49 protein-coding genes (2 of these 49 running past the window's edge) are annotated in these 57,671 nt (G+C 65.8%); 25 read left to right on the top strand and 24 right to left on the bottom strand.

Features of this window, described 5'->3' with window-relative positions; all coding sequences use genetic code 11:
* The 9 genes from RA25_RS13520 to RA25_RS13480 all read right to left on the bottom strand — a co-directional run.
* On the bottom strand, positions 1–531 hold the 5' portion of the coding sequence (locus tag RA25_RS13520; protein WP_039173095.1) for a P1 family peptidase. It extends 492 nt beyond the left edge of the window; 531 of the gene's 1,023 nt are visible here — the first part of the coding sequence; its start codon is at positions 529–531; its stop codon lies beyond the left edge, outside the window.
* An 82-nt stretch (positions 532–613) separates the two neighbouring features.
* Positions 614–967 (bottom strand): cupin domain-containing protein, encoded by a 354-nt coding sequence (locus RA25_RS13515; protein ID WP_019295035.1) that lies wholly within the window; start codon positions 965–967, stop codon positions 614–616.
* Positions 964–1,710: an SDR family oxidoreductase gene (locus RA25_RS13510; protein ID WP_039173092.1), complete on the bottom strand. Its 747-nt coding sequence runs from the start codon at positions 1,708–1,710 to the stop codon at positions 964–966. Before RA25_RS13510 ends, RA25_RS13515 begins: the two co-directional genes overlap by 4 nt.
* Before the next feature lie 76 nt (positions 1,711–1,786).
* Positions 1,787–2,206, bottom strand: a complete 420-nt coding sequence (gene arfB, locus RA25_RS13505; RefSeq protein WP_039173088.1) for an alternative ribosome rescue aminoacyl-tRNA hydrolase ArfB — start codon at positions 2,204–2,206, stop codon at positions 1,787–1,789.
* A 263-nt stretch (positions 2,207–2,469) separates the two neighbouring features.
* Positions 2,470–3,105: a queuosine precursor transporter gene (locus RA25_RS13500; protein WP_039173085.1), complete on the bottom strand. Its 636-nt coding sequence runs from the start codon at positions 3,103–3,105 to the stop codon at positions 2,470–2,472.
* A 176-nt stretch (positions 3,106–3,281) separates the two neighbouring features.
* Positions 3,282–4,193 carry an esterase-like activity of phytase family protein gene (locus tag RA25_RS13495; protein WP_039173082.1) on the bottom strand — a complete coding sequence of 304 codons (912 nt, stop codon included), beginning with the start codon at positions 4,191–4,193 and terminating at the stop codon, positions 3,282–3,284.
* Positions 4,166–5,035 carry a penicillin-insensitive murein endopeptidase gene (mepA, locus tag RA25_RS13490; RefSeq protein ID WP_039173080.1) on the bottom strand — a complete coding sequence of 290 codons (870 nt, stop codon included), beginning with the start codon at positions 5,033–5,035 and terminating at the stop codon, positions 4,166–4,168. Before mepA ends, RA25_RS13495 begins: the two co-directional genes overlap by 28 nt.
* Positions 5,032–6,501 carry an MFS transporter gene (locus RA25_RS13485; RefSeq protein WP_342586131.1) on the bottom strand — a complete coding sequence of 490 codons (1,470 nt, stop codon included), beginning with the start codon at positions 6,499–6,501 and terminating at the stop codon, positions 5,032–5,034. Before RA25_RS13485 ends, mepA begins: the two co-directional genes overlap by 4 nt.
* Positions 6,447–6,995, bottom strand: a complete 549-nt coding sequence (locus tag RA25_RS13480; protein WP_039173075.1) for an acyl-CoA thioesterase — start codon at positions 6,993–6,995, stop codon at positions 6,447–6,449. The genes RA25_RS13485 and RA25_RS13480 overlap by 55 nt, the downstream gene beginning before the upstream one ends.
* A 133-nt stretch (positions 6,996–7,128) precedes the next feature.
* Here RA25_RS13480 and RA25_RS13475 point away from each other — a divergent pair, with 133 nt between their 5' ends.
* The 3 genes from RA25_RS13475 to yaaA all read left to right on the top strand — a co-directional run bounded on the left by RA25_RS13475 (position 7,129) and on the right by yaaA (position 10,393).
* Positions 7,129–7,416, top strand: coding sequence for a YggT family protein (locus RA25_RS13475; protein ID WP_019295027.1), 288 nt, complete (start codon positions 7,129–7,131; stop codon positions 7,414–7,416).
* A gap of 125 nt (positions 7,417–7,541) precedes the next feature.
* The gene (gene recQ / locus RA25_RS13470) at positions 7,542–9,599 is read left to right on the top strand and encodes a DNA helicase RecQ (protein WP_039146889.1); all 2,058 of its coding nucleotides are present in this window, start codon (positions 7,542–7,544) and stop codon (positions 9,597–9,599) included.
* Between the two features lie 29 nt (positions 9,600–9,628).
* A complete protein-coding gene (gene yaaA, locus RA25_RS13465) occupies positions 9,629–10,393 on the top strand; it encodes a peroxide stress protein YaaA (RefSeq protein WP_039173072.1) in 765 nt (254 codons plus the stop codon).
* A gap of 243 nt (positions 10,394–10,636) precedes the next feature.
* Here yaaA and RA25_RS13460 read toward each other — a convergent pair whose 3' ends face one another.
* Positions 10,637–12,988 (bottom strand): response regulator, encoded by a 2,352-nt coding sequence (locus RA25_RS13460; protein WP_039173069.1) that lies wholly within the window; start codon positions 12,986–12,988, stop codon positions 10,637–10,639.
* Between the two features lie 150 nt (positions 12,989–13,138).
* On the opposite strand from RA25_RS13460, the gene RA25_RS13455 reads away from it, so the two are divergent.
* The 3 genes from RA25_RS13455 to RA25_RS13445 all read left to right on the top strand — a co-directional run bounded on the left by RA25_RS13455 (position 13,139) and on the right by RA25_RS13445 (position 21,609).
* Positions 13,139–18,589, top strand: coding sequence for an alpha-2-macroglobulin family protein (locus RA25_RS13455; RefSeq protein ID WP_193747978.1), 5,451 nt, complete (start codon positions 13,139–13,141; stop codon positions 18,587–18,589).
* A 182-nt stretch (positions 18,590–18,771) separates the two neighbouring features.
* Positions 18,772–20,733 (top strand): penicillin-binding protein 1C, encoded by a 1,962-nt coding sequence (gene pbpC / locus RA25_RS13450; RefSeq protein ID WP_052254255.1) that lies wholly within the window; start codon positions 18,772–18,774, stop codon positions 20,731–20,733.
* 27 nt (positions 20,734–20,760) lie between these two features.
* The gene (locus RA25_RS13445; RefSeq protein ID WP_039173067.1) at positions 20,761–21,609 is read left to right on the top strand and encodes a 2-keto-4-pentenoate hydratase; all 849 of its coding nucleotides are present in this window, start codon (positions 20,761–20,763) and stop codon (positions 21,607–21,609) included.
* Between the two features lie 147 nt (positions 21,610–21,756).
* Here the strand turns inward: RA25_RS13445 and RA25_RS13440 are convergent, their stop codons facing one another.
* The 4 genes from RA25_RS13440 to RA25_RS13425 are packed head-to-tail and all read right to left on the bottom strand — an operon-like array spanning position 21,757 to position 28,510.
* Positions 21,757–23,799: a membrane protein gene (locus tag RA25_RS13440; protein WP_039173062.1), complete on the bottom strand. Its 2,043-nt coding sequence runs from the start codon at positions 23,797–23,799 to the stop codon at positions 21,757–21,759.
* A gap of 9 nt (positions 23,800–23,808) precedes the next feature.
* On the bottom strand, positions 23,809–26,616 hold the full coding sequence (locus tag RA25_RS13435) for a DUF4159 domain-containing protein (RefSeq protein WP_039173059.1): 2,808 nt from the start codon (positions 26,614–26,616) through the stop codon (positions 23,809–23,811).
* Entirely contained in the window at positions 26,613–27,506 is an 894-nt protein-coding gene (locus tag RA25_RS13430; RefSeq protein ID WP_039173057.1) for a DUF58 domain-containing protein, read from the bottom strand. The genes RA25_RS13435 and RA25_RS13430 overlap by 4 nt, the downstream gene beginning before the upstream one ends.
* A complete protein-coding gene (locus RA25_RS13425; protein ID WP_039173054.1) occupies positions 27,503–28,510 on the bottom strand; it encodes an AAA family ATPase in 1,008 nt (335 codons plus the stop codon). The genes RA25_RS13430 and RA25_RS13425 overlap by 4 nt, the downstream gene beginning before the upstream one ends.
* Positions 28,511–28,574: 64 nt before the next feature.
* Between RA25_RS13425 and RA25_RS13420 the strand changes: the two genes are divergently transcribed.
* From RA25_RS13420 to RA25_RS13405, 4 genes are all read left to right on the top strand, one after another.
* A complete protein-coding gene (locus RA25_RS13420; protein ID WP_039173051.1) occupies positions 28,575–29,159 on the top strand; it encodes a DUF1285 domain-containing protein in 585 nt (194 codons plus the stop codon).
* 268 nt (positions 29,160–29,427) lie between these two features.
* A complete protein-coding gene (locus RA25_RS13415) occupies positions 29,428–30,180 on the top strand; it encodes a hydroxypyruvate isomerase family protein (protein ID WP_039173047.1) in 753 nt (250 codons plus the stop codon).
* Positions 30,181–30,293: 113 nt separating this feature from the next.
* The gene (locus RA25_RS13410; protein ID WP_039146911.1) at positions 30,294–30,530 is read left to right on the top strand and encodes a DUF2798 domain-containing protein; all 237 of its coding nucleotides are present in this window, start codon (positions 30,294–30,296) and stop codon (positions 30,528–30,530) included.
* Between the two features lie 90 nt (positions 30,531–30,620).
* A complete protein-coding gene (locus tag RA25_RS13405) occupies positions 30,621–30,857 on the top strand; it encodes a DUF2798 domain-containing protein (protein ID WP_039146914.1) in 237 nt (78 codons plus the stop codon).
* 340 nt (positions 30,858–31,197) lie between these two features.
* On the opposite strand, the gene polA is transcribed toward RA25_RS13405, so the two are convergent.
* The gene (gene polA, locus RA25_RS13400) at positions 31,198–33,999 is read right to left on the bottom strand and encodes a DNA polymerase I (protein WP_039173044.1); all 2,802 of its coding nucleotides are present in this window, start codon (positions 33,997–33,999) and stop codon (positions 31,198–31,200) included.
* A gap of 187 nt (positions 34,000–34,186) precedes the next feature.
* On the opposite strand from polA, the gene RA25_RS13395 reads away from it, so the two are divergent.
* Positions 34,187–34,552, top strand: coding sequence for a hypothetical protein (locus RA25_RS13395; protein WP_039173041.1), 366 nt, complete (start codon positions 34,187–34,189; stop codon positions 34,550–34,552).
* A 19-nt stretch (positions 34,553–34,571) separates the two neighbouring features.
* Here RA25_RS13395 and RA25_RS13390 read toward each other — a convergent pair whose 3' ends face one another.
* Complete coding sequence (locus tag RA25_RS13390) at positions 34,572–35,057, bottom strand: flavodoxin family protein (RefSeq protein ID WP_039173038.1); 486 nt, start codon at positions 35,055–35,057, stop codon at positions 34,572–34,574.
* Between the two features lie 131 nt (positions 35,058–35,188).
* Positions 35,189–35,371 (bottom strand): zinc-finger domain-containing protein, encoded by a 183-nt coding sequence (locus RA25_RS13385; protein ID WP_019295009.1) that lies wholly within the window; start codon positions 35,369–35,371, stop codon positions 35,189–35,191.
* A gap of 71 nt (positions 35,372–35,442) precedes the next feature.
* Between RA25_RS13385 and RA25_RS13380 the strand changes: the two genes are divergently transcribed.
* The gene (locus RA25_RS13380) at positions 35,443–36,372 is read left to right on the top strand and encodes an ABC transporter ATP-binding protein (RefSeq protein WP_039173035.1); all 930 of its coding nucleotides are present in this window, start codon (positions 35,443–35,445) and stop codon (positions 36,370–36,372) included.
* Between the two features lie 61 nt (positions 36,373–36,433).
* On the opposite strand, the gene RA25_RS22160 is transcribed toward RA25_RS13380, so the two are convergent.
* Positions 36,434–37,252: a class I SAM-dependent methyltransferase gene (locus tag RA25_RS22160; protein ID WP_052254249.1), complete on the bottom strand. Its 819-nt coding sequence runs from the start codon at positions 37,250–37,252 to the stop codon at positions 36,434–36,436.
* Positions 37,253–37,385: 133 nt separating this feature from the next.
* A complete protein-coding gene (locus tag RA25_RS13370; protein ID WP_039146928.1) occupies positions 37,386–37,850 on the bottom strand; it encodes a DUF1203 domain-containing protein in 465 nt (154 codons plus the stop codon).
* Between the two features lie 221 nt (positions 37,851–38,071).
* On the opposite strand from RA25_RS13370, the gene RA25_RS13365 reads away from it, so the two are divergent.
* From RA25_RS13365 to RA25_RS13330, 8 genes are all read left to right on the top strand, one after another.
* Complete coding sequence (locus RA25_RS13365; protein ID WP_039173033.1) at positions 38,072–40,999, top strand: error-prone DNA polymerase; 2,928 nt, start codon at positions 38,072–38,074, stop codon at positions 40,997–40,999.
* A 100-nt stretch (positions 41,000–41,099) separates the two neighbouring features.
* Positions 41,100–41,348 carry a hypothetical protein gene (locus RA25_RS13360; protein WP_039173030.1) on the top strand — a complete coding sequence of 83 codons (249 nt, stop codon included), beginning with the start codon at positions 41,100–41,102 and terminating at the stop codon, positions 41,346–41,348.
* The gene (locus RA25_RS13355) at positions 41,345–41,770 is read left to right on the top strand and encodes a hypothetical protein (protein WP_039173027.1); all 426 of its coding nucleotides are present in this window, start codon (positions 41,345–41,347) and stop codon (positions 41,768–41,770) included. Before RA25_RS13360 ends, RA25_RS13355 begins: the two co-directional genes overlap by 4 nt.
* Before the next feature lie 147 nt (positions 41,771–41,917).
* Entirely contained in the window at positions 41,918–43,435 is a 1,518-nt protein-coding gene (gene gpmI, locus RA25_RS13350) for a 2,3-bisphosphoglycerate-independent phosphoglycerate mutase (RefSeq protein WP_039173023.1), read from the top strand.
* Positions 43,432–44,565: a murein hydrolase activator EnvC family protein gene (locus RA25_RS13345; RefSeq protein ID WP_039173020.1), complete on the top strand. Its 1,134-nt coding sequence runs from the start codon at positions 43,432–43,434 to the stop codon at positions 44,563–44,565. The genes gpmI and RA25_RS13345 overlap by 4 nt, the downstream gene beginning before the upstream one ends.
* A 7-nt stretch (positions 44,566–44,572) precedes the next feature.
* Positions 44,573–45,907, top strand: coding sequence for a S41 family peptidase (locus tag RA25_RS13340; protein WP_039173216.1), 1,335 nt, complete (start codon positions 44,573–44,575; stop codon positions 45,905–45,907).
* Between the two features lie 628 nt (positions 45,908–46,535).
* On the top strand, positions 46,536–47,600 hold the full coding sequence (locus RA25_RS13335; protein ID WP_039173017.1) for a bifunctional transcriptional activator/DNA repair enzyme AdaA: 1,065 nt from the start codon (positions 46,536–46,538) through the stop codon (positions 47,598–47,600).
* Positions 47,597–48,340 (top strand): isocitrate lyase/PEP mutase family protein, encoded by a 744-nt coding sequence (locus RA25_RS13330; protein ID WP_039173014.1) that lies wholly within the window; start codon positions 47,597–47,599, stop codon positions 48,338–48,340. Before RA25_RS13335 ends, RA25_RS13330 begins: the two co-directional genes overlap by 4 nt.
* A gap of 18 nt (positions 48,341–48,358) precedes the next feature.
* Here the strand turns inward: RA25_RS13330 and RA25_RS13325 are convergent, their stop codons facing one another.
* From RA25_RS13325 to RA25_RS13315, 3 genes are all read right to left on the bottom strand, one after another.
* Entirely contained in the window at positions 48,359–48,736 is a 378-nt protein-coding gene (locus tag RA25_RS13325) for a hypothetical protein (protein WP_019294982.1), read from the bottom strand.
* A 26-nt stretch (positions 48,737–48,762) separates the two neighbouring features.
* Positions 48,763–49,524, bottom strand: a complete 762-nt coding sequence (locus tag RA25_RS13320; RefSeq protein ID WP_019294981.1) for a DUF6478 family protein — start codon at positions 49,522–49,524, stop codon at positions 48,763–48,765.
* 82 nt (positions 49,525–49,606) lie between these two features.
* A complete protein-coding gene (locus tag RA25_RS13315; RefSeq protein ID WP_241477415.1) occupies positions 49,607–50,299 on the bottom strand; it encodes a hypothetical protein in 693 nt (230 codons plus the stop codon).
* A gap of 297 nt (positions 50,300–50,596) precedes the next feature.
* On the opposite strand from RA25_RS13315, the gene RA25_RS13310 reads away from it, so the two are divergent.
* The 3 genes from RA25_RS13310 (at position 50,597) to RA25_RS13300 (ending at position 53,912) form a co-directional block, all read left to right on the top strand.
* Entirely contained in the window at positions 50,597–51,487 is an 891-nt protein-coding gene (locus tag RA25_RS13310; protein WP_039173009.1) for a CPBP family intramembrane glutamic endopeptidase, read from the top strand.
* Positions 51,488–51,550: 63 nt separating this feature from the next.
* On the top strand, positions 51,551–52,501 hold the full coding sequence (gene accD, locus RA25_RS13305) for an acetyl-CoA carboxylase, carboxyltransferase subunit beta (RefSeq protein ID WP_019294978.1): 951 nt from the start codon (positions 51,551–51,553) through the stop codon (positions 52,499–52,501).
* Between the two features lie 142 nt (positions 52,502–52,643).
* Positions 52,644–53,912, top strand: coding sequence for a bifunctional folylpolyglutamate synthase/dihydrofolate synthase (locus RA25_RS13300; protein ID WP_039173006.1), 1,269 nt, complete (start codon positions 52,644–52,646; stop codon positions 53,910–53,912).
* A 167-nt stretch (positions 53,913–54,079) separates the two neighbouring features.
* On the opposite strand, the gene RA25_RS13295 is transcribed toward RA25_RS13300, so the two are convergent.
* Positions 54,080–54,985 carry a bestrophin family protein gene (locus RA25_RS13295; protein ID WP_039173004.1) on the bottom strand — a complete coding sequence of 302 codons (906 nt, stop codon included), beginning with the start codon at positions 54,983–54,985 and terminating at the stop codon, positions 54,080–54,082.
* On the bottom strand, positions 54,982–56,058 hold the full coding sequence (gene zapE, locus RA25_RS13290; protein ID WP_039173000.1) for a cell division protein ZapE: 1,077 nt from the start codon (positions 56,056–56,058) through the stop codon (positions 54,982–54,984). The genes RA25_RS13295 and zapE overlap by 4 nt, the downstream gene beginning before the upstream one ends.
* Before the next feature lie 150 nt (positions 56,059–56,208).
* Here zapE and RA25_RS22740 point away from each other — a divergent pair, with 150 nt between their 5' ends.
* Both RA25_RS22740 and RA25_RS13285 read left to right on the top strand, forming a co-directional pair.
* Entirely contained in the window at positions 56,209–56,775 is a 567-nt protein-coding gene (locus RA25_RS22740) for a hypothetical protein (protein ID WP_193747977.1), read from the top strand.
* Between the two features lie 90 nt (positions 56,776–56,865).
* A protein-coding gene (locus tag RA25_RS13285) for an MFS transporter (RefSeq protein WP_039172997.1) crosses the window boundary here: on the top strand, positions 56,866–57,671 show its 5' portion. The gene runs 442 nt beyond the window's last position; 806 of the gene's 1,248 nt are visible here — the first part of the coding sequence; its start codon is at positions 56,866–56,868; its stop codon lies beyond the right edge, outside the window.

Raw genomic sequence — 57,671 nt, 5'->3', positions numbered from 1 at the left:
GGCGCCCACGGTGACGCCGCTGTCCAGCACCAGCGATGCAGACCCCAACCCGCCCTTCAGCATCGCCGTCAGCGCGCCGGTGCCAGCGCCTGCGGTGCCAAGTTCGAATTCTCCCGCCGCCGCCTCAAAAGCCGCCCGGCCCAGGGCGCGGTAGGGGTTCTGGTCCCAGCCCTTATCCCCGCCGTTCAGCAGGTCAAAAAGAATGGCCCCCGGCACCAGCGGCACCCGCACCGGGCCGACCGGAAAGCCCCTGTCCGCCTCATGCAGCGCGTCCATCACACCGGAACAGGCATCCAGCCCGAAGGCAGAGCCGCCCGACAGCACCAGCGCATCGATCCTGGCGACCGATTTGTCGGGTGCCAGCAGATCGGTCTCCCGCGTGCCCGGCGCACCGCCCATCACATGCACCGAAGCAGTGAAGGGTTTGTCCGCCGTCAGCACCGTGGCGCCGGATTTCAATGCCGCATCCTGGGCGTTGCCGACGAGAATGCCGGGCACGTCGGTGATCAGGTTCCTGAGACCGGGGAGCATGGCGGGACGTCCTTTATCTGGGGAGCGCGCTGGCGCGCGCGGCCTCCGGCGGGAGTATTTGAAGAAAGATGAAAAGGCCGGGTCAGATCCGCGGCTTGGGGGCTGCGGTTGCCGCATCGCCGGTGTTCGGCTCACCCTTCGGCTCTATCAGCAGCACCTTGCATTCCTGTTCGGCACGGGGGCGGTGTGTGACGCCCTTTGGGACCACGAACAGTTCGCCCGCGCGTACGGTTCGGGGCGGCTCACCCTCGATATCCATGACCATCTCCCCTTCGAGCACCAGAAAGAAGTCGTCGGTGTCCGGGTGATGATGAAAGGGAAATTCGCCCTGAAACTTCACCACCATCACATCGTTGCCGTTGTATTCCGCCACCACATGCGGGTCCCAGTGGCTGGAGAACATCGCCAGCTTTTCTGCCAGATTCACAGGTCTCATATGCAGCGCCCTCCGTCTACTTCCATGGCGACGCCGGTGACCATGCTGGCCTCGTCCGAACACAGGAAGCAGGCGGCATTGCCCATGTCCTCCGGCGTCGAAAACCGGCCGATCGGGATGGTGGAAAGGAACTTGGCGCGCATCTCCGGGGTGTCCTCGCCCATGAAGGACTTCAGCAGCGGCGTCTCCCCTGCCACCGGATTGATCGCATTGACCCTCACGCCGTGAGGGGCCAGTTCTACCGCCATGGTTTTGGTGGCGGTGATCATCCAGCCCTTGGAGGCGTTGTACCAGTTGAGGTTGGGGCGCGGCGAGACGCCTGCGGTGGAGGCGACATTCAGGATCGCACCGCGCTGGTTGACCTTCATATGCGGAACTAGCGCGCGGGCGGTCAGGTAGACCGATTTCACGTTGACGCCCAGCACCCGGTCGAAATCCGCCTCGCTGATCTCCTCCAGCGGGCTGGGCAGGTGAGTGACGCCTGCGTTGTTCACCAGGATATCCAGCTGGCCGAAGGCCGCCAGCGCTGCCTCTGCCATTGCGCTGACCGATGAGCCATCCGCGACATTTACTGTCTGCGCAATAGCATTGCTGCCCAGTTCCGCCGCCATCGCCTCTGCCGCGGCGCCATTAATGTCGGCAATCATCACCCGCGCGCCTTCCGCCAGGAACTTGCGTACGATGCCTGCGCCAAAGCCCGAGGCACCGCCAGTCACGATGGCGGTTTTTCCGTTCAGCCGCATGATTTCCCTCCCGCACTGTTTGGCGTCAGCATGGGCGGAGAGGAGAGCAGGTGCAATCCCCGGAAGCGGGGCTGGGTCAATCCGGGTCGATCTTACCGCGCGTCGTTTTCAACTCGCCGCGCTGCTTCTTGGCGTCCAGCCGCCGCCGGACTGAACCGCGGGTCGGTTTGGTGGCGATCCGCCGCTTCGGCGCCACCAGCGCCTTGCGTACCAGCTCCGCCAGCCGCTCGCGCACGATCTCGCGGTTCCTTTGCTGGGACCGCGTTTCGTCGCATTGCAGGATGATGGCGCCGTCCTTGGTCCAGCGCCGCCCGGCCAGCCGTTTCAGCCGCGATTTGACCGCGGGCGCCAACGCAGGCGAGCGCTCGGCCTCGAACCGCAGCTCAACGGCGGTCGCCACCTTGTTCACATTCTGCCCGCCGGGACCCGAGGCGCGGATGAAGCTCTCGGTCATTTCCCAGTCCTGCAGGGTAATCTGGTCGTTGATGCGGATCATGGCTTGGGTGGTTTGCGGAAGGGGATCTTAAAATCGAAAGGGCTGTTCCACACGCGGGGAACAGCCCTTCGAGATGATAGGAGGTGCACCGGTTAGGTCAGCACCAATTCAGTGATCTATACGTACCAAGGGCTGCCTCGGCCGCACTCCTTCTGAACTGTTCCGGCACTGCTCTCCATAGCTTCTCTAGACAATGGGCACCTCCTTTCTGATGTTTCGTGTAAGCCCAGCCTGCCACAGATTCGGCAGATGTCAAAACAAAATCATGTGGTCTTTGCGGAGAGCTTACGCACGATGATGCGGAAGGGCACAAGCGCGAGCAGCGCCAGCGACAGTTTCACCAGCCAGTCGGCGAAGGCCAGCGAGACCCAGTAGGGCACCGCCGGCCCCTGTCCGATCAGCGGCAGCATGTCGCCCGCCCAGGACACATCATTGGCCGGTTCGATCCAGGCGAGCGAGACGGAGAAGGCAACAGTGAAGAAGATCGCGGTGTCCACCGAGGAGCCGATCAGGGTGGAGGCCAGCGGCGCCCGCCACCATTTCCCCTCGCGCAGTGCAGAGAAGATGGCAACGTCCAGCATCTGCGCGGTCAGGAAGGCGAGGCCGGAGCCAAGCGCAATGCGCAGGGTCACCGCCGGGTAAGTGAAGCCATCGCCCTGCAGCATGATCTGCGTGCCGATCAGCGAGCAGATTACCCCGGTGATAAAGCCCGCCACCACGACCTTGCGCGCGGCGGCAGCGCCGTAGACGCGGTTCATCACATCGGTGACCAGGAAAGCCACCGGATAGGTGAAGGCGCCCCAGGTCAGCCAGTTGCCGAACAGGAATTGCACCAGGACGTTGGAGGCCACCACCACGGCGGCCATGGCAAGAATGCCGGGAATATGCGAGCGGGTCATGCGCAGGATCCGTTTGTTTCGGGGCCGCAGAGAGGGCTCCGCAGCAAAAGACCGGATCCCTTAGACTGCCTGTGCCGGTTTCGCAAGGTTCCCGCATCCCGGGGGAGGCTCCCGCCCGCGCCGGGTGCCTTCTGCGAAGGCCCCCTTGCGGTTGGGCGCGGCGCGGGTGTGCTGCGTCAGCGGGGCAGGGCGTACTCCACCAGCTCGGTGCGCTGCACCGGCAGGAAGTTATCGTCGGATACCATGGTGGCGCGCATCCGGCCGCTTGCATCGGTCCAGACCGACAGGCCTTCAAGGTTGTCATGAGTACCGGGGCCGGTTTGCAGCAGCACGGTTTCATTCTCCGGGCCGCTTGCGGTAATATCCCAGCGGCGCAGCCGGGAGCGGAAGCCCAGCAGGGTCAGATCGCGCTCCAGGAGGTAGAACCGCCCGTCGGGGCCGAAATCCGCATCCACTGGCAGGAACCCGCCGCGCGGCGGCAGGCTGAAGGGTCGGCTCCAGCGCCGCCCGTTCCAGCGCCAGACCGGGATCTGTCCGTGTTTGTCATAGGCCCGTTCCGGCAGCGTGTAGAGGTGCCCGCGGGCATTGATCGCCAGGGTCTCCAGTGACTTGTTGGGCGGCAGCTTGCGGAACCCCTTGGGCCGCGGAAGCACCTTGGCGCGGCTGTCGGGGCGGCGGTAGCGGGCGACCCGCGCCGCGCCTTCAAAGGAGATGTAGCGGCTGCCGTCCGCGGCGATGGCCAGACCCTCGCTGTCGCCTGCAAAGCCGCGCAATGTCTTGCCGGTGGAGGCGCGCAGCCGGTGCGCGGTTCGGGCCGTAATGCCGGAGATCCGGCCGCCCTTGCGCTGAATGTCCGTCGTGACCAGTGTCGCCCGGTCGCTCAGCACCACCATGGCGCGGCCGCCATCGGTGATCTTCAGCGCCGAGAAGCCGCCGAACCAGGGCTTTTTCAACGTCCAGGTATAGCTGCCCAGATACTGTGCGGCGCTGTCCGCCGCCAGCGGCCGGCTGGCGGCATAGCCTGCTGCCGCCAGTCCGGCGGCAGCGGCAACAGCCAGGATCAGTTTGATTGCAAAACGGCGGCGCATTGCTGGGGCAGGTCCGAAAGGGTGTAGTCCCGCCGTGGTTTAGGCTTTGGCGCGTTCGGGTCAACCGGTTTCGGCGGTGGCGGGTTCAGAATGTTGTTCACCCACTGCTGCGCATCGGCGCAGCCGTCACCCTTGGGCGGGGCCGCCTGATCGACACAGCCGCGGGCGCCCCGCGGGCAGGCCAGCCGCACATGAAAGTGATAGTGATGCCCCCACCAGGGCCGGATCTTGCGCAGCCAGCGGCGGTCGCCCTTCTCGTCATTGCACATCTGCACCTTGGCGCCCGGAAACACGAAAATCCGCGCCACCCGCTTGTCCTGTGCCGCCGCCTTCAGGATCTCGTGATGGGCGCGGCTCCAGCTCGCATTCACATAGGCGCCCTTGGCGCGGCGCATGGAGATCGAAGAGATGTTCTCCCGCGCGCTGCGGCTGAGGTTCAGCCGGTCGGGCGGGCGCATCCAGATGTCGATGTCCAGCCCGATCTGGTGGCTGCGGTGGCCCGACAGCATCGGTCCGCCGCGCGGCTGGCTGATGTCACCGATATAAAGTCCCTTCCAGCCGCGCTGCCTGGCGGCGACGCGGCTCAGGTCTTTCACAAAATCAATAGCCGCTGGATGCCCCCAGTTGCGGTTGCGGCTGAGGCGCATCGCCTGCCAGGTGGGTCCGGTCTCGGGCAGCTGCGCGGCGCCGGCCACGCAGCCCTTGGCGTAGGAGCCGAACGGCGCCGGTTTTTGCTGTGAAGCGCTGGGCTTGGCCCCAAACAGCGCCTTGGCGGGGGTCTGCGCGCTTGCCGGAACACTCAGTCCCGCAACCGCCAGACAGATGGCAAGTAACAGTCTCAACCCTGATCTCCTTCTCCTTGAACCCAGAATAACAATACCAATCCGATCAGAAACAGGCCGATGACCGGGGTGATCCCCAGCCGGGCGCTGCCGGTGACAGTTGTTGCAACGCCGATCAGCATCGGCGCCAGAAACGCGGTGGCGCGCCCTGACAGGCCATAAAGGCCAAAGCTCTCAGTCGCGTCCTTGGGGCTGGTGTGGCGCACCATCAGGCTGCGGCTGGCCGCCTGCAGGATGCCGCCGAAACCGCCGATCAGCATACCGCAGCCAAAGAATACCGTGTCCGGCAGGGTAGAACCCTCCGCCAGCGCAACGCCGAATATCTGGTGCCGGGACATGGAGACGATGATCAGGCAAACGAAAGACAGGATCAGGATCGAGGTGATGATCACCGGCTTGGGTCCGAACCGCCGGTCGGCCTTGCCGCCGAGCCAGCTGAACACCGTGGCGGCGAAGGCGGCGACAATGCCGAAGATGCCGATCTGGGTGATTTCCCAGCCCAGCACCAGCTTGGCATAGACGCCACCAAAACCGTAGAGCCCGTTCAGCGCATCCCGGTACAGCATCGAGGAGCCGAGGTAGCTTGCCAGGCTCAGCCGGCTGCGCAGGCCGGAGACCAGCTTGACCACCATCTGCCAGGCCTTGCCCAGGCTGGCCTTGCGCCCTGTCGCGCCGCGGTCCTTCACCCAAAGGAAGTAAGGGATCATGAAGACGGCAAACCAGATTGCGGTGAAGGGGCCGACGGCGCGGGTGCCTTCCTTGGCCTCCGCATTCAGGCCCAGGGCCGGGCTGAGGCCAATGAGCGTTTTGCCGGTGCCCTGTTCCACAAACAGCAAGAGCATGATGAACAGTGCGATCACCCCGCCCAGATAGCCAAAGGCAAAACCGGAGCCGGAGATGTCGCCCACGTCCTCGCGGCTTGCCAGTGTCGGCAGCTGCGCATTGACAAAGATCAGGGCAAATTCGGCGCCGATGAAACCAAAGCCGAAACTGACCAGCATCCACCACAGGTTGCTGCCGCCCGGGTCCATGTACCACAGCCCCCAGGCGCCGATCAGATACATCAGCGAAAACATCATGATCCAGGGCAACCGCCTGCCGGTGATATCCGCCAGCGCCCCCAGGAACGGCGCCCCGAAGCCGATGATCAACCCGGTTATGGTCAGGCACATCGACCACACGGTCTGCGCCTGCGCCTTGGCATCCTCGCTGTCCAATCCCTGGCCCATGAAATACTCGGCGGCCACGGCGGCAAAGAACGGGCTGAACACAAAGGTGACGAGCAGGGTCTGATAAGGCTGGCTGGCCCAGTCAAAGAACCACCACCCCCAGATCCGCTTGCGCGTGGACACCTGCTGCATACCCGGCCTCTTATTCTTGTTGCCTTCAGGTATGGCAGGCGGGCAGGGGCCTAGGCAAGCCCGTCCTGCATTGGCGGCCAGGGCCGGCCGCCATCCGCCGCGCACCAGTCCTTGATCCAGCCCGGCAGCTCGGGCGAGGCTTCCGTGTCCTGCCCCAGTGCCTCCAGAACCTTCCCGGGCGGCACGATACCGTGCTTGTCCGTCACCGCCGTGCGCAACATCACATGGCTGGCGCAGTCGCCGTTTTTCTTCCACATGGATTGCTCGACATAGATGAACTTTTCATCCCAGCCCGCGGTGCGGCTGCGCATCTCGAACTTCTCGAAGCCGCGGATGCGGCGGCGGTAGCGGACGGAGGACCCTGCCACTGTCAGCCCCCAGCGTTTCTGCCGGAGCGCCTTGATCAGCCCCACCCGCTGCGCCAGCATAGTGCGCCCCAGGTCATACAGCGTCATGGTGCGGCCGTTGTTCAGCTCCATCCACATGTCCAGGTCCCAAGGCCAGCAGATGTGGTGCGAGACATGCATCCCAGTGATCGGCAGCGGCTCCATCCGGCTGGCCAGAACGGTATCCTTGATCAGGCGGAATATCGGGTACATCGGCGCGCGCTCCTTGATGGCATGTGCCCGTGATGCCACCCGTTTACAGCGCGTCAACCGCAACCTCGCGGAAGCCTTGCGCATTTCGCTGCGTCTGCTTACCTGTGAGGCTGTTCGAAAGAGGGAAATACCGATGGTCTCGCTGTTCCAAATCCTGATGCTGATCCTGGACGTGGTCTGGTTCTTCATCATTGCCCATGTGATCATGAGCTGGCTGATCAACTTCCAGGTCCTGAACCTTCACCAGCAGCTGGTGGGGCAGATTTGGTACGGCCTGAACCGGATCCTGGAGCCGCTTTACGCGCCGGTGCGCCGCATCCTGCCCAACATGGGCGGCATTGATCTGGCGCCGCTGGCGGTGCTGATCGGCGTCTATGCGCTGCGCATCATCCTGGTGAACAACGTCTCGGCGTTCTACTGATCTGAAAATCTCCGGCCCGGCGTTTCCTGCCGGGCTTTTTACCTGCGGGCCTTGCCGCCTCATGCCTCCTGTGGGATTGTGCCTGCCAAAGAAGAGCAGCACTGACCACGAGGCCCTCCGCCCCCATGACGGATATGACCGCCCTCAGCGGCGCGACTCCCATTCTGCGCGAGATTTTCGGCTTTGACGCCTTCCGCCCGGGGCAGGAGGAGATCGTCGACGCCGTGACCGCCGGGGAAAACGTGCTGGCGATCATGCCCACCGGCGGCGGCAAGTCTCTGTGCTTCCAGCTGCCCGCGCTGCTGCGCGACGGCATCACCGTGGTGATCTCTCCCCTGATTGCGCTGATGCGCGATCAGGTCCGCGCTTTGCAGGAGGCCGGCGTCAATGCAGGCGCCCTCACCTCCGGCAACACCGATGAAGAGACCGAACAGGTCTGGGAGGCAATCGAGGCCGGGCGGCTCAAGCTCCTCTACATGGCCCCCGAACGCCTCGCCTCCGGTGCGGCCATGGGGATGCTGCGCCGCATCGGCGTCAGCCTGATTGCGGTGGACGAGGCCCATTGCGTCAGCCAGTGGGGCCATGACTTCCGCCCCGACTACCTGCGCATCGGCGAGCTGCGCCGCGCCCTGGACGTGCCGCTGGCCGCCTTCACTGCGACAGCAGACCAGGAAACGCAGGAAGAAATCGTCCAGAAACTCTTCGACGGCGAGGCCCCCCGCAGTTTCCTGCGCGGCTTTGACCGGCCAAACATCCATCTGGCATTCGGCGCCAAGGACAGCCCGCGCCGCCAGATCCTGGAATTCGCCGCCGCCCGCAAAGGGCAATCCGGCATCGTCTACTGCGGCACCCGCGCCAAAACCGAAGCGCTGTCTGCTGCGCTGCGCGAAGCAGGCCATTCCGCCTGTTTCTACCACGGCGGCATGGAGGCTGAGGACCGCCGCATCGTCGAGACCCGCTTTGCCCGCGAGGACGGTCTGATCGTGGTCGCAACGGTTGCCTTCGGCATGGGCATCGACAAGCCCGACATTCGCTGGGTCGCCCATGCCGACTTGCCGAAATCCATAGAGGCCTACTACCAGGAAATCGGCCGCGCGGGCCGCGACGGCGCGCCGGCCGAAACCCTGACCCTGTTCGGCCCCGACGACATCCGCCTGCGCCGCGCCCAGATCGACGAGGGCCTCGCCCCGCCCGAACGCCGCGCCGCCGATCACGCCCGGCTCAATGCGCTGCTGGGGCTGGCCGAGGCGTTGCGCTGCCGCCGCCAGAAGCTGCTGGGCTACTTCGGCGAAGAGGCGGAGCCTTGCGGCAATTGCGATCTCTGCGACACGCCCGCTGATGTGTTCGACGGCACTACAGTGGTGCGAAAGGCGCTGTCGGCGGTGCTCAGGACAGAGGAATGGTTCGGCTCCGGCCATCTGATTGACATCCTTCTGGGTGCCGACAACGAGCGGATCCGCGCCAAGCGCCATGACGAACTGTCGGTCTACGGCTGCGGCAAGGAATTTGGCAAGCGCCAGTGGCAGGCGGTGTTCCGGCAGATGATGGGCCATGACCTGCTGCGCCCGGACCCGGAACGCCACGGCGCCCTGCGGTTCACCGAAGCGGCGCTGCCGATCCTGCGCGGCGAGCAGTCCATTGAGCTGCGCCGCGACACCATCAAATCCGCAGACCGCCGCCCGGCGGTCAAGGCGCTGGTCTCCGAGGAGGACGCCCCGCTGCTCTCGGCGCTCAAGGCCAAGCGCCGCGCGCTGGCCGAGGCGCAGAAAGTGCCGGCCTATGTGATCTTCCCCGACCGCACCCTGATCGAGATGGCCGAGCTGCGCCCGGAAACCCTCGACCAGATGGCGCGCATCAATGGCGTTGGCGCCAAGAAGCTGGAACGCTACGGCGATGATTTCCTGGGCGTGATCACCGGTGCGGTTGAGCAGCTGCATCCGGCACGGCGCAAGCTGGCGGGCCGGGACTCCGGTTCCGTTTTTGACGGGCTGCTGGAAGCGCAGGCACAGCTCGCCCGCGGTGCATGCGGCACGCTGAAGCCGCTAAGCTGTTCGGCGTCGCTGCTGGCCAAGGTGGCGCAGCTGCGTGCTGGCGACGAGGCCGGCATCACAAGGCTGTTAGGGGAGCGCCGCGCCGAACGTTTCGCCTCGGCATTTCTGGACGTCCTGCGCGGCGCGGGCTAGGGTCGCGCCAAGAGCAGAAGGGGGCAGATATGCTGGTAGTAACCTCTCCGGCCAAGAAGCTGGACTGGGCGGAACGGGATCAGGAGATGACCTGGCCCGCGCTGCATGACGACGCGGTGGAATTGGCGGATGTGGCGCGCGAACAATCCGTGGCAGACCTGATGAAGCTGATGCACATCAGCGAGGATCTGGCCAAGCTGAACCATGCCCGTTTCCAGGACTTTGCCGCCGACCCCAAGACAGACGCCACCCGCCCGGCGGCGCTGGCCTTTGCCGGTGACACGTATCAAGGGTTGGAGGCCGCCTCGCTGGACGCCGATGAAATGGCCTGGGCGCAGGAGCATTTCCGCATTCTGTCGGGCCTTTACGGCGTGCTGCGCCCGCTGGACGCGATGCAGCCCTACCGGCTGGAGATGGGCTCGCGGCTGAAGAACCCGCGCGGCAAGAACCTCTATGAATTCTGGGGCAGGCAAATATCCGAGGCGTTGAACGCGCAGGCAGAGGCCGTTGGCGCAGAGGTGCTGGTGAACTGCGCCAGCCAGGAATACTTCGGTGCGGTGGATCTGGCAGCGCTGAAGCTGCGGGTGGTCACCCCGGTGTTCATGGAAGACAAGAACGGCACCCCCAAGGTGGTCAGCTTCTACGCCAAGCGCGCCCGCGGAGCGATGGCGCGCTATATCATCCAGCGCCGGCTGACGGATAGCGAAAGCCTCAAGGACTTCGATGCCGGCGGCTATGCCTACCAGCCGCAGATGTCGGAGCCGGACAAGCCTGTCTTCCTGCGCAAATCCTGAGTGAGAGCGGGGAGGCTCCCGCCCGCTCTGGCACATTCAAAGAATGCACCGTTCCGGTTGGGCCCGGCAGCGCGCGGAACGCGCAGCCGGGCCCAAGGCCGCATAAGGGCGTCTCCGGCGCGTCAAGACAGGATTAGATTGTGACGGCCGCAGCCTCAGCTGCTTGTGGCGGACCCAAAGCCTTGCCCACCGAGCCTTGGGACGCGGGCAGAAAGCGGCTGGCAATAGGGCCCCGGGGCCTGCTTAGGGTGCGCCGCCCGCGGCAGCCTGGGCAGGCGGACCATCAGCCTCCACCGGTTTAACGCCTGCAGGCGCATGACTGCGGATCTGGTCGTGGATCAGCGCCTTGCGCAGCGGTTTAGTCAGGTAATGGTCCAGCCCGGCAGCCAGAATACCCTCGGAATCGCCTGCCATTGCATGTGCGGTCAGCGCCACCATCGGCACATGGGTGCCTGTCCCGGCTTCCAGCCTGCGGATTTCCATCGTGGCTTCCTTGCCGTCCATCACCGGCATCGAGATGTCCATGAAGATCAGGTCAGGGCGGAAGGTCTTGAACGCCTCCACCGCCTCCAGCCCGTTGCCGGCGAACTGCAGCTCGATGTTCAGCTCCTTCACGATCTTGCGGAACACCAGCTGGTTGGTCTTGTTGTCCTCCGCCGCCAGAACCCGCATCTTGCGCACGACAGGGGCTGCAGGCGGGGCAGCGGCAGCAGGGACAGCAGGTTGTGCCGGCACCGCCGCAGCAGGTGCAGGAGGCACGGGTGAGGGAGCCGGCACCACAGCCGGTGCCGCAGGAGCAGCTGCGGGGGCTATTGAAGCAGGCGCCGCTGGAGCAGGCGCGGCGGGAACCGGGGCCGGAGCCGCGGCGTCACTGCCGATCCGGGCCAGCTGGCTGAACAGATCGCTGCGCGGTGCGGGGCTTTGCAGCACGCCGCTGACCAGCTGCCGCACATCTGGCCCAATGGCAGCATGCGGGCTGGAGTTCAGAAGCAGCACCGGCACCCGGTCCCAGCCGTAAGCCCTGAGGTCGCGGGCCAGCTGCAAGCCGTCCAAACCAGGCAGGTTATGGCCGCTCAGCACCAGGCTGATGCCGCCCTGCATCGCCGCCAGCGCCTCGGCGGCAGTGCCGGCCGTTGTCACCTGCAGCCCCAGCATCTGCAGGTGCTTCTGCAGGATCTCGCAGTTCAGCGGCACATCATCCACCAGCAGCACATGGCGCAGGCTGCCGGGCAGTTTCGGCAGCGCCTGCTCAGCCGGGCCAGTCACCGGCAGCGGCACCCGGAAGCCAAAGCAGGATCCCTTGCCCTCTTCGCTGTCGACCCAGATCTCGCCGCCCATCATCTCGATCAGGCGTTTGGAGATCGCCAGCCCCAGGCCGGTGCCCTCGAACTTGCGGTTGCGCTCGTCCTCGACCTGGTTGAATTCGCCGAACACATGCTCGATTTTGTCGGCAGGGATGCCGATGCCGGTATCCTCGATAGTGACATGCACCGCGCATTGGCCGTCTTCGGGGGAGGTGATGCCGGTCACCCGCAGAGTGACATGGCCCGTCTTGGTGAATTTCACCGCATTGCCGGCCAGGTTCGTCAGCACCTGCCGGATGCGGCCCGGGTCGCCGGTGAAGCGGGTGGGCAGGAACAGGTCGTAATCCACCAGCAGCGCCAGCCCCTTGTCGCGGGCAGTGGGCTGCAGCAGCATCACCACCTCATGCAGGCTGCGCTCCAGGTCGAACTCCTGCGGGTGCAACTCCAGCTTGTCGGCCTCGATCTTGGAGTAATCCAGGACGTCATTGATAATGACCAGCAGCGCCTCGCCCGAGTTCTTGATGGTCTTGGCATAAAGCCGCTGCTCATCGTCCAGTTCAGTGTCGTTCAGAAGTTCCGCCATGCCGACCACACCGTTCATCGGGGTGCGGATCTCGTGGCTCATATTAGCGAGGAAGGCGGATTTGGCGCGGTTTGCCGCCTCGGCCCGGGCGCGGGCATCCTGCAGTTCCTGCTCATAACGCACGGTTGAGGTGATATCGAGCGCCAGCGTCACCACATCACCACCATGGCCGCGCTGGTCAATCAGCCGCAAGTAACGCTCATCCCAGAGCTGGACCACAACCGGTTCCGGGGAATCGGACTTCCAGCGCTCTGTCATCATCGCATGCCAGTCGCCGGCCTTCATGCTGCCGGTGCTGATCAGCCCCTCTTCGATCAGCAGCTCCAGGATCCGCGCGTAGGTGATGCCCGGCGTGACCTCTTCCAGCCCGTCAAAGATGTTGAGGTAAGCCGTGTTGGCGCCGATCAGATGGCCGGCCGCGTCAAAGAAGGCAAACCCGTCCTGAAACGCCTGGATCGAATGCCACAGCCGCCGTTCGGCGGTCTCGATCTTCTCGTTGGCGGTATGGAGGTCGGATTTCACCTTGGCGTTTTCGTCGCGCACGGTGGCGACCTCGGCCTGGGTCTGGCCGATCTGCTTGGTCAGCGCCAGCGCGTGGCGGCCCAGTTTGCGGTTGGCAGCGGACAGCTCGGCTTGCTTCAGCTCAAGCAGCCGTTCGGCGGCGAGCCTTGCCCGCCGTTCCTCCGCCAGTTTGTCAGCAAGGCTCATCCCTGCAAACTCCGCAATCCATCAGCACAAAATAGCGCCCAGCAATTTCTGCGCGCAGGGCAGCGGCGCTGCTCTCCCTTTTTGTTACGCGGAGGAATCTTGCTATGACGTTAAGCCCGTGCCAGCCTGCCCCCAGTATTGGAGGGTGCCATGCCGCGTCTGTTTGCTTCTGCTTTTCTCTATTTCATTGCTTTTGTTGTGTTTCTGCCGGCTGCCCAGGCGCAGCAGGCGGTTCCTGAGTTTCGTTACCAGGCTTACGCGGATACCGATTTCTTCGGATCCGACCTGCAGCCGCTGTTTGACACCGATGCCGCGTCCTGCGCCCGGGCTTGCTCAGCGCAGGCGGGCTGCGCTGGATTCGTGTTCAATCAAAGGGCAAACGCCTGTTTCCCCAAATCCGCGCTGGGACAATCCAGCCCTTATGCGGGCGCCCTGTCGGCCGTGAAACAGCCCGCCGCCGCGGGGCTGGCCGCAGCCGCAGCATCGCGCGCCGCGCGGCTGGATTTCCTGTCGGATCAGGAACTGCAGCGCGCCGCCGGATTAGCCCGCACTATGGGACTGGACTACCCCCTGGAAACCAATAACGCGGATGAGGCCCGCACCGCTGCCCGCACCCTGCTTCGGGGCGGCGAGTCGCTGGCTGCGCTGCGCTGGATGGCGCAGGCCGCGGTGCTGAGCGATGAGGCTGCGGATTGGACCCAATTTTCAGGATATTTGCTGCGTGCCGCCAAGGACAGCAACAGCCGCAGCCAGCAGCGCCGTTACCGTGTGCAGGCCTATTCCGCGGCGCTGAACGGCTACCTGCGGACAGAGGCACCCGAGGCGCAGGCCCAGGCGCTGCGCCAGGCAGCTGAGTCGGTGGAATCACTGGGCCGCGGGCGGGATATGCTGCCGCTCCTGCATCTGGCGGAGGAGATCATTCCTCTCAAGGCCAACGCCGAGCTGCTGAACCATGCCATCCGGAAATACGGCTTCCGCGTCACCTCCAGCTCGGTGGAAAGCGACAGTGCCGCACCGCGCATCTGTGCCGAGTTTTCGGAGGATCTGGAACAGGCCGGCACTGATTACGAAAACTATGTCCGCATGGGCGAGGGCGGCCTGGCCGTTACCGCTCAGGGCCGCCAGCTGTGTGTGGACGGGGTGGAGCACGGCAAGCGCTACCGCATCACCCTGCGCCGCGGCTTGCCCGCCGCCAGCGGCGAGCAGCTTCTGAAGGACGTGGAGCTGACCCACTATGTCCGCGACCGCTCCCCGCAGGTCCGCTTCCCGGACCGCGCCTATGTGCTGCCCGCAGGCGGTCAGGCCGCGCTGCCGGTGGAAACTGTGAATGTCACGGACCTCGACCTGCACCTGCGCCGGGTCAGCAGCCGCAACGTGCTGCGCACTCTGCAGGAGGGCTATTTCGCCAAGCCGCTCTCCCAGTGGGAGGATGAGCATTTTGCCTCGGATATTGCCGAGGAAATCTGGACCGGCAGTGCCAGCGTTGATACCGCCATCAATCAGGTGATGACCAGCCGCCTGCCACTGGAAGATGCGCTGACTGGGCAGAAGAAGCCGGGGCTTTACGCCCTAACCGCCCGGGTGCCGGGCGCTGATCCTTATGACGATGCAGGCGCCACCCAGTGGTTTGTGCTGACCGGCCTCGGCCTCAGCACCATGTCCGGTAGCGACGGGCTGCATGTGCAGGTGCAGGGGCTGCGCGATGCCAAACCGCAGGCGGATGCCGAGGTCAACCTGATCTCCGCCGCCAATGAGGTTCTGGCGACCGCCAGCAGCGACGCCAGCGGATATGTGCATTTTGCCCCAGGCCTCACCCGCGGAACCAGCGGCGCGGCACCGGCGCTGATCACCGCGCGGGCAGGGGAGGGGGATTTCACCTTCCTGCCCCTCAATGATGCCGCCTTTGACCTCTCCGACCGCGGCGTTTCGGGCCGTCCCGCCCCGGGGCCGGTGGATGTGTTCCTGGCGACCACCCGCGGCGCCTTCCGCGCCGGGGAAACCGTGCATGTGACCGCGCTGGTCCGGGACAGCAACGCGCAAGCCATCGACGGCTTGCCGCTCACCGCAATCCTTTTGCGCCCGGACGGCGTGGAATACACCCGCCAGACCTCCGCCGCAGGCCATCAGGGCGGCCATGTCTTTGCCCTTGCCACCGGCCCCGCCGCCCCGCGCGGCACCTGGCGGATCGAGATCAAGAGCGACCTCAAGGCCCCGGCGCTGGCCAGCCGCCAGATCCTGGTTGAGGATTTCCTGCCTGAGCGCATCGACTTTACCCAGAAGGTCGCCAATGCAGATGCCCTCCAGCCGGGCGGTGCAGCCCAGATTGATCTGCAAGCCGACTACCTGTTCGGAGCGCCGGGCGCGGGCCTGAAGGTGGAGGGCAGCCTCCGCCTCACCGCCGCAAACACACTGGATCAATGGCCCGGCTTCCGCTTTGGCCGCTATGATGAGGCGTCTTCTGCCCAAACCGAATATTTCGGCGGCCAGGAGACCGGAGCCGACGGCAGTGCGACTTTTCCGGCCAGCCTCCCCGCCGCGACCCCCGCAGAGGGCAAGCCTCTGCTGGCAACCCTCACCACCCGCGTTGCCGATGGTGCCGCGCGCCCCGTGGAGCGCACGCTGGAGTTGCCGGTCCGCCCCGCTGGTCCGGTCCTTGGCATCAAACCCATGTTTGACGAGGTCGCGGCAGAAGGCTCTGAGGCAGGCTTCGAACTCATCGCCCTGGCCCCGGACCTGACCCCGATGCCGATGCGCGTGAAATGGACCCTGAACCGGGTCGAAACCCGCTATCAATGGTATCAGCTCTACGGCAACTGGAACTGGGAGCCGATCACCCGCCGCACCCGTATCGCCACCGGCGAGGCGCAGCTGGGCAGCGATCCGCTTGCGCTCTCCCAGCCCGTTGACTGGGGCCGCTATGAGCTGGTGGTGGAGCGTCTTGACGGCGCCTATGCCTCCGCCGCCTATGACTTCTATGCCGGCTGGTACGCGCCCGAGGGCAGCACCGAGACCCCCGCCCGGCTGGAGCTGTCGCTGGATAGCGAAAGCTATGCCCCCGGCGACACCGCCCGCCTGCGCATCGTGCCGCAGGCCGCGGGCACGGCGCTGATTTCGGTGGTCTCCAACCACCTGGTCCACCGCATCGCGGTGGAGGTCCCGGCAGGCGAAACCATGATCCCGCTGGAGGTCACGCAGGATTGGGGCAGCGGCGCCTATGTGACCGCCACCGTGATCCAGCCCGTGGCTGGCGACCGTGGCCGCACCCCGCTGCGCGCGCTGGGCCTGGCCCATGCCAGCGTCACCCAGCCCGGCCAGCAGCTGCAGGTCGCGATTGACGTCCCCGACGTTGTCCGCCCGCGCGGCACCCAAGTGGCAAAACTCCGCGTGGACGGCGCGGCTGAGGGCGAGGAGGTCTGGCTGACGGTAGCCGCCGTCGACCTCGGCATCCTCAACCTCACCGGCTTCACCAGCCCCGATCCCAGCGCGCATTACTACGGCCAGCGCCGCCTGGGGATGGAGCTGCGCGACGTCTACGGCCGCCTCATTGACCCCGGCAACGGTGCGATGGGACGGATCCGCTCTGGCGGTGATGCGGACAGCGGCATGAAGATGCAATCGCCGCCGCCAACGCAGGACCTTGTGGCGCTGTTCTCCGGCCCGCTGAAAGTGGACGCCAATGGCGAGGCCGTATTCCCCCTGATGCTCCCCGCCTTCAACGGCACCGTGCGGCTGATGGCGGTCGCCTGGTCGGGCAAGGCTGTGGGACAGGCGGAGGCCGACATGCTGGTGCGCGACCCGGTGGTAGTCACTGCCTCGCTGCCGCGCTTCCTGGCGCCGGGCGATCAAAGCCGCGCCCGCATTGAAATCGTCCACGCAGACGGCCCCGCCGGAGACATGCAGCTGACGGCAGCCACCGCCGGCGGCCTGACGCTCGGCAGCCTGCCAGCCTCCGTCACTCTGGCAGATCAGGGCAAGGCAGTGCTGGAACTCCCCGTCACCGCTGAAACCGTGGGCGACCACGCGCTGACCCTCACCCTCACCACGCCGGACGGGCAGGAGCTGCGGCAAGACCTGCGGATGCCCGTCCGTGCCAATGATCCGGTGACCTCGGAAACCCGCCGTTTCACCCTCGCAGCCGGTGACACCTTCCTGTTCAGCAAGGACGTCTTCGTGGGCCTCCGCCCGGGCACCGCCCGCGCCATTATCTCTTCCGGCCCGCTCGCCAAGTTCGACGTGCCGGGCCTCTTGGCGGAACTGGACCAGTACCCCTACGGCTGCACGGAGCAAGTCACCTCCAAGGCGCTGCCGCTCCTCTACCTGAGCTCTGTCGCCCAGGCCGCAGGTCTGGGTGACGGCTCGGCGGTGGATGCCCGTATCAACGCCGCTATCCGCCAGGTGCTGACCCGCCAGGCCCCCAGCGGAGCCTTCGGCCTCTGGCGGGCAGACAGCGGCGAGTTCTGGCTGGATGCCTATGCCAGCGACTTCCTCAGCCGCGCCCGTGCGCAAGGCTATGAGGTGCCGCAACAGGCCTTTGCCCAGGCAATGGACAACCTGCGCAACCGCATCAACTATGCTGCCGATTTCGACATCGGCGGCGAGGAGATCGCCTATGCCCTTCTGGTGCTGGCGCGGGAGGGCGCGGCCCAGATGGGCGACCTGCGCTACTATGCGGATGTGAAGGGTGAGGGTTTCGCCACCCCCCTCGCCGCTGCCCAATTAGGAGCAGCACTTGCGGCCTATGGCGACCAGCGCCGCGCTGACCGGATGTTCGCCCGCGCAGCGCAGATGATCGGTGCCGAGAGCCAAGGTGAAGCCCGCCTCTGGCGCGCCGATTTCGGCACCCGCCTGCGCGACACCGCGGGCGTTCTGGCTCTGGCGGCGGAAGCCGGATCAGAGGCCGTGGACCGCGTCGGCCTGTCCGCGCGGCTTTCAAACGCCAGCGGCTATCGCTCCACCCAGGAATCCGCGTGGACCCTGATGGCCGCCCATGCGCTGGCGCAGAATCCCGAGGACTCAGGTCTGCTCGTGAACGGCCAGCCGGTCCAGGGCCCGTTTGTGCAGGCGGCTGACGGTCAGGACGTGCCGGAACTGGCACTGACCGCCGCCAGCGGCAAAACAGCTGAAATAACCCTCACCACCCTTGGCGTGCCAGAGGTTCCGCCGGCCGCGGGCGGCTTCGGCTACACCATCGAGCGCAGCTACTACACGCTGGAGGGGCAGCCGTTGGAGGTGCAGTCCGTGCAAGCAGGCGCCCGCTTTGTCGCCGTCCTGCGGGTGACGCCGCATGAGAAAACCGGCGCCCGGCTGATGATCAACGACCCGCTGCCTGCGGGATTTGAGATCGACAACCCCAACCTCCTGCGCTCCGGCGATCTGCGCGATCTCGACTGGCTGAACCCGGCTGAGGCGGAACACGCCGAGTTCCGCAGCGACCGCTTCCTGGCGGCGGTGAATGTGCGCGACGCCGGACAGGTGACGCTGGCCTATGTGGTTCGTGCAGTGACATCCGGCGTGTTCCTCCATCCGGCGGCCTCGGTCGAGGACATGTACCGCCCGGCCTACCGCGCCCGTACGGCGGCAGGGCGTGTGGAGGTTAGGTGAAACGCCTGTTCAAAAGAACTAAGGGCATTGCCCGTCCGCGGGGGGGCGAGTATCGCCCGCCCGGGGGGGCGGACGGGCGCTGCCCGGCCTATCGGCCAGGCAGGAAGTGGAAATGGGGTGCGGCTGTTCTAGCGCTTGGTCTTGTCGCTGCCTTCTCGGCCCACCGGGCCTTTGACACCTGGATAGACCGCACAAACCTCCCTCTCACCCTCACCGAGACATCCACTGAAGTCCTCGACCGCAACGGCAAGCTGCTGCGTGCCTACCCCGTGGGCGACGGCCTTTGGCGCCTTGCCGTCCAGCCGGCCGACGTCGACCCGCGCTTCCTGCAGATGCTCCTGCGCTACGAGGACAAACGGTTCCGCTCCCACTTCGGCGTTGACCCCATCGCCCTCCTGCGCGCTGCAGGCCAGGCGCTGTGGAACACCCGCGCCGTTTCCGGCGGCTCCACCCTCACTATGCAGGTGGCGCGCCTGCTGGAAGACGGCACCACCGGGCGCTGGGCGGGCAAGCTGCGGCAGATGCGAGTGGCGCTGGCGCTGGAACGCCGTCTCAGCAAGGATCAGATCCTCACCCTCTACCTGACCCACGCTCCCTATGGCGGTGCAGCGGAAGGCATCCGCGCTGCGACCTACAGCTGGTTCGCCAAGGAGCCAAAGCGCCTGACCCCGGCTGAGGCCGCGCTGCTGGTCGCCCTGCCGCAGAGCCCCGAACGCCGCCGTCCCGACCGTTTTCCTGAAGCCGCGAATGATGCACGCGACCGGGTGCTGGCACGAATGCAGCGGCAGGGTCTCCTGACCAACGAACAAACCGAAGCCGCCCGCCGCACCCCGCTGCCACACCGCATGGCTGCCTTCCCGCGCCTCGCCCCGCATCTGGCAGACCGGGTGGCGGCAAATCACCCCGGTAAGCGCCAGTTGCACCTGACCCTCGACGGCGCCGTGCAGGCGCGGATGGAAACCCTGCTGGCAGAGGCTGCCCGAAATTCTGGCCCGCACCTCTCCGCCGCCCTCATCGCCGCTGACCACCAAACGGGTGAGGTTCTGGCCATGGCTGGCTCTCCCGGCTACTCCGACGCCACCCGCCGCGGCTTTGTCGATATGACGCAGGCCATCCGCTCTCCCGGCTCCACTCTGAAACCGCTGATCTACGGTCTCGCCTTCGACCAGGGGCTGGCGCATCCGGAAACTCTGGTCCACGACGGCCCGGTCAATTTCGCAGGCTACGCGCCGCAGAACTTCGACGGCGAATTCCGCGGCGACATAACCGTGCGTGAGGCGCTGCACCTGTCCCTCAACATCCCCGTGGTGAAACTGACGCAAGAGCTTGGCCCGGCCCGGGTGATGGCGTCCTTGCGCGCCAGCGGCGCCAGCCCGGAACTCCCCGGCGGCGCGCCAGGGCTGGCGCTGTCGCTCGGCGGACTCGGCATCAGCCTGCAGGACATGGTGCAGCTTTACACGGGGCTGGCCGCAGGCGGGCAGGGGCCGCGCCTTCGCATGATGCAGGGCAACGCGCTGCAGCCCGCAGGCCGCCTCACTTCCCCCGAGGCCGCCTGGCAGGTCGCTGACATCCTGCGCGGGCTGCCGGTCCCTGCCAGTGCGCGGGCCGGAACCATCGCCTATAAGACCGGAACCTCCTATGGCCACCGCGATGCCTGGGCGATCGGCTGGGACGGGCGCCACGTGATCGGCGTCTGGATGGGCCGTGCCGACGGCACGCCGGTGCCCGGCATCTTCGGCGGCGACCTGGCTGCACCGGTGCTGTTTGAGGCCTTTGGCCGTTTGAAACCCGCGCTCGATCCTCTGCCGCCGCCGCCCCCCGCTACGCTGATCGTCAGCTCCGCAGACCTGCCGCCGCCCTTGCAGCGCTTCCGCCCGCGGGATGCGGCCTTCTCTGAACCAGCAGACGCACCGGAGCTGATCTTTCCGCCCGAAGGCGCCCGGCTGATGCTGGAGGGTGCTGACCTCACTCTGAAACTCCGCGGCGGCACCGCGCCGTTTCTGGTGATGGCCAACGGCCAGCCGGTGCTCTCGGGCCAGCGCAGGCGCGAGTTCTCCCTGCCCAGCCCCGGCCCCGGCTTCTCCTCGCTGGTGATTGTCGATGGCGCCGGCCGTTCCGACCGGGTTAACCTGCGGATCGATTGATCCCGCAATTTTCTTCGAGGCCCTTTCATGCTGAAGCCCCTGCTCGCCGCCTGCGCCCTTGCCGCTACGGCCCCCGCCGCCATGGCCGCCTGCGCCAGTGATGCCGAAGTCGCCGCGTTCATGGAGAGCTACCTGGCCAAGACCCCTGCGCAGGCGCTGTCCCCCGGCGGCAGCATGGAGGATGCGCTCTGCTCCCAGGCCAAACTCGCCGCCGCGCTGGAGCCGCATTTGGGGCCGGTGATCGGCTACAAGGCCGGCCTCACCAGCAAACCCGCGCAGGAGCGTTTTGGCGCCGCCGAACCGGTACGGGGCCTGCTGTTCCGGGATATGATGCTTGAGGACGGCGCTACCCTGGATGCGCCTTGGGGCGCCATCCCGATGGTTGAGGCCGACCTGATACTGGTGGTCGCCGATGACGGCATCAACAATGCAACCACGCCAGAGGAGGCCCTGGCCCATATCTCCGCCATCCGCCCCTTTATCGAACTGCCCGACCTGACGCTTGCCAAGGGCCAGCCCTTCACGGCTGAGACGATCACTGCAATGGGGGTTGGCACCCGTCTCGGCGTCCTCGGCGTGCCACTTTCGGTGCAGGACCCGGCAGCAATGGCCCGGATGCTGGAGGAGATGTCGGTTACAATGCGCGATGCGGCGGGCGGCGTTCTGGTTCAGGCGCCCGGCCGGGCGGTGCTGGGCAACCCGGTCAATGCCGCCCTGTGGCTGCGCTCCAAGGGGGTGGTGTTCAAATCCGGAGACTTGATTTCCGTCGGCTCCTTCGGTCCGCTGTTTCCGCCGCAAAAGACCAAGGGCGGGGTCAGCGTGATCTATCAGGGCCTGCCGGGTGACCCGGTTGTTGAGGTGTTTTTCCCGGAATAATCCGCTGCGGCCGGGAGGAGGTATTTCGCTTCGGGCTGTGCCCGAAGCGACCCGCGCCGCGCCTTTGGCGCGGCGCTTGGCCCAACGCTCGCGGGTTTTTGCCAGAAAACCTGCGAAAGGCGGGAGAGCCCCGGCTGCGGCAGCCGCCTACCGCCGCCCCTCACGCAGCCAGCCTGCGAGGAGGAAGAAGGACGCGAGCAGCAGCGCCAGCCAGCCGGGCAGAAGCGGGCCTTGGGACACTGAAAGCGTCTCATAAGCCTCCCGCGGGGTCAGGCCGATCCAGCCGCGCCCGAAGGCAGGCCGCCCGGCCCGCACGCTGCGCAAGGACGGCATCCCGTCCTCCAGCCGCAGGACGCCGCCGCGCAGGGGTTCCAGCAGCGGTGCCAGCACAGACCCGGTGGCAATGGTTTCCTCAAACTCCTTCGGTGCCGCAGGACCTAGCCCCACCACCGTGCTCTCCTCGCCTTCCTGCAGATGGTACAGCCCCGGCTCCGGCCCCTCATAGCGGGCTTCCCATTGACCCGGCGCAGTTTGACGCAGATTCAGCGCCACGGTAGAGCCATCGGGCGCAGTGACCGTCACCGGTCCCACCCCACCTGCCAGCGTGCGGCGCAGGATGCGCATCCGCTGGCCCGTCACCTCGGCCCACAGCGCCTCTTCTTCCAGCTCCGGCTCTTTCATCATCCAATGCGCAAGACGGCGCAGCAGCTCCAGCTGCGGCCCGCCGCCTTCATATCCGCGGCTCCACAGCCAGGCGTGGTCCGAAGCCAGCAGGGCCACCCGGCCCTCACCCACCCGGTTCAGCACCAAGAGGGGGCGTTCGCCGGCACCGCTCATCAGCACATGGCCCTCCGGCGTCCGCAGCTCGATCTGGCGCAGCCAGCGGCCCCAGTCTGCAGCGCCCTCAAGGCCCGAAGTCACAGGATGCTGCTTGCCCAGATCGGTCACTTCCGGACGGTAGGCTTCCTCCAGCACCCGCGCCGAAGGCTCTGCCGGCAGGATCAGCGACAGCGGCGAGCGATAGATGCTGTCGGCGCTGGCAAAATCGGGGCCCGCCGCCACCAGCACCGCACCGCCGCCCATCGCGTAATTGGCCACATTGTCCAGATAGACCGCCGGAAGGATGCCGCGCCGCTTGTAGCGGTCAAAGATGATCAGGTCGAAATCCTCGATCTTCTCCAGGAACAGCTCGCGGGTGGGGAAGGCGATCAGCGACAGCTCCTCCACCGGCACCCCGTCCTGCTTCTCTGGCGGGCGCAGGATGGTGAAATGCACCAGATCCACAGCGCTGTCGGACTTCAGCAGGTTGCGCCAGGTGCGCCCGCCCGCGTGCGGCTCACCCGACACCAGCAAGACCCTCAGCCGGTCGCGCACCCCGTTGATCTGCACCAGCGCCTGATTGTTGCGCGCGGTCAGCTCGCCCGGCTCCTCCGGCACAGAGAACTGGATCACGTTGCGCCCGCCGTGCTGCAGCACCATCGGGAGTTCGAAATCGACGCCGACGGGGAGGGCAAACCGCTTCGGCGGCCCGCCCGCGACTGAAACCTCAAGATCTGCAAAACCGCCCTCAGCCGGCACCGCGCCCTGATCCTCGATCCTCAGCGTCAGCTTGACCGGCTCGCCGATGATGGCAAAGCCAGGCGCGTTCGTCACGATCAGGCGGCGGTCCCAGTCGTCTTCGCGGCCAGTCAGCAGCAGGTGCATCGGGGCGGGCAGGTTCACCGGCTGATCGGTGTCATGCGCCTGCCCGTCACTCAGGGCAATGATCCCCGCCACCCGCGCCCGCGGCTCATCCGCCAAGGCCTGCGCAACGGCTGCCATCAGCCTTGTGCCCTCGTCGCCCTCGCCATCCGGCACGGTGACCCAGCGCACATCGGTGTTGGGCCGGTCCGCCAGCGCCGCCTTCAACTGACTGCGCGCGCGCTCCGTCTGTTCCGGGCGGTCGCGCAACTGCTGGCTGGCGGTCTGGTCTTCCGTCACGATCACGATATCGCTCAGCGGCGCGCGGTCCTCGCTCTGATGCACCGGACCAGACAGAGCCGCCAGCAGCACCAGCGCCGCCAGCGCCCGCAGCGCCCAGCCGGACAGCCCTTTCCACAGGCCCAGCAGCAAGGCGGCCAGGGTCACCGCGCCGGCAGCCCAGATCACCGGCCAGGGCACCAGCGGGTCAAACAGGATCGTCTGTGTCATCGCGCGCTCCTATTGCCCCAGCCGGTCCAACAGGGCCGGCACATGCACCTGGTCGGATTTGTAGTTGCCGGTCAGCACATGCATCACCAGGTTGACGCCGAACCGGAACGCCAGCTCCCGCTGCCGCTCCCCAGCATAGCCGCGCCCGACCGGCAGCAAGGGCCGGCCGTTCTCATCCACCGCCCAGGCCGCGGCCCAGTCGTTGCCGCCGATCACCACCGGCGTCACCCCGTCGTTGAGATTGCGGAAGGGGATGCCCTCTGCCTGTTCCGCATCCGGCGGCGCCGCCTCAACCCAGACCGGACCGCGCCCGTGGCGGCCGGGGAAGGCCTGCAGCAGGTAGAAGGCGCGGGTCAGCACATGGTCCTCCGGCACCACCTCCAGCGGCGGAATGTCCAGCGGCAGCGCAATCTGCTGCAGCCGCCGCGCCGCCGGGCTGGTCGCGCCAGAGGCCGCCAGATCCGCATCGCGGGTATCAAAAAGGATCATCCCGCCGGACCGCAGATAGGTGTTCAGCTTCGTATAAGCCTCCGAGGAGGGCAGCGGCTGATCGCGGGTGACAGGCCAGTAGAGCAGCGGGTAAAACGCCAGTTCATCGCGCTCCAGGTCGACACCGGCCGGCGCGGCAGGCTCAACCGAGGTGCGGAAGAACAGCGTGTCCGTCAGCCCGCGCAAGCCCGCCGCCGCCACCCGGTCCACTTGCGGATCGCCTGTCAGCACATGCGCCAGCACCAGTTCCGAGGCCAGCGCCGCTGCCCGCAGATCCGCCTGCGTCTGCTCCTGCGAGGGGGCTGGGGAAGGGGCGTCCTGCGCCCGCAGATCCTGCGGCGCGGCCAGTGCTGCGATCCCCAGCGCCGCAGCCAGCGCCGCGGTGCGGGCGCGGCCCAGCAGGCCGGAGACCGCCAGCGTGCCCAGCACATCCAGCGCCAGAAGCCCCAGCGCCAGCGTCAGCAGCGTACCGCCCAGCGGCAGCTCCTGCGGCGCGCCATAGCCGCTGACGGCAACCGAGGCCGGCCAGCGCGCGGCCATCAGCTCATCATCCGGGCGCAGCACATTGCGCGCCAGCATCCGCCGCCCGCCGTCATAAACCCCGGGCCGCAGCTCCGGCCCCGCGGGTGCCGCCACCAGATCCGGGCCTGCCACGCCGGGCAGCGTCTCTGCTGCCTCCAGCCGGCCGAAACCATCCAGCACCTCGACCGGCGTCCAGGTGGTGCCTTCCAGATCCCCGGCCTTGGGCTGCGCGGCCGAGGAGGACACCGCCAGCCGCTCCAGCATCGACACGAACAGGCCCGACAGCGGCAGGCTGCTCCACTCCGCGTTGGCGGTCACGTGAAACAGAACCACCTGGCCCTGGCCCAGCGTCTTGCGTGTGACCAGCGGCGTGCCGTCCGCCAGTTCCGCAATCACCCGGCCGGCCAGCTCCGGGTCCGGCTGCGCCACCACCTGCGAACTGATCGAGACTTCGCCCGGCACCTCCAGCCCGTAGAACGGCGAGCCCTCGCCAAAGGGCGCCAGCGTCTTCGGCTCGCCCCAGCTCATGGCGCCGCCGATGCTGCGCCCGCCAATCCGCAGGCGCACCGGCATCAAGGGTTCTTCACTGTTGCGCGCGGTATCGCTCGCGGCCAGCCGAGGTCCGGCAAAGCGCAGCAGGAGGCCGCCGTTCTCGACCCATTCGATCACCGCCTCTTCCTGCGCCGGCGCCAGCCGCGCCACATCGGCCAGCACGATCACATCGGGATTGGCCGGCAGCAGGTCCCGCAGTGCGCCTTCCAGCAGCTCTGCCGAGGGCGCCAGCGCCTGGCGCAGGTAGTGCAGCGGCGACAAGAGCGCCAATCCCTCGTCGGCGCTTTCTGAGGAGACCAGCGCCACCTCCCGCCGCCTCAACGAGTCATCGGTCAGCGCCACCGCGCCCGCCGATGTCACGCCGCGGATTTCAAACCGGGACAGCCGCGCGCGCAACTCCGCAGGCAGCGACAGTTCAGCCGAAGCCTCCCGCGCCCCATCCGCAAACCGCAGCGGCAGCGACGCCAGACTGCGCTCGGTGCCGCCCGGGTCCTTGCCCTGCGCCACCACGGACACCTCCTGCGCAGGCCCGCCGCGGCTGCGCTGCACTGTCAGCTCAATTGCGCTGCCGCTATAGCTCGCGGGCATCAGACCCAAGACGGGCAGCGGCTGTTCAAACACTTCAATCTCGCCGCGCTGCCCCAGCGCCTCGATCAGCCCTTCGCGGCCTGGATAATCCAGCCCGTCGCTGAACCACACGGTGTCAAACCCGCCCTCGGCGGCGCCAATCGCCTCCAGCGCCTGCGCGAGCTGCTCCGGCCCCGGCTGCCAGGGCAGCGGCACCAGCCCGGCCAATTGCCGCTGCCAGCCGCTGGCGGCGCGGAATTGCAGGGGTTCCGGCGCGCTCAACCGCAGCACCGCTACCGGGCGCTCCGCCCGCCCGGCCTCGTCCAGCTGCACCCCGGCCTGGGCGCTGGTCTGCTTCCAGCCCGCCGCGCCGCCCCAGCTGGCGTCCATCACAATCAGCAGCGGCCCGCTGCCGCCGGTATCTTCGGTCGCGGGGTTCAGCACCGGCCCCGCCAGGCCGATGATCGCCGCCGCCACCGCCAGAAGGCGCAGCAGCAGCAGCCACCACGGTGTGCGGTCCGACAGGCTCTCGTCATCTTTCAACCCCAGAAGCAGCGTCACCGCCGGAAACGGCTGGCGTTTCGGCGCAGGCGGGATCGCGCGCAGCAGCAGCCACAGCACCGGCAGGGCCAGCAAGCCCAGCAAGAGCCAGGGAGCGGTAAAGCCGATGCCTGCAATCATGGTCATGGCGCGGTCCGCTCCAAAGCGTGGTAAAGCCACATCAGCGCCGCCTGTGCCGGATCGCCCGTGTGGTGCTGCCCGAACCGCCAGCCGGCCTCGCGGCAGAGCCGCTCCAGCGCGTCCCGCCGCTCTGCCAGCCGGTCCAGATAGCGCTCCTGCAGGGCAGAGGCCTTCAGTGTTTCATGTGTGACACCGCCCGCGATGCTCTGAAACAGCGTGCGGCCTGCGAATGGGAAAGCCTCCTCTGCCGGGTCCAGCACCTGCAGCAGCACGCCACGCACCCCACGCGCAGCAGCCTTGGACAGCGCCTGCTCCACCGGCTCAAAAGGACCCAGAAAATCCGAGATAAACAGCGCCCGCGCATGCGGGATCAGCGCCCGGTGGCCGGGCGGGGCGTAATCCTCCGCATCGTCATCCGACAAAGCCTCCGCCAGACGCAGGATCTGCACATTACCGCGCCGTGGCGGCAGCGTGCCGCCGGTGAGGCCCACCCGCTCGCCGCCCTGCACCATCAGCACCGCAGCCGCCAGCCCCAGCAGTCGCGCGCGCTCCGCCTTCTGTGGCAGCTTCGGCGTGGAGGCAAAGCGCATCGAGGCACCGGTATCGACCCACAGGTGCACCGTCTGGGCAATCTGCCACTCCCGCTCGCGCACATATTGCACGTCGCCCATGGCCGAACGCCGGTGGTCGATCATCCGGCGGCTGTCGCCGGCCTGCGCCGGGCGGTACTGCCAGAAATCATCGCCGGTGCCAGCCCGGCGGCGGCCATGCTCGCCCATCAGGACAGAGCCTGCCAGATGCCGCGCCTGCACCAAGAGCGGCGGCAGGGCGCTGGCCTCGGCCTCCGCCCGGTGCCGCAATCCGGTTGCAGCGTCAGAGGCCGCAGGCCTTGTCACGCGGCGGCCCCGGTCCGGGCCAGTTCGCTTGCGGTTTCCTCAATGAGCGCCGCCAGGCTCTCACCCCGTGCGCGCGCGGCAAAGTTCAGCTGCATCCGGTGGCTCAGCACCGGTTTCGCCATGTCCAGCACGTCTTCTGCGTTGGGCGCCAGCCGCCCCTGCAGCAGCGCCCGTGCCCGCACCGCCAGCATCAAGGCCTGCGCCGCCCGCGGGCCCGGCCCCCAGGCCACGGTCTGCGCCACATGGTCCGACACGCCCGGCTCATCCGGGCGGAAGGCCCGCACCAGATCCAGGATCATCTCGACAACCGATTCCCCCACCGGCATCCGCCGCAGCAGGGTCTGCGCCGCGATCAGCTCTCCCGCCGTGAACACCTGATAGGCCTCGTCCTCCTCAACGCCGGTGGTCGCCAGCAGGATATCCCGCTCGGTTGCGCGGTCCGGGTAATTCACGTCGATCTGCAGCAGGAACCGGTCCAGCTGCGCCTCCGGCAGCGGATAGGTGCCCTCCTGCTCGATCGGGTTCTGGGTCGCCAGCACATGGAACGGCGCGCCCAGGGACCGGTCCTCGCCCGCCACTGTCACCACCCGCTCCTGCATCGCCTGCAACAGCGCCGATTGGGTGCGCGGGCTGGCGCGGTTGATCTCATCCGCCATCAGCAGCTGGCAGAACACCGGCCCCGGCACAAAGCGGAACGACCGGTGGCCGTCTTCTGCCGTGTCCAGCACTTCCGAGCCGAGAATATCCGCAGGCATCAGGTCGGGGGTGAACTGGATGCGGTTGCCATCCAGCCCCATGACCGTGCTGAGGGTTTCCACCAGCCGGGTCTTGCCCAGCCCCGGCAGGCCGATCAGCAGCCCGTGGCCGCCGCACAGCAAAACCGACAGCGTGAGGTCCACCACCCGCTCCTGTCCGATAAAGCGTCTGGTGATCGATTCGCGCGCCTTCTGCAGCTTGGCTTCCAGCGCTTCGATATCCCTCAGCAGATCGTCCGTTTCAGGCATGACATTCCTCGTTTCCCGGATATATGCTGTTACTCTATCGTGCTGACAGGAAATGGCAAAAGCAATGAGCGGACAAAAACCCGTGACCCCCGATGCCGAAGGCATTGCCGCGGCGGCAAAAGCAGCCGGAAAGGGCAAGGGATTGCCGCCCGTCCACCTGTGGAACCCGCCGTTCTGTGGCGATCTGGACATCCGCATCGCACGCGACGGCGCGTGGTACTACCTCGGCACGCCCTTCACCCGGTTCGAGCTGGTCAAGCTGTTTGCCTCCATTCTCAAGCTGGAGGACGGCAAGTACTACCTTGTGACCCCGGTTGAAAAGGTCGGCATCACCGTCGAGGACGCCCCCTTTGTGGCGGTGGATTTCGATGTGGCCGGGCAGGGGCGCGATCAGATGATCACCTTCACCACCAACATTGGCGACAGTGCCGCAGCCGGGCCGGACCACATGATCCGGGCAGAGCGCGACCCCGAAACCGGCGAGCCGTCCCCCTATGTCATGATCCGCGCGGGCCTGGAGGCGCTGATTGACCGCAAGAGCTTTTACCGGCTGGCGGATCTGGGCGAACACCATGGCGATTGGTTCGGCGTCTGGTCCGGCGGCACGTTCTTCCCGCTGATTCCGTCCGCTGAAATTGAGGTGGAGTAATCTCCCGGCCATCCACAAATCTACCGCCCGGACGAAAGGCCGGGCAGCGCCCGTCCCGCCCCCCAACGGGGCGCGCGCTTCTCGCCCTCCCCACGCGGGACGGGCGCTGCCCTCTTCAGCAATTGGTGATCCGGTCAATCGCGTATGACGTGCGGCAAAAACCAGCCAGCCTCTGGTTAACGAAAGTTTAATAGGAAAATTCTGCTCTTTTGACGCCTTGGCTGCCCCGCCGCGCGGCGCTAGACCATCAGTCAACAAGGAGAATCCTATGCCCCGCTTCGCGGCCAATATCTCGCTGCTGTTTGCTGAGCTGCCCTATCTCGACCGGTTCCAGGCCGCCGCTGCGGCAGGGTTTGAGGCGGTGGAGATCCTCTACCCTTACGAACTCGCCGCCAAGGAAACCCAGCGCGCGCTGATGGCCAACGGGCTGCGGCTGCTGCTGATCAACGCGCCGCCGCCGAACTACACCGGCGGCATGCCCGGCTATGCGGCGGTGCCCGAAGGCACCGACCGCTTCCAGCGCGACATCCGCCGGGTGCTGCGCTACGCCGAGGCGCTGAAGGCGGGCAAGATCCACGTGATGGCGGGCTATGCCAAGGGCGCGGATGCGCAGCGGACCTTCATAGAAAACCTGCAATGGGCCGCCGACCGCGCGCCGGAACAGATGTTCACCATCGAACCGCTGAACAGCGGCGACCAGCCCGGCTATTTCCTCGACGACTACAATCTCGCGGTGGAGGTGTTGGACGCGGTGGACCGCCCCAATGTCGGCCTGCAATACGACGCCTACCACGCGCAGATGATCCACGGCGACGCGCTCAAAGTGTGGGAGACCTTCGGCCCCCGCGCCGTGCATGTGCAGATCGGCGCCGCGCCGGGCCGTTGCGAGCCGGGCACCGGGCCGGTGGACTTTCAAGAGTTGTTCGAAGCCATCGACGCCAGCGGCTATGGCGGCTGGGTCAGCGCCGAATACACCCCTTCGACCCGCCGCACCGAGGACAGCCTGGGCTGGATGGGCTGACCGTCGTCCTGGTCCGTCTGCGCAGATATCTGTGCAGCGGCGCAGATTGTTCCGCAGTCAAGGCACCGCATATCTCCGGCAGAACCCCGTGTCCCGCTGCCAAGGAGGCCGCCATGATCCCCGCCCGCTTTGCCCCGCTTCTGTCCGGTTTCCTGATGTCGCTGATGATGTCCTCGATCGTGTCGGGCATCTCCACCCTGCGGGTTGCCGGCACGGATGAGGGCTTTGCCGCCGCCTGGCTGACCGCCTGGGCCTACAGCTGGCCGGTGGCCTTCCCGGTTGTGCTGGCGGTGGCGCCGCTGGTGCGCCGGATCGTGGCTATCGCCATCCGCCCGCCGGATGCGGCATGATGCCCGCGGCAGGCTGGAATACACATTCGTGAATTGAAATGTGTAATCCAGCAAGGCATAAGATGCCGTAACATTAAAAGGACCCCGCCCATGCTCCCCGCCCGTTTTGCACCCGTGCTGTTCAGCCTGATCCTGTCGGGGATGATGTCCTTCATCGTGACCGGCGTCGCCACCTGGAAGGCGCTGGGTTTCGGCACAGGGTTCGGCGGCGCCTGGATGCAGGCCTGGAGCCTGAGCTGGCCGATTGCCTTCGCTGTCGCCTTCACCGCCGCGCCCCTGGTGCGCAGGCTGGTTGCCAAGCTGGTCAAGCAGCCCGCGGGCAGCTGAAACGGGGCGGTAACTGGGCAGGGGGAACTCCCGCCCGCCGCAAGCTGCATCAAAGATGCAGCAGCACCGGTTGGGCGCGGCGCCGCTGGCGCGGCGCACAGAGAGTTCGCTGAGAAGCCCCTAAGGGCAGGTCTGCCCTTGAGGGGCGCTGCCGATTGTTTTCAGGGCGGGCCGCGTCAAGGGCAAGCCGCGCTGACCGCGCGGAGGCTGCGCCTCCCTTGACCCGGTGAGGCGAGGGCGCGGCACAATCCGCGCCGCGCCAGCGGCGCCATGCCCAACGGGATGAGATCGCCAGTTCGAAGCCGGGCGGGAGCGTCCCGCCGGCTTTGCGGGGCGGTTCTTAGTGCGCTTCGGCCCAATTGGAACCGCGGCCTGCGTCCACCACCAGTTTCACATCCAGATGCACCGCCGGATCGGCGGCGTTCTCCATCACCTGGCGGGCGGTTTCGATGGTCTCCTCCACCGCCGCCTCCGGCACCTCAAACAGCAGTTCGTCGTGCACCTGCAACAGCATCCGCGCGGGCAGATGGGCAATTGCCTCCGGCATCCGGATCATTGCCCGGCGGATCACGTCTGCTGCGGTGCCCTGAATGGGCGCGTTGATCGCGGCGCGTTTGGCAAAGCCCGCCTTCGGCCCCTTGGCGTTGATTTCCGCGGTGTGGATCTTGCGCCCGAACAGGGTCTGGACGTAGCCATGCTCCTTGGCGAACTCGACGGTGCTGTCCATGTACTTGCGGATGCCTGGGAAGCGCTCGAAATAGCGGTCGATGAACCCCTGCGCGTCCTTGCGCGGAATGCGCAGGTTGCGCGCCAGGCCAAAGCCCGAGATGCCGTAGATCACACCAAAGTTGATCGCCTTGGCCTGGCGGCGGATCTCTGGCGTCATCTCCTCCAGCGGCACCTCGAACATCTCGGAGGCGGTCATCGCGTGAATGTCGACGCCTTCGGCAAAGGCCTGTTTCAGCGCATCAATCCCGGCCATATGGGCGAGAATGCGCAGTTCGATCTGGCTGTAGTCGAGCGACAGCAGCACATTGCCTTCCTCTGCCACAAAGGCCTCGCGGATACGGCGGCCTTCCTCGGTGCGCACCGGAATATTCTGCAGGTTCGGATCGGTCGAGGCCATGCGCCCGGTGCTGGCCCCGGTCTGGGCATAAGACGTATGCACCCGGCCGGTGTCGGGATTGATATGGTCCTGCAGCGCATCGGTGTAGGTCGATTTCAGTTTTGACAGCTGCCGCCAGTCCAGCACCCGCTTCGGCAGGTCATGCTCGGTCGCCAGATCCTCCAGGATATCGGCGCCGGTGGAGTACTTCCCGTTTTTGCCGCGCTTGCCGCCTTCCAATCCCATCTTGTCGAACAAGATCTCGCCCAGCTGCGCTGGTGAGCCGACGTTGAAGGTCTCCCCCGCCAGCTCGTGGATTTCGGCTTCCAAGCCAGCCATCTTCTGGGCGAATGCATTGGACATGCGGCTCAGCGTATCGCGGTCCACCTTGATGCCATTGCGCTCCATATCCGCCAGCACCGGCACCAGCGGCCGCTCCAGCGTCTCATAAACAGTCGTGACCCGCTCCTGATGCAGCTGCGGCTTGAAGACCTGCCACAGGCGCAGGGTGATGTCGGCGTCTTCCGCCGCATAAGGCACCGCGTCCTCGATCGGCACCCGGTCAAAGGTGATCGCCGATTTGCCGCTGCCCAGCAGCGGTTTGATCGGGATCGGCGTGTGATCCAGATAGCGTTCGGACAGCGCATCCATGCCATGCCCGTGCATTCCGGCATGCAGCGCATAGGACATCAGCATGGTGTCATCCACCGGCGCCACATCCACGCCGTAGCGGTGCAGGATCTTGGCGTCGTATTTCATGTTCTGGCCGATTTTCATGATCGCCGGGTCTTCCAGAACCGGTTTCAGCATGGCGACCGCTTCCTCCAGCGGCATCTGCCCCTCGGACAGCCCCGCGCCGCCGAACAGATCATCGCCCCCGGCCTTATGGGTCAGCGGGATATAGCAGGCCTCGCCTGCCTCCACACACAGCGAGATGCCGACCAGATCGACGACCATTTCATCCAGGCCGGTGGTCTCGGTATCCACCGCCACCCAGCCGCGCTCGCGGATGCGGTCAACCCAGACCTGCAGCGCCGCTGCGTCGCGGACGCATTCGTATTTCTCCTTGTCGAACGGCACGAATTCCGGTGCGGCCAATTCTGCCGCAGCAGCGGGTGCCTCCGGGATCGCAGGGGCGTCCATGCCCAGCTGATCGGCCATGCGCTTGGACAGTGTGCGGAACTCCATCTCAGACAGGAAGGTCAGTAGAGTCTCCGCGTCCGGCTCCTTCACTTCCAGATCGTCCAGGGTGAAGTCCAGCTCCATATTGCAGTCGAGCTGCACCAGCTTCTTCGACAGCTCGATCTGATCGCGCTTCTCGATCAGCGTCTGGCGGCGCTTGGGCTGCTTGATCTCTTCGGCGCGGTCCAGAAGCTCTTCCAAAGAGCCGAATTCGTTGATCAGCAGCGCGGCGGTCTTGATCCCGATTCCCGGCGCGCCCGGCACGTTGTCAACCGAGTCGCCAGCCAGCGCCTGCACATCCACCACCCGGTCGGGGCCGACACCGAATTTCTCCACCACGCCGTCGCTGTCGATGCGCTTGTTCTTCATCGCGTCCAGCATCTCGACGCCGCCGCCGACCAGCTGCATCAGGTCCTTGTCCGACGAAATGATCGTCACCCGCCCGCCTGCATCGCGCGCCTGATGCGCCAGGGTTGCGATGATGTCGTCGGCCTCGAAGCCTTCGATCTCCTTGCAGGCGATGTTGAAGGCGCGGGTGGCGTCGCGGGTCAGCGGGAACTGCGGCACCAGATCCTCCGGCGCCGGCGGGCGGTTGGCCTTGTACAAATCGTACATCTCGTTGCGGAAGGACTTGCCGGAATAGTCGAAAATCACCGCCACATGGGTTGGCGCATCCGGGCCCTTGTTGTCCTCCACCTGCTTGAACAGCATGTTGCAGAAGCCCGCGACCGCGCCGATCGGCAGCCCGTCGGATTTGCGCGTGAGCGGCGGCAGCGCGTGATAGGCGCGGAAGATGAAGGCCGAGCCGTCGATCAGATGCAGATGGCAGCCCTTGCCGAATTGTGTCCCGCTCATTGTGCTGCTCCCCGGTTCATTCGCGCATGGTGGTTTGGACAGTGTTATTCAGTATCCAGCCGCCATCCGCAATCGCCCTGTTGCCCGCTGCTGCCACCGGCATGGGCACAATCCGGCGCACAGGGATGTGATCTGCCGCCGCGGTCAGGCAGTTGCCCCCGCGCGGACCCCGTGCCTATCTGATGTCATGCGTTGGATCCTTCTCATAGGCTTGCTTGCGGCGCTGTCCGGCTGCCGCGACGAGGTCCGGATGCTCACGGCTGAGGAACTGCAGGCGTTCTTCACCCATGACCGCAAAATCGCCTTCACCCGGCTGGCGTTGTCCGGCACCGCGGTCCTGCGGACAGACGGCACCTTTGAGGTCACGATCCCGCGGGTGGGAGAAGACACAGGCACTTGGCGGCTGGACGGGGACAGAATCTGCAGCCGCTGGGCAGAGTTCCGCCGCGGCCAGGAACTGTGCGCCCTGGCCGGAGCGCTGCCGGACGGCACCTACCGCGGCATGTTTGCCGCCTCCGGCACCCGGCTGGGTGATTTCTGGTTTGTCTATTGAGACGTCCTGACCGTCAGGCTCAAAACACCCCCATTGCCAGCCCCGCGCCCATCGCCAGCCCCAGCTCGCGGCAGGCCTCAAGCTGATCCTCCGGGATCACCTTCTCCGCCAGAATGGCCTCCGGCGTCTGTGCATGGGTGCAGATAATCAGCGGTTTCTGCACTTCTTTCAGGCGCCAGCCGGTGGCAATCCGCGCGCATTGCCGGGCCGCGTTTTCGCCGTCGGAGCCGGCACAGACCATCTGCGCATAAGGCCGCCCCTCGATCTGTCCCAGCACCGGGTAATAGCAGCGGTCAAAGAACTCTTTCATCTGGCCGGACAGCGCCGCCAGATTCTCCGGTGCGCAGAAGATATAGCCGTCCACTGCCAGCAGATCCTCCGGCCCGGCATCTTCGGCCCGCTTCAAAACGGTCTCGACCTCACCGCGCGCGGCCTCATACGCTGCCTCCGCCATCCGGCGGCTGCCGCCAGTGCGTGAGTGGTAGACGATCAGAAGCTGTGCCATATCCGCTGCCCGCGCTTGTTTCCCGCACCGGACACTACCGGATGCAGGCAAATTTCTTCAAAGAAATTTGGCCGGAAAATTCGAATTTTCCGGCGCCCGGACACTGCCTTTGCAGCCTGCTGCGGCCCGGATCACTCCGCCGCCTTGGCCGCGTCCTCATAGATGAACTTGCAGTCGCAATAGGGGCATTCGACCCAGCCCTGCTCCTCCGGGATCTGCAGATAGACCCGCGGATGCCCCAGCGCGCCTTCGCTGCCGTCGCAGGCCACCTTGCGGCTGTTCACGATCCTGGTTTCCGGCGCTTCGGTGCTCATGGCTGGCAGTCCTTTCACTTTTCGGCTAGGCGCTTTTATGAGCCAAGGAAAAACCGGGGGCAAGAGCGGCGATGAGTGCGGACGCAATCCAGATCAAAGCTTTGCGCAAAATCTACAAGGGCCATAAGGGCCAGCCGGAGAAACACGCGCTGAAGGGCGTTGACCTGACGGTGCCGCGCGGTTCTGTCTTTGGCCTCTTGGGTCCCAACGGCGCGGGCAAATCGACGATGATCAACATCCTGGCGGGGCTGGTGCGCAAGACCTCCGGCACGGTGTCGATCTGGGGCTTCGACCAGGACGCAAACCCGCGCCAAGCCCGCGCCGCCATCGGCGTCATGCCGCAGGAGCTGAACCTCGACCCCTTCTTCACCCCGCGCGGCGCGCTTGAGGTGCAGGCAGGCCTCTACGGCGTGCCGAAATCCGAACGCCACAGCGACGAGATTCTGCGGATGATCGGGCTTGAGGACAAGGCAGAGGCCTATGCCCGCACCCTCTCCGGCGGCATGCGGCGGCGGCTCCTCTTGGGCAAGGCGCTGGTCCACCGCCCATCGGTGTTGGTGCTGGACGAACCCACTGCGGGCGTTGACATCGAACTGCGCCAGATGCTGTGGGAAAACATCCGCAAGCTGAACGCGCAAGGCATGACCATCATCCTCACCACCCATTACCTGGAGGAGGCCGAGGAGATGTGCGACGAGATCGCCATCATCAACCAGGGCGAGGTGGTGGCGCGCGACAGCAAATCCAGCCTGCTGGGCCGGCTCGACGCCAAAACCATGGTGGTGCAGCCCGCGGTGCCGGTCACGGTGCTGCCGCAAGGAGACGGCATTGAGTCCGAGCTGCGCGAAGACGGCGCCGTCTGCTTGCGCTACCGCAGCCAGGCCACCAGCGCCGAAGACGTGCTGGCCGCGGTCCATGCGGCAGGGATTTCAATCCGCGACGTGAAGACCGAGGAAGCGGACCTGGAGGATGTGTTCCTGTCGCTGACCAAGGCGGGGTGAGGGGCACCTCTGCCTGGTGACCAGATGCGGGACGAAGCGGACTTCGACAGATTAACGGCTGCTATTCAGCCTCTGCCTGCACGATAGAGATGGCCACTGGTGCACGATAAATATTCTTGTCGCGAAAGTTGGCGCTTACGGCGTCGGTTGCTTGAGCGCGAATTGCTTCAATCACTTCCGGCTTCTGACCCTTGATAAGCTGGGACGCCGCAACAGTTGCCGTGAGGAATATCTCGAATAACTCACCCGGTTCATCCAGGAGCCAATGCGTTGTGACGTTTTCATGGGAAACCATACGCAAGCCAGATGCCTTCATCATCGCCTTCGCTTCGTCGGGTCGCGCAAAAGCGAAAAGGTCTGGCTGAGCGGGGGCATCGGAAAAATCTGCATTCGCCTTAATCGCACCAAAGACAGTTGCGAACGCCGGAGAAACATCTGGGGTCGCCCAAGTTGCCATCAAGAAACGACCGCCCGTACGCAGCACCCTGTTGATTTCATCTAACGCTTTTGGTTGCTCAGGTAAGTGCATCATTCCAAAGTTGCAGACCACCTGATCAAATTGGCCGTCAGCGAATGGAAGTGCTGCCGCGTCACCCTGCTGAAGAACAGCATCTGGTGCGGTCTCCGCCGCTAAGGCAAGCATTTCTTCAGAGAAGTCTAAGCCGGTAACACGTGAACCCGCCTCGCTAAGCATTGCAGTCAAGGCGCCTTGCCCGCAACATAAATCCAGAACTTCCATTCCTTTTGGCGCTCCACGATTGATCAACTCCCGGGCCGCGTAGTCCGTTACAGGGCCAAACTTTTTTACATAGGCGGAGACAATGTTCTCGTCGGCCCAGCCGAGGCGCTCGCGGGCAGCGAATTCGTCAAAGTCTTGCATATTTTCCCCATCCTCCGTCTGACATCCCCATCGTTAGTCGAATGATAAATGAAAACAGTGAGGTCAGCTATGGCCTCAGTTCTGCCGTTGGCTGTCGGAGTGAGACACCGCAGCCACCGCCCGCCTCCAGCCCTCACCCCCGGTCGATCCGTGCCTGATAGCAGTTGTTGCGCGATGACCGGATGTGGATGTAGTCCACCCGCTCATCGGCAAAGATCGCCTCGGCCCGCCCCATCATCTCCGCCTGCGGGATCACGATGCCGGTGCCGTAAACGATCCGGTGATCGGCGCTGTAGCCCTTGATCAGGTAATCGGGGGAGCCTTCCAGAGCCTCCGGCACCGCCTCGCCGTCATGGCGTTCGCAATGATCCGCGCACAGGAAGATCGGCCCGGTCTCGGCATAGGGCTGTGCCTCGGGGAAGGGGCGGTGGGCGAGGATCAGCATCTCCTTGCCCTCGGGGATGTAGTGCAGGCAGTGGCGGCAGGGGTTGCCGCCGCCGTCCGACACCGTGCGCTCCGGCATCTGGCCATGGGCGTCAGAGCCGCCATCCTGCAGGGCGCGGACGGTATCGGTGGGCAGGGCGGTGATCTTGGTCATCGGGTTTCTCCTTTGCTGCCAGCACCCTGCCCGAACTGCAGGGCGGCAATCGACCCGGATCTTGCGCATCCCGCAGTGAGTTGGAGTAAAGCCCTCCCGCCCGCCGGGCGGGCATTGAAAATGCCCTGCGGCGGTTGGGCGTAGCGCCGCGCAGGCGCGCGGCGCGGCACCGCATTCCAGTAGGACTCCACATGAGAACAAAACGGGAATATCATACCCCCATGTTTGCCGAATTCGCCTGTCTCTCCAACTTCACCTTCCTCACCGGCGCCTCCCACCCGGAGGAGTATGCGGCGCGCGCGCTGGAACTGGGGCTTGGCGCCTTTGCCATCGCGGATGAAAACTCGGTGGCGGGCATCGTGCGCGCCCATGCGGAGTGCCGCGACATTGCCCGCCGGGTGCGGGAGCGGCAGGCCTGGGACCGTACACACACACCCATCGGCCCGCCGCGCCCCGCAGATATTGCGCAACCCGCCTCCTTCCCGGTTTATGAAACCGTGCGGCTGATCCCGGCAGCGCGGCTGATCTTCAGCGACGCGCCGGAGGTGATCGCGCTGCCAGTGACCCGCGTGGGCTGGGGCAGCCTGACCCGGCTGCTCTCAACCGGGCGGCTCAGGGCAGAGAAGGGCAGCTGCATCCTGCATCTCTCCGACCTGATGGAATTTGCGGACGGCCTCCACCTGCTGCTGCTGCCGCAGGCGCAGCATCTGCCCTGCGGCGCGGATGGATGGGACCCGCATATGGACGCGCTGACGCGCCGCTTTGCCGGGCGGATGCACCTGTTGATGACGCCAGCCTATGACGGCGGCGACCGGGCCCGCTTTGCCGCGCTTGCAGAGCTGGCGGAACATCTCAACCTGCCCCCCTTGGCCAGCGCCGCGCCCAAAATGCACCATGGCCGCCGCCGCCGCCTGGGCGATGTGCTGAGTGCCATCCGGCTGCGCTGCAAGGTGGAGGAGCTGGGCCGCGCCGCCATGGCCAACGCGGAGCAGCGCCTGCGCTCGGAGGCCGAGATGCGCCGCCTGTTCCGCGGTTATGAACACGCGGTGGATAATGCCGCCCATCTGGCAGCGCAGCTGACCTTCTCGCTGGATGAGCTGCGCTATGACTACCCGGACGAGGGGCGCGAGAGCGAAACCCCGCCCCAGCGGCTGCGGCGGCTGGCCGAGGAGGGCCTCAGCTGGCGCTACCCCGGCGGCGCGCCACAGCGGGTGCGTGCCCTGCTGGAGCATGAGCTGGCCCTGATCGCCAAGCTGAAATACGACCCCTATTTCCTCACCGTGCGCGACATCGTCGCCTTTGCCCGTTCCCGCGGGATCCTCTGCCAGGGCCGCGGTTCGGCGGCAAATTCGGTGGTCTGCTACTGCCTGGGCGTCACCTCCGTCAGCCCGGAACTGGGCACCATGGTGTTCGAGCGTTTCGTCTCCGAAGCCCGCGACGAGCCGCCCGACATTGACGTCGACTTCGAGCATGAGCGGCGCGAGGAGGTGATCCAGTGGATCTATGAACGCTACGGCCGCCACCGCGCGGGCCTCTGCGCCACGGTGATCCACTACCGCGGCAAACGCGCCATCCGCGAGGTCGGCCGCGCCATGGGTCTCACGGAGGACACCATCTCCGCCATGTCCTCGCAGCTCTGGGGGTTCTTCAGCAGCAAGGGGGTGGAGGCGGAGCGGATGCGCGAGATCGGCCTGGACCCGAACAGCCGCCGCCTGCAGCTGACCCTGCAGCTGGTGGAGCAGATCATCGGCTTCCCCCGCCACCTCAGCCAGCATGTGGGCGGTTTCATCATCACCCAAGGGCGGCTCGATGAACTGGTGCCCATTGAAAATGCCACCATGGAGGGCCGCACGGTCATCTGCTGGGACAAGGATGACATCGACACGCTGGGCATCCTCAAGGTCGATGTGCTGTCGCTGGGGATGCTCACCTGCATCCGCAAGGCGTTTGATCTGATGCGCCAGCATCACCAGCTGGACTACAGCCTGGCGACCCTGCCGCCGGAGGACCCAGCGGTCTACAACATGCTGTGCCGGGCTGACAGCATCGGCGTCTTTCAGGTTGAAAGCCGGGCACAGATGAACTTCCTGCCCCGGATGCGGCCGCGCAATTTCTATGACCTGGTGATCGAGGTCGCCATCGTCCGCCCCGGCCCGATCCAGGGCGACATGGTGCACCCCTATATCCGCCGCAGGAACGGCGAGGAGCCGGTGCATTTCCCCTCCGACGCGCTGGGCGAGGTGCTGGGCAAGACCCTCGGCGTGCCGCTGTTTCAGGAGCAGGCGATGCAGATCGCCATCGTCGGCGCCGGCTTCACGCCGGAACAGGCCGACCGGCTGCGGCGGTCGCTGGCGACCTTCAAGAAACACGGCAACGTCAGCGAATTCCGCTCTCTGTTCCTGCGCGGCATGGCCAGGAACGGCTATGACGCGGAGTTCTCCGAACGCTGCTTTTCCCAGATCGAGGGCTTCGGTTCCTACGGCTTTCCCGAAAGTCATGCCGCCAGTTTCGCGCTGCTGGTCTATGCCTCGGCCTGGATCAAGTGCCACCATCCGGGGATCTTTGCCTGCGCGCTCTTGAATGCGCAGCCGATGGGCTTCTACGCGCCCGCCCAGATCGTCCGTGATGCCCGCGAACACGGGGTGGCGGTGCGCCCGGTCTGCATCAACAACTCCTACTGGGACAACGTGATGGAGCCCGACGGCCACGGCGGCCTGGCGCTGCGGCTGGGGTTCCGGCAGGTGAAGGGCCTGCGGGACGAGGACGCCGCCTGGCTGACCGCCGCGCGCGGCAACGGCTATCACGAGGTGGAGGACGTCTGGCGCAAGGCCGGCATCGCGCCGCCGGTGATCGAGCGGCTGGCCGAAGCGGATGCCTTTGCCGCTCTTGGCCTCAACCGGCGCGAGGCCTTATGGGCCGCCAAGGCGATCACCGCCCGCAAGCCCCTGCCGCTGTTTGCCCGCGAGCTGGAAGGCGAGGGGATCTATGAGCCGGAGGCGGACCTGCCGCAGATGGGCCTGGGCGAGGAGGTGGTGGAGGATTACGTCGCCATGCGGCTGAGCTTGCGGGCGCATCCGGTGGCGCTGATCCGGCATCTGCTGACGCCGCAGGACACGGGCGGCGGTGCCAGAGGCGGGCCGGGGAGTTGAGTATTTGGGCAAAGAAGAAGCGCAGATTGATAGCAGGTATCTTGGTACCTTAATACCAAAGTTGAATCGTTCTATATCAGCCCTCTGAAAGGAGGGTGCGATGAAATCAGTAACCCGTGTTCAAACCGGCCTGCGCCTGGAGGTGCGGCTGCTGAAGACCATGAAGGCGCTGGCGGAATATCTGGACATTTCGGTGGCGGAACTGGTCGAGGGCATGGCGCTGCACGCCTTTGAAGGCAAGGCGCCGTTCTCGGAAGAAACCCTGAGCAAGATCGGGGCGCTGCGGGCGGTCTACGGGCTGGACCTGACCGCCGCCGACAGCCACAGCCTGACGGAGGATCCGCAATGAGCGAACGCACAGACTATGCCGTGATGGCAGCGGAGCTGGCCACAGGCACGCTGCAGCCGCAGGGCTTCAGCCACCGGGCGCACCTGGGCGTGGCCTATGAAATCCTCTCCCGCCAAGAGGTGTTCGAGGGCATGGCCATCTATGCCCGTGGCTTGCGCCGGCTGACCGAAGCCGCCGGGGTGCCGGAGAAATTCAACGCGACAGTGACGCTGGCGTTCCTGAGCCTGACAGCGGAGCGGATGGCGGGTGGCGATTATGCGGACACGGAGGCCTTTCTGGACGGCAATGCCGACTTGCTGCAGCCCGGTGTTCTGCACCGCTACTTCCCGGCGGACACGCTGGCCAGCGATCTGGCGCGGCGGGTGCCGGTGCTGGTGCCGCAGAACGCCAGCAGTATGGATGCCGCGCCGGCCCAGAGTTGAGTATTTGACGAAAGATGAAGCGGCATTGCCGGGGTGCCGCGCCGTGATAACGCCAACTGTGGCAGGAAAGCCGGTTCACCCCGGCGCGGCAAGGCGTTAGAAGGCTTGCGAACATTGCCCAACCTTGCCCTGCCCCGGAGCTGATCCATGACCGCACCCAAACCCGTTGTCCTGTGCATTCTTGATGGCTGGGGCAGCGGCGAGCCCGGCAAGGCCAACGCGCCTTATCTGGCGCAGACGCCAACTTTTGATGCGATCATGGCCAAGGGGCCGAGCGCCAGGCTGATCACCCATGGGCCGGATGTGGGCCTGCCGACCGGACAGATGGGCAATTCCGAGGTGGGGCATACCAACATCGGCGCGGGCCGGGTGGTGGCGATGGACCTGGGCCAGATCGACCTGGCGATCGAGGACGGCAGCTTCTTTGAAAACGCGGCGCTGCAGGCGTTTATCGCGCAGCTGAAGGAAAGCGGCGGCGCGGCGCATCTGATGGGGCTGGTCTCCGACGGCGGCGTGCATGGGCATATCAACCACATCCTGGCGGCGGTGAAAGCCATTCATGAGGCCGGCGTGCCGGTCTGGCTGCATGCGATCACCGACGGCCGTGACGTGGCGCCGAAATCGGCCTTCCGCCATTTCCGCCGGCTGGAGGAAAAACTGCCGGAAGGTGTGCGGATTGCCACCGTCACCGGGCGCTATTTTGCAATGGACCGTGACAACCGCTGGGGCCGTGTCAGCGAAGCCTATGATGCAATGATCCACGCCAAGGGGCGGCCTGGCCTGACCGCCCACAGCGCGGTGGACCATGCCTATAACCAGTCGGAGACGGATGAGTTCATCGGCGCCACCGTGCTGCAGGGCTTTGACGGGGTGAAGGATGGCGACGGGTTTTTCTGCCTCAACTTCCGCGCCGACCGCGCGCGGGAAATTCTGCGCGCCATCGGTGAACCGGGGTTTGCAGAGTTCGATACCGGCCAGCGCCCGAAACTGGCGGCGCTGATGGGCATGGTGGAATACTCCGATGCCCATAATGATTACATGACCACCGCCTATCCGAAGGCGGCGATTGTCAACACGCTGGGCGCCTGGGTCGCCAAGCACGGCAAGACCCAGTTCCGTCTGGCCGAAACCGAAAAATACCCGCATGTGACTTTCTTCCTCAATGGCGGCAAAGAAGAGCCGGAAGAGGGCGAAGACCGTTTCATGCCGAAGTCTCCCAACGTGGCGACCTATGATCTGCAGCCGGAGATGTCGGCGCCGGAAGTGACGGAGCAATTCGTCGAGGCGATCGAGGCAGGCTATGACCTCATCGTGACCAACTACGCCAACCCCGACATGGTCGGGCACACCGGCGATCTGAAGGCGGCGATCCGCGCCTGCGAGGCGGTGGACCAGGGGCTGGCCAAGGTGGTCGCGGCGCTGGAGAAGGCGGGTGGCGCGATGATCGTCACCGCCGACCACGGCAACTGCGAGGTGATGGTGGACCCGGAAACCGGCGGCGCCCACACTGCCCACACGCTGAACCTGGTGCCGGTGGCGCTGGTCGGCGGGCCGGAGGGCGCGGCTTTGCGCGATGGCCGCCTGGCCGATCTGGCACCGACCATTCTGGAGCTGATGGGGCTGGAGAAACCGGCTGAGATGACCGGGGAGAGCCTGCTGTCATGATCCGGCGTGCGGGCCTGATGCTGCTGGCCCTGCTGGCCGCGCCGCTGCAGGCGGCAGCGGACCCGGCGGATGCCGCGCGCGACGCGGCAGAACAGCTGGAAGCGGCCTCTGTCCAGCTGCAGGAGGCCGACAGTTCCCGCGACCGGGTGAAGGCGCTGACCTCCACCGTGCAGGCCTATGAAGCCGGCCTTGCGGCGATGCGCGACGGCCTGCGCCGGGTGGCGCGGCGTGAGGGGCAGCTGAGCGCGCAATTGGCGGCGCGGCAGGAGGAGGTCTCGGGCCTTCTGGGCATCATCCAGACCATTGAAACCTCGCCGCCGCCGGTCTTGATGGTGCATCCCTCCGGGCCTTTGGGGGCAGCGCGGTCTGCGATGATGCTGGCAGAGGTGACACCGGCGCTGCAGGCGCGGGCGCAGGGGCTGAAGGCGGACTTGGACGAGGTGCAGGCGCTGCGGCTGTTGCAGCAGAACGCCGCCAAGACGCTGGAGGAGGGGCTGGCCGGCGTGCAGAGCGCCCGGGTGCAGCTGTCTACCGCGATTGCCGACCGCACCACATTGCCGAAACGCTTTACCGAGGACCCGGTGCGCACCGCGATCCTGATCTCCTCAACCGAGACCTTGTCAGGCTTTGCCGATGGTCTGGCAGAGATTGCCGGCGGTGAGATTGCCGCCAGCGAAGCCGACATCAGCGGTTTGCGCGGCACGCTGCCCCTGCCGGTCGAGGGGCTGCTGTTGCGCGGCTACGGCGAGCGCGATGCCGCGGGCATTGCCCGGCCGGGCTGGCTGATTGCCGCCCGCCCGCGGGCGCTGGTGACCTCGCCTACCGCGGCCACCATCCGCTACCGCGGGCCGCTGCTGGATCTGGGCAACGTGGTGATTCTGGAACCGCAGCCAAACACGCTGTTTGTGCTCTCGGGCCTGGCCGAGGTGTTCGGCGAGGCGGGCCAGGTGATCCCGGAGGGCACGCCGGTCGGATTGATGAGCGGAGAAAACCCGAAACCGGACGCAATTCTGTCAACAAGCGGTGAAGGGGGTGGAACTGACCGGACAGAAACGCTCTATATAGAGGTGAGAATGGACAACAGCCCGGTGGACCCCGAAACGTGGTTCCGCACTGGAAAAGGTGGATGAAGGCTTGATGAAAAAATTTGCGATGGCCGCCGTTGGCGGCACGCTGGCAGGGATTGTTGCAACATCCTATGTGGCAGCCCCCTTGCTGGCGCAGGAAGGCGCGCGCGAGGCTAACGTCTATGAGCAGCTGGACCTGTTCGGCGATATCTTCGAGCGCATCCGGGCGCAGTATGTCGAGGAAGTCGACGAGAAGGAGCTGATCGAGGCGGCGATCGGCGGCATGCTGGCGTCGCTGGATCCGCATTCCAGCTATCTGTCGCCGGATGATGCGGCCAGCATGCGGGTGCAGACCCGCGGCGAGTTCGGCGGCCTCGGGATCGAGGTCACTCAGGAGGAGGGCTTTGTCAAAGTTGTCTCCCCCATTGACGGCACCCCGGCGGATGAAGCCGGGATGGAAGCCGGCGATTTCATCACCCACGTGGACGGCGAAAGCGTTCTGGGCCTGTCGCTGGACGACGCGGTGGAGCTGATGCGCGGACCGGTTGGATCGGAGATCGTGATCACCGTTGTGCGCGAGGGCGAGGCGGAGCCGTTTGACGTGTCGATCATCCGCGACACCATCAAGCTGACTGCGGTACGCGGCCGCACCGAGGGCGACACCGTGGTGATGCGGATCACCACCTTCAACGACCAGACCACGCCGAACCTCGAGGAAAACCTGAAGAAGCAGATCGAGGAAGCCGGCGGCATGGAGAACGTCAACGGCATCGTGCTGGACCTGCGCAACAATCCGGGCGGTCTGCTGACCCAGGCGATCAAGGTGGCCGACAGCTTCCTGGAGTCGGGTGAGATCGTCTCCACCCGCGGCCGCGACCCGGAAGACGGCGAGCGCTTCAACGCCACCCCGGGCGACCTGGCAGAGGGCAAGCCGATTGTGGTGCTGATCAACGGCGGCTCGGCCTCGGCGTCAGAAATCGTTGCAGGTGCGCTGCAGGACCACCGCCGCGCTATCGTGGTGGGCACCAAGTCCTTCGGCAAGGGCTCGGTCCAGACGGTGATGCCGTTGAAGGGCGAGGGCGCGATGCGCCTGACCACCGCGCGCTATTACACGCCGTCGGGCCGGTCGATCCAGGCGCTGGGCGTGTCCCCCGACATCGTGGTGGCTCAGCCGCGCCGGGTGGCTACGGCTGAGGAGGAGAATGACTCGCCCGCCCGCCGTTCCCGTTCGGAAGCCGACCTGCGCGGCAGCCTGAACAACGACAGCCTGTCCGAGGATGAAATCCGCCAGATCGAGGAAGAGCGCGAGAAGGCCGAGAAAGCCGCGGAGCTGCGCGAGCAGGACTACCAGCTGGCCTATGCCATCGACATCCTGAAGGGGATGGTGGCGCTGGGGCCGAAGTAAGCCCGCGCAAACACGCATCAGGAAGGGGCCGTCCGGTTGGGCGGCCTTTTTCATTTTTGCTGTGCCGCCGGGTCTGGCGGGGTTTGGGTGCTGTACCGTTGTTGCGCTGTGTCCCAGTTAAGGGGGCGGCGCCGCCGGGGTGGAGGTGGACAGACCCCGCCGGGGGCCTGCTCGGACAGGATATCCTGGACGACCCCCTTTTTATCAGGGCCGGTCTCCGGGGTGTCGCGCAGGCAGCCTCACAGATGCCTGCGCCTCGTATCATGGCCCATGCGCGGAGCCATGGCGGGGGATCGCGATCTTTTGGGAGTATGGCAGAGGGGAATGAGAATTGCGTGAAGGGGGCGTACGGTGGGTACGCAACACCTTGGCGGAAGTGAGCTTTTCCGCCCGGAACAAGGCGCGCAGCGCCGCCGGGCGAGCGCCTGCCCGCCCGCACGGGCTGGCGCTTTCGAGAGGGTAATGCTCCCTTGAGAACTCGTACGGACGCGGCTGGGATAAACTGCCCCACGCAAGCGTTGCAGCGCCACCCCGCGGGCAGGCGCCCGCCCGGCTGGGTCGCAATGATTTGAAAATCAACGCCCGATATCCGGCGTACTGACGGGGCGGGCTGGGCTATGGTCGGCGCATGATGTTTGACCTGCCTGATTCCCGCACGCTGTACCAGGCGCTGCTTGACCGCGACGCAGCCTATGAGGGGCGCGCCTATGTCGGTGTGACCTCCACCGGCATCTTCTGCCGGCTGACCTGCCCGGCGCGCAAACCGAAGTATGAGAACTGCCGGTTTTTTGCCACGCCGGGCGAGTGCATCGAGGCGGGCTTTCGCGCCTGCAAGCGCTGCAAGCCCTTGGCGGCGGCGGCCGGCGATGACCCGATGGTGCAGGACCTGCTGGCGCGGCTGGAGGAACGCCCCGCCTACCGCTGGGGTGAGGGTGATCTGCTGCGGCTGGGTCTGGATGCCTCGACCGTGCGGCGCGCGTTCAAGCGGCATTTTGGAATGACCTTCCTGGAGATGGCGCGTCAGCGCCGCTTGCGCGAGGGGTTCACGGCGTTGAAGGCCGGGGAGCCGGTGATTGCGGCGCAGATTGATGCCGGTTTTGAGAGCGCCAGCGCCTTCCGAGCGGCCTTTGCCAAACTGGTGGGAATTGCGCCGGGCGCGTTCCGCAAGGATGCACTGCTGCTGGCGGACTGGATCGACACGCCCTTGGGGGCGATGATTGCGATCAGCTGTGCCCATCAGCTGCACCTGCTGGAATTTGCCGACCGCAAGGCGCTGCCGCGCGAGGTGGCCAAGCTGCAAAAGGCGCAGCCCGGCGGATTGGGCTTTGGCCGTCCCGCACCGACCGCGCAGATCGCGGAGGAACTGCGCCACTTCTTTGCCGGTGAGGGCGCGGAATTCCGGACCCCGCTGGCGCTGCACGGCACCGCGTTCGAGCGCGAGGTCTGGCGCTATCTGCTGACCATCCCGGCAGGCGAGACCCGCAGCTATTCGCAGATCGCGCGGGAGCTGGGGCGGGCCTCCGCCACGCGGGCGGTGGCGCGGGCCAACGGCTCCAACCAATTGGCGCTGGTGGTGCCCTGCCACCGGGTGCTGTCGGCGGATGGATCGCTGACCGGCTATGGCGGCGGCTTGTGGCGTAAGCAGCGGCTTATTGAAATTGAAACAGGCTACAGACAGAGGATTTCAGCATGACATATTCCGAGCGCGCCAAGGCATTTGCGGCGCTGCACCAGCCGGGTGATCCGGTGGTGCTCTACAACATCTGGGATGCGGGCAGCGCCAAGGCGATTGCCGGGGCGGGCGCCAAGGCCCTGGCGACCGGCAGCTTCCCGGTGGCGGCGGCGCAGGGGTTTCCGGATGGCGAACAGGTGCCGCTGGAGTTTGTGCTGGGCAATGCGGAGCGCATCTTTGCGGCCACAGATCTGCCGGTGACGATTGACTTCGAAGGCGGATACGCGCGCGGGCCGGAGCAGCTGACCGCCAATGTGAAGCGGCTGGCGGAGACCGGCGCGGTGGGGCTGAACTTTGAAGATCAGGTGGTCGGCGGCGAGGGCTTTTACAGCATCGAGGAGCAGGCGCGGCGGGTGGCTGCAGTGCGGGCGGCCCATGCGGACATCTTTGTGAATGCGCGTACAGATCTGTTTCTGAAGGAAAAGGATGCCGCCAAACACGCCGTCCTGCTCGGCGAAGCGCTGGAGCGCGCGGCGGCTTATGCCGAGGCTGGCGGCAACGGGTTCTTTGTGCCGGGGCTGACCGATCCCGATCTGATTGCGCGGGTCTGCGAGGGCTGTTCGCTGCCTGTCAACACGATGATGCGCGGCATCACGCTGGAGACCGCGCGGCAGGCCGGTGTGGCACGCTGCAGCTATGGTCCGATTCCGCACGCCAAGCTGATGCAGGTGCTGGCGGAGCATTTCCAGGCGCTGGAATAAGCCCTTAGGGCCAGGCCCTTACATCGTTTCCAGGCAGTGGCGGCGGAAGGCGCGCTTCAGCATGTCGAGCTCAGCGCGCAGCAATTCGACTTCAGCTCGCAGGTCGTCGGCCACTGCCTCCCCTGCGATCAGGGTGAAATCGCCCAGCCGGGTGCTGTCTGCGGCATCAAAGATCACAAAGGTCTGCACCCCGTCGGCCACAGCCTCTGGCGGCACCGGCACGGCCACCAGCCAGTCGCGCTCTGCCGTGCCTTCCGTCAGGATCACGTTTTCGACCGGTTGATCCTGAAACATCACGGTGATGTCCGGCTTGGCACCGCTGACCGGGGCATTGCCGATCTTGCCTTCCCAGATACCGTTGCGGAAGCGGATTTTGGTCAGTGTCAGGTCGCTCATGTCAAATCCCTCATGGGGCTGGCTCCTCAGATCGCCGCGCGGCGGTGGCGCGAGAACGTCAGGTCGCGCAGGATCACCTGGTTCAGGTCCGGCGCCTCAAAGATCAGGTCGAGCCAGATCTTCTCGATCCGCTTTTCGTTCAGCTTGGAATAGGCCAGGTCGAACTCCACCACGATGTTCTTTTCCTCCTGCGGCAGCTCGCGCACCAGCTGTTCGGTGTTGGGGCCGTGCTGGATGTTGAGGCGGGCGAAGATCTCAATCGGCTTTTCGGATTCGATGATGCTGTCGATACGCAGAAGGTGCTGGCGGGTGATGCCCTGCACCGCCTCCGGCGGCAGGTCGATCACCAGCGACAGGAAGGAGCCGTCGAATTTGAACACATCCATGCGCAGGCCGAAGGGGGCGAGGTCCTCCTCGCGGGTATTCCGGAGCTGGCGCAGGGTCAGTTCGGAGAAGGCGCAGTCGTGAAACAGCTGCACCTCATCGCCCAGCCGCGCCTTGGGTGGTACCGAGGCGAGGCCGCGTTCGGGCAGGGGGCCGCGCCACATTTCCGGGCGCCAGGACCAGTCGGTGCCATGCGGGCGCGGAAAGAAGGAGGAGCCGATCTGCGGCAGCGCCAGGCGGCCGTCGGCGGTGTGGATGAGCCGGTCCAGATGGGTGCGCAACTGGCGGGCCTGGTTGCGCTGGCGGCGCAGTTCCGACAGCGGCGCGCGCGAGGACTCCTCAGCCGCGGCGCGCCAGCGGCGCAGGCTGCGCAGGTGAAGCAACCGGTCCATGATCCTGCCCATCGTGCTCTCTCTCGCCTGTTATTGGGTCTTCTTTGCCCGTGCTGCCCCGCTGCGGGGCTGGCGGCAGTGTAACCGCGCGGGCCTATTGAAATAAACCGGCAATCCGCTGGTGGAGCCTGCGTTTTTTGCGCGGCTCCGTGTTGTCTTTGGTGTTCTGTGCCAGCATCTGCACCGGGCGGGGCTGCGGGCGCAGGCCGGGTGCGGGTACTGCGGCGGCCGGGCGCGGCGCCGCCGCCGCGGTCTCCAGCGACGGCAGGGTGGAGGCCTCCAGCGTGCGGTGAGTCATCTCGTTCAGGAGCGCGGCGCCGTGGCTGCCAAGCGCCCGGCTGCCCTCTGGCGCGTAAAGCGCCAGCGCAACCAGGTGGCGGTCCAGCACGAATGCACCGCGCCAGTGCACCGGGCTGGCGCTGTCAGCGACGGCGCCGGGGAACTCCAGCTTGACCAGCGGCAAGAGCTGATCCTCGCGGGTTTCCAGCACCTTTGCGTCCGGGAACATGGCGGCGATGTCAGCCGCCTGCGGCGCGGTAGCGGCTGCTTTGGCGGGGCCGATGGAGGCGGTGAGCACCGCGGACTTGCGGGCGCCGAACCAGTTCTGGCGGCCCATCCGGCTGCAATGTGCGAGGAGAGCAAAACCGCCGTCCTTGTCCGGCTGGCTGCTGCGCCGGTCAAAGCAATAGGCATCGGGCGCGGCCAGCAGCACATCACCGCCGCCAAAAGACATCACCTGAACCCCGGCCTGCGGCGCCTGGCTGGCGGTGCGGGAGGCAAAGGGCATGCCTTGGGGGGACGGGCTGCATCCCGCCAGAGCGAGGGCTGCGAGCACAATCGCCGCCGCCGCGCCGCACCGCATGGGCGCCTTTCCGCCGGGCGCGGCAAAAGGCACGGATTTCCCGTTGCTTGTTCTGGTCACTGCTGGTCCTGCCGGTCTTGTTTTTTGCAGGAATCATTACGGAGCAGGGGGCGGGGCGGCAAGCCTGAACCGCCACCAGGCGTGCCTGCCTTGCCTTGGCGTTGCAGCAATGCATAACGTGGGCCGGATTGCCGCCGGCTCCTGATGCGGCGCGGAGGACCTATGCACGACTGGCACAGCTACAGAGCGCATGAGGCGATGGTGCGCTTTGCCCGGCAACAGCCGGCGCTGTGGCGCCTGATGCTGGGGCTGGTGCTGGTGGCCTCGGTCAGCTTTGCCCTGACGGCGGCGCTGCAGGTGATCCTGGCCGGGCTGTTTCCGGGCGATTGGCTGCAGGGGCTGGCGGATGGCAGCACGCCGGGCGCGATGCTGGTGCTGCTGGGCAGCTTTGCCTTTCTGTCGCTGGGCGTGGCGATGGCGGCGCGGCTGTTCCACCAGCGCGGCTTTGCCACCGTGACCGGCCATCTGCGTCCGCTGGTGCATCAGTTCGGACGGGTCAGCCTGTACCTGCTGGGCCTCAGCCTGCTGCTGATGGCCTTGCCGCCCTATGACATGGGGCCGCCGATGACCCAGAACCTGCCGTTCTGGACCTGGCTGGGCATTCTGCCGCTTTCTATCGTTGCAGTGCTGGTGCAGACCGGATCGGAGGAAATCCTGTTCCGCGGCTATATCCAGCAGGCGCTGGCGGCACGGTTCCGCCACCCTGCGGTTTGGCTGCTGGGGCCCTCGGCACTGTTTGCACTGGGCCACTACCTGCCGGCGGAGGCCGGGGACAATGCGCTGGTGATCACCGTCTGGGCCGGGCTATTTGGGGTGCTGATGGCGGACCTGACGGCACGGGCCGGCACGTTGGGACCCGCGATGGCGGTGCATTTCTTCAACAACGTCACAGCACTTTTGCTGTTCGGCTCCCCTACCAGCCTCAATGGGCTGGCATTGTATCTGATCCCCTTTGATCTGGCCGACGTGCAGGCGCTGCGGCCGTGGATGGCGGTGGATTTCCTTCTGATGGGTGTCAGCTGGCTTTGCGCAAGGCTTGCCATACGCCGCTGATTGCAATTGCGGCAAATGCGCCTTATCTGGGGGACAAACCGCGCCCCCGGAGAGGCAAGCAATATGAACTGGATCACCAACTACGTCCGGCCCAAGATCAACTCGATCTTTTCGCGCCGCGAAGTGCCCGAGAACCTTTGGCAGAAATGCGATGAATGCGGCACCATGCTGTTTCACCGCGAGCTGAGCGACAATCAGAACGTCTGCACCAGCTGCGGCCATCACATGAACATCACCCCGCGCGACCGCTTCACCGCGCTGTTCGACGGCGGTGTGTTCACCGAGGTCGCGGTGCCGGAGCCGCTGGCCGATCCCTTGAAGTTCAAGGATCAGAAAAAATACCCCGAGCGGATCAAGGCGGCACAGAAGAAGACCGGCGAGAAAGACGCGATGCTGGTGGCCGCCGGTGAGATTGGCCGCACGCCGATCATCGCTGCCGCGCAGGACTTCTCCTATATGGGCGGCTCGATGGGCATGTATGTGGGCAACGCGATCATCGCCGCCGCTGAGGAAGCCGTGAAGCTGGGCCGCCCGCTGGTGCTGTTCTCGGCGGCTGGCGGCGCGCGGATGCAGGAAGGCATCCTGTCGCTGATGCAGATGCCGCGCACCACTGTTGCGGTCGAAATGCTGAAAGAGGCAGGCCTGCCCTATATCGTGGTGCTGACCCATCCGACCACCGGCGGGGTGACGGCGTCCTATGCGATGCTGGGCGATGTGCATATCGCCGAGCCGAACGCGCTCATTTGCTTTGCCGGCCCGCGGGTGATCGAGCAGACCATCCGCGAGAAGCTGCCCGACGGCTTCCAGCGCGCCGAGTACCTGCTGGATCACGGCATGCTGGACCGGGTGACCCCGCGCACCGAAATGCGCGAAGAGCTGATCACCATTATCCGCATGCTGATGGGCCTGCCGCCGCAGGTGGCGGGCGATCTGCCCGCGCCGGAAGCGGAAGAGGCGCCCAAGGCCGCAAACGCGCCGGCGGATGGCGCAGTCAGCGAAGAAGCTGCCGAGTAACTTCGATTAAATACCTATGCCTGGCCGAAGGCCGGGCAGCGCCCGTCCCGCCCCCCACGGGGCGGGCGCTTCGCTTCCACCCCGCCGGGACGGGCGCTGCCCTTTGCGTTTGAGGCAAGCCGGCTGAACAGGACCCAGGCTGATGACCCAGACCTCCGACGCGATCCTCGCCCGCATGATGGCGCTGCACCCCAAGATCATCGACCTGACGCTGGACCGGGTCTGGCGGCTGCTGGCCGCACTGGACAACCCGCAGGAAAACCTGCCGCCGGTGATCCACCTGGCGGGCACCAACGGCAAGGGCTCCACCCAGGCGATGATCCGGGCAGGGCTTGAGGGCATGGGCAAGAGCGTGCACGCCTATACCTCGCCGCATCTGGCGCGCTTCCATGAGCGGATCCGGCTGGCGGGCGAGCTGATCTCGGAGCAGCATCTGACCGAAGTGCTGGACGAGTGCTATGCCAGGAACGGCGGCGAGAACATCACCTATTTCGAGATCACCACGGTGGCGGGGCTCTTGGCGTTTTCGCGCACGCCTGCGGACTACACCCTGCTGGAGGTTGGCCTGGGCGGACGCCTGGACGCCACCAACGTGATCACGCCGGAGGTTTCGGTGATCACCCCGATCTCGATCGACCACGAGCAGTTTCTGGGCAACACGCTGGCCAAGATCGCAGGCGAAAAGGCGGGCATCATCAAGCGCGGCGTGCCGGTTGTGGTCGGCCCGCAGCCCGAGGAGGCGATGGAAGTGATCGAAGCCACCGCTGCCCGTCTCGGTGCGCCGCTGATCGCCTATGGCCAGCATTGGCATGTTTACGAAGAACGCGGCCGGCTGGTGTTCCAGGATGAAAACGGCCTGCTGGATCTGCCGCTGCCCGCGCTTTTGGGTGCGCATCAGATCCAGAACGCCGGTGCTGCGCTGGCGGCTCTGCGCCATCTGGGCGCGGATGAGGCCGCCTGCGAGGCGGCCATGGTGAACGCCGAATGGCCCGCCCGGATGCAGAAACTGAAAACCGGCCCGCTGATCGCGGCGGCACCGAAGGCGGAGCTGTGGCTGGACGGCGGCCACAACGCCGCGGCGGGCGTGGCGCTGGCGGATGTGCTGGCGAAACTGCCGGCGCGCCCCACGCATCTGATCTGCGGCATGCTGAACACCAAGGACGTGAGCGGCTACATGGCACCCCTGGCGCCTCATGTCGCCAGCCTGACCGCGATTTCGATCCCGGATGAGGTGAACACGCTGAGCGCCGAAGAAACCGAGGCCGCGGCCAAGTCCGTGGGCATCGAGGCCGGCACAGCGGAGAGCACGATGGCAGCGCTGCAGGCGATTGTTGCCAAGGACCCGCAGGCGCGGGTGCTGATCTGCGGTTCGCTCTATCTGGCGGGCCATATCCTGCGCGAAAACGGCTGAGGCGCCCCAGCGGGGGAGCTCTCCCGCCCGGTTTCGATCTGAAGATCTCATCCCCTTGGGCACGGCGCCGCTGGCGCGGCGCGGCCTGCTGCTTCTTTCTGGTTTGAAGTACCCCGGGGGTGAGGCCAAAGGCCGAGGGGGCAGCGCCCCCTTCTTCCCTCCGCCCCCTAGTCCAGAACGTAGTCCACGGGTTCCAGCCTGGGCGGCGCCTCGCGGCCCAGAGCGTTGCAGACCGAAATTTCCATCACCCGGCACATGGCGCTGAGCGGTACTGAGTTGGCCTGCTTGCGGAACGGGTGTTCCAGCTCATGGGTGACCTCGGCCAGGCCGAAGAACACATAGGCCACAACCGCGGCGACCAGCGGCTCGAACCAGCCGGCGCTGTCCAGGAGGGCGAAGGGCAGCAGCAGGCAGTAGAGATAGGTGGTGCGCCAGACCAGCAGCGAATAAACGAAGGGCAAGGGCGTGGTCAGCAGCCGCTCGTTTCCGGCCTGGGCGGCGGGGAAGGCGGCCAGCCGTTCGGCCAGGGCGCGCTGGCCGAAGCCGTCGATGCGGCCGTCCTCCGCCATCTCGCGCAGGCGGGTGGCGATGTCCCGCAAGGCCGCGTTGGGGCCGTTTGGGTCTCGCATCAGCGTCTCTGCCGCCTCCGGCCCGACCCAATGCTCCACCGTCTCCCGCACCTCATCGCCGCGCAGCTGGGCGCGGTGCAGGTGGTGGAAGGCGAGGATGCGGGTCAGGATGAAGTCCTCGTCGGGACCTTTGCCCGCGAAGATCCGCAGTTCCTGCGCCAGGCTGCGCACGTCAGAGACCATGCGGCCCCAGATCCGCCGCGCCTCCCACCAGCGGTCATAGGCAGCGTTGTTGCGGAAGCTGAGGAACAGCGACAGCGACAGGCCGAAAACCCCCATCGCGGCGATGGAAATCTGCGGCATTTCAAAGATATAGCGGTCCAGCACCAGCACCAGGAGCGCCCAGAGCGCGGCGCCGATGATATTGGGCAGGATGCGCGGCACCACCGATCCGTTCAGGATCAGGAAGATTTCCCGCCGCCGGGGCGTATCGCGGACGATCATGGGGTTTCGCTGCCCCAGTCCTTGTCCTGCATCTCGCGCAGGCGCGAGGCGGTGCGTTCGAATTCAAAGGTGCCCTCGCCCTCGACATAGAGCATTTCGGGCTGCGCCGCCGCGGAGCAGATCAGCCGCACCTTGGCCTCGTACAATGCGTCGATCAGGGTCACAAACCGTTTGGCCTCGTTGAAGTTGTTGCGCGACAGGCGGGGAATGTCCTCCAGCAGCAGCACCTTCACCTTGTCGGCAATGACCAGATAGTCGCCCGGCCCCAGCATCTTGCCGCAGAGGTCATAAAAGCTGGCGCGCGCCACGCCGTTGCGGAAGGCGGGCAGGGTGACCTCGCGGCCGGTCACCTCCAGCGTCAGCGGCTGTGCCGCGCCGCCGCCGGTGAGATCCTGCCAGATCTCCCGCATCCGGGCGCGGGATTCGGCATTTGACGGTGTGAAATAGACCGGCGCGCCAGTCAGCCGGTGCTGGCGGTAGTCGGTCTTGCTGACCATCTCATGCACCGCCATATGCTCCTTGATCAGGTCGATGAAAGGCAGGAACAGCTGCCGGTTCAGGCCGTCCTTGTAAAGGTCATCCGGCTCCCGGTTGGAGGTGGTGATCACGGTGACTCCGGCGGCAAACAGCGCCTCGAACAAGCGTCCGACGATCATTGCATCGGTAATGTCAGTGATCTGCATCTCGTCAAAGGCCAGAAGCCGCACGGACTCCGCCACCTCAGCCGCAGCCGGGGCCAGCGCGTCCTCGACACCGTCCTGGCGGGCCTGATGCATCCTGGCGTGGATTTCCTGCATGAAGGCATGGAAATGCACCCGGCGCGACGGGATATCGCCGAGGCTGTCGACAAACAGATCCATCAGCATCGACTTGCCGCGCCCGACCCCGCCCCAGAGATAAAGCCCCTGGACCGGTTCATATTCCGCCTTGCGGAAGAAGCCGCGTTTCACCGGCGGCGCCATTAGCCCTTCGGCGATGCGGTCGAAATGGGGCAGGACGGCTTCCTGGGCCGGGTCGGGCTTCAATTCGCCCGCGTCGATCTTCTGCCGGTAAAGCGTGCTCAAATGGGTCATGGGAAAGGGATAGCGCGGGGCGCGGGGGATGGGAAGCGGGGAGCAACTGGTCTCACATTTCTTATGGCAGAGTTCAGATTGAACGTTTACGCTCGGCTATGCTGCTTAGGGGTTCTTACATCCCCGCAAGACAGGCGTCGTGCACCCGGATTGCCAGAACAGATTATTCAGGAGAAAGGCCTTTTGCTGCGATACTCAAAAGCTAAAGCATATCGTTTGTTTTTTGTTTTTGTCATGTTCAGTCTGACTGCTCTCCTGCTGTTGAAACCTGTTAAAGGCCATGCAGCATCATTTTTTGAAAGTGTGACAGACACGATAGATGACACTTATCTTTTTGAGGGGCACTGGCCGCAAGAAGCCGGGGATGAAACGCTTTACCCGATTGTAACAATTCACAAAGTGATTAATCGGGACGGCAGAACGTACGTATGTGCTGCATACATTTCTGCACACAGTAAGGCGCATTTGTTCTTTAAACGATCTAAGGTCTACGCTGGGAAAAGAAACTTGAAAGCGGCCCTTTGGCGCCTGAAGACGCCTGCCATAGGTCGCTCATATACTGGGACCACAGAGATTCAGGCAATAACAGAATGGTTTTCAGGAAGAACAATCAACTGTGCCCGGGCGCGTGCCCGATGGCGACCGGAGTTTTCCAGCAAACCTTCACGGTTTTCAGTTCCTGAAACGGTTTGGATCAAAGAGCAAAAACGCTGGTGATCAAAATTTCTTAACCTGAGCCGCAAAATTCCTGATTTGACCGCCTGGCAAATTTCCCTGAGAGTTTCGCAGCTTATCAGGAGAGAGCCCATGGACCGTTCCGCGCCGCTGTTTACCCCCGTTCTGATCGTGGGCTGCATCATCATCATGGCGAGCTTTGCCGTGCGCGCGTCCTTTGGCGTCTTTCAGATCCCGATTGCGGAGGAATTCGGCTGGCTGCGCTCGGAGTTCTCCTTGGCGATTGCCATCCAGAACCTGGCCTGGGGCATCGGGCAGCCGATATTCGGGGCCATTGCCGAGAAGATCGGCGACCGCAAGGCGATCATCATGGGCGCCATTGTCTATGCCGCGGGGCTGGTGCTGAGCGCGGCGTCCACCACCCCGTTTGAGATGCAGGCCTATGAATGGCTGGTGGGCTTCGGCATCGCGGGCACCGGGTTCGGCGTGGTGCTGGCGGTTGTCGGGCGGGCGAGCTCGGACGAGAACCGCTCGATGTCGCTGGCGATTGTAACCGCTGCGGGGTCTGCCGGGCAGATTTTCGGCGCGCCGACGGCGGAGTGGCTGCTGGGCTTTTTGCCCTGGCAGACGATTTTCCTGCTGTTTGCGGGCGTGGTGCTGGCACTGATTGCGCTTTTGCCGCTGATGCGCGTGCCAGAGGCGGCCTCCAAGATGGAGCTGGAAGAGAGCATGGGGGCGATCCTGAAGAGGGCATTCAAGGACCCCTCCTACACGCTGATCTTCCTGGGCTTTTTCAGCTGCGGCTATCAGCTGGCCTTTGTCACCGCACATTTTCCGGCCTTTGTGACCGAGATGTGCGGGCCGATCCTGCCGGGCGGGGCGCTGCATTCGATCGGTATCACCACAACCTCGGCGCTGGGCGCGGCGGCGATTTCGCT

The sequence above is a fragment of the Leisingera sp. ANG-S5 genome (assembly GCF_000813925.1).
Lineage (GTDB): Bacteria > Pseudomonadota > Alphaproteobacteria > Rhodobacterales > Rhodobacteraceae > Leisingera.
Note: the sequence above shows the minus strand (reverse complement) of the source record. Positions and strands in the feature narration are given on the sequence as shown.

Coding starts and splice junctions, on each gene's coding strand:
- RA25_RS13515 (WP_019295035.1), bottom strand. CDS start 967: ATGAGACCTGTGAATCTGGCAGAAAAGCTGGCGATGTTCTCCAGCCAC.
- RA25_RS13510 (WP_039173092.1), bottom strand. CDS start 1,710: ATGCGGCTGAACGGAAAAACCGCCATCGTGACTGGCGGTGCCTCGGGC.
- arfB (WP_039173088.1), bottom strand. CDS start 2,206: ATGATCCGCATCAACGACCAGATTACCCTGCAGGACTGGGAAATGACC.
- RA25_RS13500 (WP_039173085.1), bottom strand. CDS start 3,105: ATGACCCGCTCGCATATTCCCGGCATTCTTGCCATGGCCGCCGTGGTG.
- RA25_RS13495 (WP_039173082.1), bottom strand. CDS start 4,193: ATGCGCCGCCGTTTTGCAATCAAACTGATCCTGGCTGTTGCCGCTGCC.
- RA25_RS13480 (WP_039173075.1), bottom strand. CDS start 6,995: ATGTACCCGATATTCCGCCTGATCAAGGATACCGTTCTGGCCAGCCGG.
- RA25_RS13475 (WP_019295027.1), top strand. CDS start 7,129: ATGGTCTCGCTGTTCCAAATCCTGATGCTGATCCTGGACGTGGTCTGG.
- recQ (WP_039146889.1), top strand. CDS start 7,542: ATGACGGATATGACCGCCCTCAGCGGCGCGACTCCCATTCTGCGCGAG.
- yaaA (WP_039173072.1), top strand. CDS start 9,629: ATGCTGGTAGTAACCTCTCCGGCCAAGAAGCTGGACTGGGCGGAACGG.
- RA25_RS13460 (WP_039173069.1), bottom strand. CDS start 12,988: ATGAGCCTTGCTGACAAACTGGCGGAGGAACGGCGGGCAAGGCTCGCC.
- RA25_RS13455 (WP_193747978.1), top strand. CDS start 13,139: ATGCCGCGTCTGTTTGCTTCTGCTTTTCTCTATTTCATTGCTTTTGTT.
- RA25_RS13445 (WP_039173067.1), top strand. CDS start 20,761: ATGCTGAAGCCCCTGCTCGCCGCCTGCGCCCTTGCCGCTACGGCCCCC.
- RA25_RS13440 (WP_039173062.1), bottom strand. CDS start 23,799: ATGACACAGACGATCCTGTTTGACCCGCTGGTGCCCTGGCCGGTGATC.
- RA25_RS13435 (WP_039173059.1), bottom strand. CDS start 26,616: ATGACCATGATTGCAGGCATCGGCTTTACCGCTCCCTGGCTCTTGCTG.
- RA25_RS13425 (WP_039173054.1), bottom strand. CDS start 28,510: ATGCCTGAAACGGACGATCTGCTGAGGGATATCGAAGCGCTGGAAGCC.
- RA25_RS13420 (WP_039173051.1), top strand. CDS start 28,575: ATGAGCGGACAAAAACCCGTGACCCCCGATGCCGAAGGCATTGCCGCG.
- RA25_RS13415 (WP_039173047.1), top strand. CDS start 29,428: ATGCCCCGCTTCGCGGCCAATATCTCGCTGCTGTTTGCTGAGCTGCCC.
- RA25_RS13410 (WP_039146911.1), top strand. CDS start 30,294: ATGATCCCCGCCCGCTTTGCCCCGCTTCTGTCCGGTTTCCTGATGTCG.
- RA25_RS13405 (WP_039146914.1), top strand. CDS start 30,621: ATGCTCCCCGCCCGTTTTGCACCCGTGCTGTTCAGCCTGATCCTGTCG.
- polA (WP_039173044.1), bottom strand. CDS start 33,999: ATGAGCGGGACACAATTCGGCAAGGGCTGCCATCTGCATCTGATCGAC.
- RA25_RS13395 (WP_039173041.1), top strand. CDS start 34,187: ATGCGTTGGATCCTTCTCATAGGCTTGCTTGCGGCGCTGTCCGGCTGC.
- RA25_RS13390 (WP_039173038.1), bottom strand. CDS start 35,057: ATGGCACAGCTTCTGATCGTCTACCACTCACGCACTGGCGGCAGCCGC.
- RA25_RS13385 (WP_019295009.1), bottom strand. CDS start 35,371: ATGAGCACCGAAGCGCCGGAAACCAGGATCGTGAACAGCCGCAAGGTG.
- RA25_RS13380 (WP_039173035.1), top strand. CDS start 35,443: ATGAGTGCGGACGCAATCCAGATCAAAGCTTTGCGCAAAATCTACAAG.
- RA25_RS22160 (WP_052254249.1), bottom strand. CDS start 37,252: ATGCAAGACTTTGACGAATTCGCTGCCCGCGAGCGCCTCGGCTGGGCC.
- RA25_RS13370 (WP_039146928.1), bottom strand. CDS start 37,850: ATGACCAAGATCACCGCCCTGCCCACCGATACCGTCCGCGCCCTGCAG.
- RA25_RS13365 (WP_039173033.1), top strand. CDS start 38,072: ATGTTTGCCGAATTCGCCTGTCTCTCCAACTTCACCTTCCTCACCGGC.
- RA25_RS13360 (WP_039173030.1), top strand. CDS start 41,100: ATGAAATCAGTAACCCGTGTTCAAACCGGCCTGCGCCTGGAGGTGCGG.
- RA25_RS13355 (WP_039173027.1), top strand. CDS start 41,345: ATGAGCGAACGCACAGACTATGCCGTGATGGCAGCGGAGCTGGCCACA.
- gpmI (WP_039173023.1), top strand. CDS start 41,918: ATGACCGCACCCAAACCCGTTGTCCTGTGCATTCTTGATGGCTGGGGC.
- RA25_RS13345 (WP_039173020.1), top strand. CDS start 43,432: ATGATCCGGCGTGCGGGCCTGATGCTGCTGGCCCTGCTGGCCGCGCCG.
- RA25_RS13340 (WP_039173216.1), top strand. CDS start 44,573: ATGAAAAAATTTGCGATGGCCGCCGTTGGCGGCACGCTGGCAGGGATT.
- RA25_RS13335 (WP_039173017.1), top strand. CDS start 46,536: ATGATGTTTGACCTGCCTGATTCCCGCACGCTGTACCAGGCGCTGCTT.
- RA25_RS13330 (WP_039173014.1), top strand. CDS start 47,597: ATGACATATTCCGAGCGCGCCAAGGCATTTGCGGCGCTGCACCAGCCG.
- RA25_RS13325 (WP_019294982.1), bottom strand. CDS start 48,736: ATGAGCGACCTGACACTGACCAAAATCCGCTTCCGCAACGGTATCTGG.
- RA25_RS13320 (WP_019294981.1), bottom strand. CDS start 49,524: ATGGGCAGGATCATGGACCGGTTGCTTCACCTGCGCAGCCTGCGCCGC.
- RA25_RS13315 (WP_241477415.1), bottom strand. CDS start 50,299: ATGCCCTTTGCCTCCCGCACCGCCAGCCAGGCGCCGCAGGCCGGGGTT.
- RA25_RS13310 (WP_039173009.1), top strand. CDS start 50,597: ATGCACGACTGGCACAGCTACAGAGCGCATGAGGCGATGGTGCGCTTT.
- accD (WP_019294978.1), top strand. CDS start 51,551: ATGAACTGGATCACCAACTACGTCCGGCCCAAGATCAACTCGATCTTT.
- RA25_RS13300 (WP_039173006.1), top strand. CDS start 52,644: ATGACCCAGACCTCCGACGCGATCCTCGCCCGCATGATGGCGCTGCAC.
- RA25_RS13295 (WP_039173004.1), bottom strand. CDS start 54,985: ATGATCGTCCGCGATACGCCCCGGCGGCGGGAAATCTTCCTGATCCTG.
- zapE (WP_039173000.1), bottom strand. CDS start 56,058: ATGACCCATTTGAGCACGCTTTACCGGCAGAAGATCGACGCGGGCGAA.